The organism is Acidaminococcus nyctereutis (assembly GCF_052216985.1).
GTDB classification, from domain to species: Bacteria; Bacillota; Negativicutes; order Acidaminococcales; family Acidaminococcaceae; genus Acidaminococcus; species Acidaminococcus fermentans_A.
On the sequence record NZ_JBQOUY010000020.1, the window covers coordinates 1 to 40776 of the forward strand.

58 protein-coding genes, 1 tRNA gene and 1 rRNA gene are annotated in these 40776 nt (G+C 52.5%); 53 read left to right on the forward strand and 7 right to left on the reverse strand.

Annotation, left to right across the window (positions count from 1 at the left end):
- The 35 genes from ACTUHY_RS09330 to ACTUHY_RS09500 all read left to right on the forward strand — a co-directional run.
- A partial coding sequence (locus ACTUHY_RS09330) for an EF-Tu C-terminal domain-related protein (protein WP_473965311.1) occupies nt 1-215 on the forward strand: 215 nt, incomplete at its 5' end.
- Between the two features lie 180 nt (nt 216-395).
- Entirely contained in the window at nt 396-707 is a 312-nt protein-coding gene (gene rpsJ / locus ACTUHY_RS09335) for a 30S ribosomal protein S10 (protein WP_012939263.1), read from the forward strand.
- 12 nt (nt 708-719) lie between these two features.
- Complete coding sequence (gene rplC / locus ACTUHY_RS09340) at nt 720-1379, forward strand: 50S ribosomal protein L3 (protein ID WP_012939262.1); 660 nt, start codon at nt 720-722, stop codon at nt 1377-1379.
- 25 nt (nt 1380-1404) lie between these two features.
- The gene (rplD, locus tag ACTUHY_RS09345) at nt 1405-2034 is read left to right on the forward strand and encodes a 50S ribosomal protein L4 (RefSeq protein WP_012939261.1); all 630 of its coding nucleotides are present in this window, start codon (nt 1405-1407) and stop codon (nt 2032-2034) included.
- Nucleotides 2034-2324 (forward strand): 50S ribosomal protein L23, encoded by a 291-nt coding sequence (gene rplW / locus ACTUHY_RS09350; RefSeq protein ID WP_012939260.1) that lies wholly within the window; start codon nt 2034-2036, stop codon nt 2322-2324. Before rplD ends, rplW begins: the two co-directional genes overlap by 1 nt.
- 21 nt (nt 2325-2345) lie before the next feature.
- Complete coding sequence (gene rplB / locus ACTUHY_RS09355) at nt 2346-3176, forward strand: 50S ribosomal protein L2 (RefSeq protein ID WP_012939259.1); 831 nt, start codon at nt 2346-2348, stop codon at nt 3174-3176.
- Between the two features lie 28 nt (nt 3177-3204).
- The gene (rpsS, locus tag ACTUHY_RS09360; RefSeq protein WP_278673753.1) at nt 3205-3483 is read left to right on the forward strand and encodes a 30S ribosomal protein S19; all 279 of its coding nucleotides are present in this window, start codon (nt 3205-3207) and stop codon (nt 3481-3483) included.
- Nucleotides 3484-3506: 23 nt separating this feature from the next.
- Nucleotides 3507-3842, forward strand: coding sequence for a 50S ribosomal protein L22 (gene rplV, locus ACTUHY_RS09365; protein ID WP_278673754.1), 336 nt, complete (start codon nt 3507-3509; stop codon nt 3840-3842).
- 28 nt (nt 3843-3870) lie between these two features.
- The gene (rpsC, locus tag ACTUHY_RS09370; RefSeq protein ID WP_442827522.1) at nt 3871-4548 is read left to right on the forward strand and encodes a 30S ribosomal protein S3; all 678 of its coding nucleotides are present in this window, start codon (nt 3871-3873) and stop codon (nt 4546-4548) included.
- Nucleotides 4548-5006 (forward strand): 50S ribosomal protein L16, encoded by a 459-nt coding sequence (rplP, locus tag ACTUHY_RS09375; RefSeq protein WP_075579432.1) that lies wholly within the window; start codon nt 4548-4550, stop codon nt 5004-5006. The genes rpsC and rplP overlap by 1 nt, the downstream gene beginning before the upstream one ends.
- Nucleotides 5006-5200, forward strand: coding sequence for a 50S ribosomal protein L29 (gene rpmC / locus ACTUHY_RS09380; RefSeq protein WP_075579433.1), 195 nt, complete (start codon nt 5006-5008; stop codon nt 5198-5200). The genes rplP and rpmC overlap by 1 nt, the downstream gene beginning before the upstream one ends.
- Nucleotides 5201-5237: 37 nt before the next feature.
- Complete coding sequence (gene rpsQ, locus ACTUHY_RS09385) at nt 5238-5498, forward strand: 30S ribosomal protein S17 (RefSeq protein WP_075579434.1); 261 nt, start codon at nt 5238-5240, stop codon at nt 5496-5498.
- Between the two features lie 39 nt (nt 5499-5537).
- Nucleotides 5538-5906, forward strand: coding sequence for a 50S ribosomal protein L14 (rplN, locus tag ACTUHY_RS09390; RefSeq protein WP_012939252.1), 369 nt, complete (start codon nt 5538-5540; stop codon nt 5904-5906).
- 21 nt (nt 5907-5927) lie between these two features.
- The gene (gene rplX, locus ACTUHY_RS09395; RefSeq protein ID WP_442827523.1) at nt 5928-6257 is read left to right on the forward strand and encodes a 50S ribosomal protein L24; all 330 of its coding nucleotides are present in this window, start codon (nt 5928-5930) and stop codon (nt 6255-6257) included.
- A 23-nt stretch (nt 6258-6280) separates the two neighbouring features.
- Complete coding sequence (gene rplE / locus ACTUHY_RS09400; protein ID WP_012939250.1) at nt 6281-6823, forward strand: 50S ribosomal protein L5; 543 nt, start codon at nt 6281-6283, stop codon at nt 6821-6823.
- 12 nt (nt 6824-6835) lie between these two features.
- Nucleotides 6836-7021 carry a type Z 30S ribosomal protein S14 gene (locus ACTUHY_RS09405; protein WP_012939249.1) on the forward strand — a complete coding sequence of 62 codons (186 nt, stop codon included), beginning with the start codon at nt 6836-6838 and terminating at the stop codon, nt 7019-7021.
- A gap of 30 nt (nt 7022-7051) precedes the next feature.
- Nucleotides 7052-7450, forward strand: a complete 399-nt coding sequence (gene rpsH / locus ACTUHY_RS09410) for a 30S ribosomal protein S8 (protein ID WP_075579436.1) — start codon at nt 7052-7054, stop codon at nt 7448-7450.
- A 28-nt stretch (nt 7451-7478) separates the two neighbouring features.
- A complete protein-coding gene (gene rplF / locus ACTUHY_RS09415; RefSeq protein ID WP_075579437.1) occupies nt 7479-8027 on the forward strand; it encodes a 50S ribosomal protein L6 in 549 nt (182 codons plus the stop codon).
- A 25-nt stretch (nt 8028-8052) separates the two neighbouring features.
- On the forward strand, nt 8053-8415 hold the full coding sequence (gene rplR / locus ACTUHY_RS09420) for a 50S ribosomal protein L18 (protein ID WP_075579438.1): 363 nt from the start codon (nt 8053-8055) through the stop codon (nt 8413-8415).
- Between the two features lie 18 nt (nt 8416-8433).
- Nucleotides 8434-8934 (forward strand): 30S ribosomal protein S5, encoded by a 501-nt coding sequence (rpsE, locus tag ACTUHY_RS09425; protein WP_012939245.1) that lies wholly within the window; start codon nt 8434-8436, stop codon nt 8932-8934.
- Between the two features lie 12 nt (nt 8935-8946).
- The gene (rpmD, locus tag ACTUHY_RS09430; protein ID WP_154488505.1) at nt 8947-9132 is read left to right on the forward strand and encodes a 50S ribosomal protein L30; all 186 of its coding nucleotides are present in this window, start codon (nt 8947-8949) and stop codon (nt 9130-9132) included.
- Nucleotides 9133-9147: 15 nt separating this feature from the next.
- Nucleotides 9148-9588, forward strand: coding sequence for a 50S ribosomal protein L15 (gene rplO, locus ACTUHY_RS09435; protein ID WP_075579441.1), 441 nt, complete (start codon nt 9148-9150; stop codon nt 9586-9588).
- On the forward strand, nt 9589-10845 hold the full coding sequence (secY, locus tag ACTUHY_RS09440; RefSeq protein WP_442827524.1) for a preprotein translocase subunit SecY: 1257 nt from the start codon (nt 9589-9591) through the stop codon (nt 10843-10845).
- An 11-nt stretch (nt 10846-10856) separates the two neighbouring features.
- Nucleotides 10857-11501 carry an adenylate kinase gene (locus ACTUHY_RS09445; RefSeq protein ID WP_442827525.1) on the forward strand — a complete coding sequence of 215 codons (645 nt, stop codon included), beginning with the start codon at nt 10857-10859 and terminating at the stop codon, nt 11499-11501.
- Between the two features lie 12 nt (nt 11502-11513).
- A complete protein-coding gene (gene infA, locus ACTUHY_RS09450; RefSeq protein ID WP_009015367.1) occupies nt 11514-11732 on the forward strand; it encodes a translation initiation factor IF-1 in 219 nt (72 codons plus the stop codon).
- 30 nt (nt 11733-11762) lie between these two features.
- A complete protein-coding gene (gene rpmJ, locus ACTUHY_RS09455; RefSeq protein WP_009015366.1) occupies nt 11763-11876 on the forward strand; it encodes a 50S ribosomal protein L36 in 114 nt (37 codons plus the stop codon).
- A gap of 13 nt (nt 11877-11889) precedes the next feature.
- Nucleotides 11890-12255, forward strand: a complete 366-nt coding sequence (rpsM, locus tag ACTUHY_RS09460; protein ID WP_075579444.1) for a 30S ribosomal protein S13 — start codon at nt 11890-11892, stop codon at nt 12253-12255.
- Nucleotides 12256-12280: 25 nt separating this feature from the next.
- Nucleotides 12281-12673 carry a 30S ribosomal protein S11 gene (rpsK, locus tag ACTUHY_RS09465; RefSeq protein WP_075579445.1) on the forward strand — a complete coding sequence of 131 codons (393 nt, stop codon included), beginning with the start codon at nt 12281-12283 and terminating at the stop codon, nt 12671-12673.
- 18 nt (nt 12674-12691) lie between these two features.
- Complete coding sequence (gene rpsD, locus ACTUHY_RS09470; RefSeq protein ID WP_278673760.1) at nt 12692-13285, forward strand: 30S ribosomal protein S4; 594 nt, start codon at nt 12692-12694, stop codon at nt 13283-13285.
- A gap of 64 nt (nt 13286-13349) precedes the next feature.
- On the forward strand, nt 13350-14321 hold the full coding sequence (locus ACTUHY_RS09475; RefSeq protein ID WP_442827526.1) for a DNA-directed RNA polymerase subunit alpha: 972 nt from the start codon (nt 13350-13352) through the stop codon (nt 14319-14321).
- A 14-nt stretch (nt 14322-14335) separates the two neighbouring features.
- Nucleotides 14336-14674 (forward strand): 50S ribosomal protein L17, encoded by a 339-nt coding sequence (gene rplQ / locus ACTUHY_RS09480; protein WP_012939236.1) that lies wholly within the window; start codon nt 14336-14338, stop codon nt 14672-14674.
- A 205-nt stretch (nt 14675-14879) separates the two neighbouring features.
- Nucleotides 14880-15647, forward strand: a complete 768-nt coding sequence (locus ACTUHY_RS09485) for a hypothetical protein (RefSeq protein WP_442827527.1) — start codon at nt 14880-14882, stop codon at nt 15645-15647.
- Between the two features lie 78 nt (nt 15648-15725).
- Nucleotides 15726-16481 (forward strand): hypothetical protein, encoded by a 756-nt coding sequence (locus ACTUHY_RS09490; RefSeq protein ID WP_442827528.1) that lies wholly within the window; start codon nt 15726-15728, stop codon nt 16479-16481.
- Nucleotides 16482-16615: 134 nt separating this feature from the next.
- Nucleotides 16616-17506, forward strand: a complete 891-nt coding sequence (locus tag ACTUHY_RS09495; RefSeq protein ID WP_442827529.1) for an NAD(P)-dependent oxidoreductase — start codon at nt 16616-16618, stop codon at nt 17504-17506.
- Nucleotides 17507-17694: 188 nt separating this feature from the next.
- The gene (locus ACTUHY_RS09500; protein ID WP_278673766.1) at nt 17695-18075 is read left to right on the forward strand and encodes a RidA family protein; all 381 of its coding nucleotides are present in this window, start codon (nt 17695-17697) and stop codon (nt 18073-18075) included.
- Nucleotides 18076-18206: 131 nt separating this feature from the next.
- Here the strand turns inward: ACTUHY_RS09500 and ACTUHY_RS09505 are convergent, their stop codons facing one another.
- On the reverse strand, nt 18207-18959 hold the full coding sequence (locus tag ACTUHY_RS09505) for an IclR family transcriptional regulator (RefSeq protein WP_442827530.1): 753 nt from the start codon (nt 18957-18959) through the stop codon (nt 18207-18209).
- A gap of 190 nt (nt 18960-19149) precedes the next feature.
- Between ACTUHY_RS09505 and ACTUHY_RS09510 the strand changes: the two genes are divergently transcribed.
- Complete coding sequence (locus tag ACTUHY_RS09510; RefSeq protein WP_278673768.1) at nt 19150-20118, forward strand: agmatinase; 969 nt, start codon at nt 19150-19152, stop codon at nt 20116-20118.
- A gap of 45 nt (nt 20119-20163) precedes the next feature.
- Nucleotides 20164-20640, forward strand: a complete 477-nt coding sequence (locus ACTUHY_RS09515; protein ID WP_442827531.1) for a folate family ECF transporter S component — start codon at nt 20164-20166, stop codon at nt 20638-20640.
- Nucleotides 20641-20784: 144 nt separating this feature from the next.
- On the opposite strand, the gene ACTUHY_RS09520 is transcribed toward ACTUHY_RS09515, so the two are convergent.
- Nucleotides 20785-21117 (reverse strand): AzlD domain-containing protein, encoded by a 333-nt coding sequence (locus tag ACTUHY_RS09520; RefSeq protein WP_442827532.1) that lies wholly within the window; start codon nt 21115-21117, stop codon nt 20785-20787.
- Entirely contained in the window at nt 21114-21869 is a 756-nt protein-coding gene (locus ACTUHY_RS09525; RefSeq protein ID WP_442827533.1) for an AzlC family ABC transporter permease, read from the reverse strand. The genes ACTUHY_RS09520 and ACTUHY_RS09525 overlap by 4 nt, the downstream gene beginning before the upstream one ends.
- Before the next feature lie 184 nt (nt 21870-22053).
- Here ACTUHY_RS09525 and ACTUHY_RS09530 point away from each other — a divergent pair, with 184 nt between their 5' ends.
- The 5 genes from ACTUHY_RS09530 (at nt 22054) to ACTUHY_RS09550 (ending at nt 27217) form a co-directional block, all read left to right on the forward strand.
- Complete coding sequence (locus ACTUHY_RS09530; protein ID WP_442827534.1) at nt 22054-23319, forward strand: DUF1015 domain-containing protein; 1266 nt, start codon at nt 22054-22056, stop codon at nt 23317-23319.
- Entirely contained in the window at nt 23303-24388 is a 1086-nt protein-coding gene (serC, locus tag ACTUHY_RS09535; protein WP_442827535.1) for a 3-phosphoserine/phosphohydroxythreonine transaminase, read from the forward strand. Before ACTUHY_RS09530 ends, serC begins: the two co-directional genes overlap by 17 nt.
- Before the next feature lie 12 nt (nt 24389-24400).
- Complete coding sequence (locus ACTUHY_RS09540) at nt 24401-25654, forward strand: sodium/glutamate symporter (protein WP_442827536.1); 1254 nt, start codon at nt 24401-24403, stop codon at nt 25652-25654.
- A gap of 198 nt (nt 25655-25852) precedes the next feature.
- On the forward strand, nt 25853-26407 hold the full coding sequence (locus ACTUHY_RS09545; RefSeq protein WP_442827537.1) for a LemA family protein: 555 nt from the start codon (nt 25853-25855) through the stop codon (nt 26405-26407).
- Between the two features lie 30 nt (nt 26408-26437).
- Nucleotides 26438-27217, forward strand: coding sequence for a TPM domain-containing protein (locus tag ACTUHY_RS09550; protein ID WP_442827538.1), 780 nt, complete (start codon nt 26438-26440; stop codon nt 27215-27217).
- Nucleotides 27218-27271: 54 nt separating this feature from the next.
- On the opposite strand, the gene hydG is transcribed toward ACTUHY_RS09550, so the two are convergent.
- The 3 genes from hydG to ACTUHY_RS09565 all read right to left on the reverse strand — a co-directional run bounded on the left by hydG (nt 27272) and on the right by ACTUHY_RS09565 (nt 29796).
- Complete coding sequence (gene hydG, locus ACTUHY_RS09555; RefSeq protein WP_442827539.1) at nt 27272-28693, reverse strand: [FeFe] hydrogenase H-cluster radical SAM maturase HydG; 1422 nt, start codon at nt 28691-28693, stop codon at nt 27272-27274.
- A 298-nt stretch (nt 28694-28991) separates the two neighbouring features.
- A complete protein-coding gene (locus ACTUHY_RS09560; RefSeq protein WP_278673779.1) occupies nt 28992-29519 on the reverse strand; it encodes a hypothetical protein in 528 nt (175 codons plus the stop codon).
- Nucleotides 29520-29719: 200 nt separating this feature from the next.
- Nucleotides 29720-29796, reverse strand: a tRNA-Arg gene (locus ACTUHY_RS09565).
- Nucleotides 29797-29983: 187 nt separating this feature from the next.
- Between ACTUHY_RS09565 and obgE the strand changes: the two genes are divergently transcribed.
- The 7 genes from obgE to ACTUHY_RS09600 all read left to right on the forward strand — a co-directional run bounded on the left by obgE (nt 29984) and on the right by ACTUHY_RS09600 (nt 37050).
- On the forward strand, nt 29984-31261 hold the full coding sequence (obgE, locus tag ACTUHY_RS09570) for a GTPase ObgE (protein WP_442827540.1): 1278 nt from the start codon (nt 29984-29986) through the stop codon (nt 31259-31261).
- A 65-nt stretch (nt 31262-31326) separates the two neighbouring features.
- Nucleotides 31327-32451, forward strand: coding sequence for a glutamate 5-kinase (proB, locus tag ACTUHY_RS09575; RefSeq protein WP_442827541.1), 1125 nt, complete (start codon nt 31327-31329; stop codon nt 32449-32451).
- A gap of 13 nt (nt 32452-32464) precedes the next feature.
- Nucleotides 32465-33721: a glutamate-5-semialdehyde dehydrogenase gene (locus tag ACTUHY_RS09580; RefSeq protein WP_442827542.1), complete on the forward strand. Its 1257-nt coding sequence runs from the start codon at nt 32465-32467 to the stop codon at nt 33719-33721.
- 173 nt (nt 33722-33894) lie between these two features.
- Nucleotides 33895-34965 carry an efflux RND transporter periplasmic adaptor subunit gene (locus ACTUHY_RS09585; protein ID WP_442827543.1) on the forward strand — a complete coding sequence of 357 codons (1071 nt, stop codon included), beginning with the start codon at nt 33895-33897 and terminating at the stop codon, nt 34963-34965.
- Between the two features lie 19 nt (nt 34966-34984).
- Nucleotides 34985-35683 (forward strand): ABC transporter ATP-binding protein, encoded by a 699-nt coding sequence (locus ACTUHY_RS09590; protein ID WP_278675855.1) that lies wholly within the window; start codon nt 34985-34987, stop codon nt 35681-35683.
- Entirely contained in the window at nt 35676-36890 is a 1215-nt protein-coding gene (locus tag ACTUHY_RS09595; RefSeq protein ID WP_442827544.1) for an ABC transporter permease, read from the forward strand. The genes ACTUHY_RS09590 and ACTUHY_RS09595 overlap by 8 nt, the downstream gene beginning before the upstream one ends.
- The gene (locus ACTUHY_RS09600) at nt 36883-37050 is read left to right on the forward strand and encodes a hypothetical protein (protein WP_442827545.1); all 168 of its coding nucleotides are present in this window, start codon (nt 36883-36885) and stop codon (nt 37048-37050) included. The genes ACTUHY_RS09595 and ACTUHY_RS09600 overlap by 8 nt, the downstream gene beginning before the upstream one ends.
- 68 nt (nt 37051-37118) lie before the next feature.
- Here the strand turns inward: ACTUHY_RS09600 and ACTUHY_RS09605 are convergent, their stop codons facing one another.
- Nucleotides 37119-37658 carry a DUF2798 domain-containing protein gene (locus ACTUHY_RS09605; protein WP_473965312.1) on the reverse strand — a complete coding sequence of 180 codons (540 nt, stop codon included), beginning with the start codon at nt 37656-37658 and terminating at the stop codon, nt 37119-37121.
- 85 nt (nt 37659-37743) lie between these two features.
- Here ACTUHY_RS09605 and ACTUHY_RS09610 point away from each other — a divergent pair, with 85 nt between their 5' ends.
- From ACTUHY_RS09610 to ACTUHY_RS09625, 4 genes are all read left to right on the forward strand, one after another.
- Nucleotides 37744-38865, forward strand: a complete 1122-nt coding sequence (locus ACTUHY_RS09610) for a M20 family metallopeptidase (RefSeq protein ID WP_442827547.1) — start codon at nt 37744-37746, stop codon at nt 38863-38865.
- The gene (locus tag ACTUHY_RS09615; RefSeq protein ID WP_442827548.1) at nt 38862-39347 is read left to right on the forward strand and encodes an 8-oxo-dGTP diphosphatase; all 486 of its coding nucleotides are present in this window, start codon (nt 38862-38864) and stop codon (nt 39345-39347) included. The genes ACTUHY_RS09610 and ACTUHY_RS09615 overlap by 4 nt, the downstream gene beginning before the upstream one ends.
- The gene (gene mutY, locus ACTUHY_RS09620) at nt 39334-40398 is read left to right on the forward strand and encodes an A/G-specific adenine glycosylase (RefSeq protein ID WP_442827549.1); all 1065 of its coding nucleotides are present in this window, start codon (nt 39334-39336) and stop codon (nt 40396-40398) included. The genes ACTUHY_RS09615 and mutY overlap by 14 nt, the downstream gene beginning before the upstream one ends.
- Nucleotides 40399-40667: 269 nt before the next feature.
- Nucleotides 40668-40776: ribosomal RNA gene (locus tag ACTUHY_RS09625) — 16S ribosomal RNA — on the forward strand; the annotation flags it as partial.

Sequence of the window (40776 nt, forward strand, 5' to 3'; positions counted from 1 at the left end):
TCAACGGCTACCGTCCGCAGTTCTACTTCCGTACCACCGACGTTACTGGGGTAGCTCACCTGCCTGAAGGCACCGAAATGGTTATGCCTGGGGACAACGTGGTGATGGATGTGGAACTGATCACCCCGATCGCTATCGAACAAGGTCTGCGTTTCGCTATCCGCGAAGGCGGCCATACCGTTGGCGCCGGTGTCGTTACCGAAATCGAAGGCTAATCCTTCCGATTCAATCGAATGAAAGCCCATATGAGGGGCTTGGCCAAAGCCCCTCATATTCTTATGCTTTACAGGGCCCGCGATGAGGCAGAAGATGGCTTCTGGCCCGCTGGCAAAGAAGGGAACTTCTGCTGAGTATGTCCGTTCTTGGAAACGTGGCGAATGGAGGAATTAAAAACAATGGCAAAGACTCAAAAAATCCGTATACGCCTGAAAGCGTATGACTACAAAGCACTGGATCAGAGTGCTTCCAAAATCGTAGAAACGGCGAAACGTACCGGTGCTCAGGTATCCGGCCCGATTCCCCTGCCTACGGAAAAAAACATCTATACGATTCTGCGTTCCCCCCATGTCAACAAAGACTCCCGTGAACAGTTCGAAATGCGGACGCACAAGAGACTGGTTGACATCCTGGAACCTACAGCTAAGACGATCGATGCACTGACTCGCTTGGATCTTCCTGCTGGTGTAGATATCGAGATCAAAGCGTAAGGAGGTGCGATGATGGCTAAAGGAATCTTAGGCAAAAAATTAGGTATGACCCAAATTTTTGAAGCTGACGGTACTTTGGTTCCCGTAACGGTTGTAGAAGCGGGTCCCTGCGTCGTGCTGCAAAACAAGACCGAAGAAAAAGACGGCTATAATGCTGTCCAGCTGGGTTTTGGGGATATCAAAGAAAAACAAGTCAACAAACCCATGAAGGGCTTCTTCGACAAGGCTGGTGTGGCTCCTGTAAAGGTTGTCCGCGAAGTCCGTCTGGATGCTCCTTCTGAATATAAAGTCGGTGACAAGATTGCGGCTGACATTTTCGCAGCTGGCGATCTGGTTGACGCTGTCGGCGTTTCCCGTGGTAAAGGGTTCGCTGGTACGATCAAACGCCACAACTTCGCACGTGGTCCTATGAAACACGGTTCCAAATCCCATCGTGAACCTGGTTCCAACGGCCCGATGCATTCCGGTCCTGGCGGCCGTGTGATCAAAGGCAAGAAACTGCCTGGCCGTATGGGTGGAATCAGCGCGACTGTGCAGCGTTTAACGATCGCAAAAGTGGACAAGGACCGCAACCTGATCATGGTGAAAGGTTCTGTACCTGGTGCCGCTGGTACCTTCCTGCTGCTGAGAGACACGGTTCGTCCCGATGTCGTGAAAGCAGAACAAAAATAAGGTTTAACGAAAGGAGGGCGTTTCAATGCCGAAAGTAGCAGTTTACGATATCACTGGCAAACAGACCGGTGAAGAAATAGAATTGATGGATTACGTGTTTGGCGTAGAATTCAACGAAGCCGTTGTCCATCAGGCTGTAGTGATGCAGCAAGCCAACGAACGTCAGGGCACTCATGCGACCAAGACCCGCGGTATGGTACGGGGCGGTGGCAGAAAACCCTGGAAACAAAAAGGTACTGGCCGGGCTCGTGCTGGTTCCGTCCGTTCTCCTCTGTGGGTAGGCGGTGGTACCGTCTTCGGTCCTGCTCCCCGGAGCCATGCTAAAGATATGCCTCGGAAAGCCCGTCGTCTGGCGATCCGCTGCGCACTGAGCGCAAAAGTGGCTGAAGGCGCACTGGTCGTGGTAGACAACCTGACCTTCGATGCTCCCAAGACCAAAGATGCTGTCGCTATGCTGACTGGTTTTGAAGCTGCTGACAAAAAAGCCCTGATCATCACTGACGGGGAAAACGAAAACGTAGAAAAATCTTCCCGCAACATCGAAAAGGTTAAGGCCCTGTCCAACGACTGCCTGAACGTTTACGATATCCTGAATGCGGAAAAAGTACTGCTGGCTAAAGATGCCGTAGCAAGAATTGAGGAGGTGCTCGCATAATGGCTGCCAATCCTCGCGACATTATCATCAGACCCATTGTGACCGAAAAGACTTCTGATATGATGAAGGACAACAAGTACACTTTCCAGGTGGCAATGGGCGCAAACAAGACTGAGATCCGCCAAGCCATTGAAGCCATCTTCAATGTGAAGGTTGTGAATGTCAACACCATCCGCGTTCTGGGCAAAACCAAGCGTATGGGCAAATATGAAGGTAAGCGTTCCGATTACAAGAAAGCAATTGTAAAACTGGCTGAAGGTAATACAATTCCGCTCTTCGAAGGAATGTAATTCGTCTAAGGAGGTCAAACAATGGCTATTAAAAGCTTTAATCCGTATTCTCCTTCCAGACGCAGCATGACTGTGTCCACCTTTGAAGAGATCACTACGGACAAGCCCCATCGCCCTTTAGTTGTTAAACTGAACCAGCATGCCGGCCGGAACAATACCGGTAAAATGACGGTTCGTCATCAGGGCGGCGGTCACAAGAGACAGTATCGTATCATCGATTTCAAACGGAATAAAGACAATATCCCTGCAAAAGTTGCGACCATCGAATATGATCCCAACCGTAGCGCCAACATTGCTCTGCTGAACTATGCTGACGGGGAAAAACGCTACATCCTGGCTCCTCAGGGCCTGAAGGTGGGCGATGTTGTTGTCAGCGGTCCCGAAGCAGATATCAAAGTCGGCAACGCTCTGCCGCTGCTGAATATCCCCCTGGGTACCATGGTCCACAATGTGGAACTGAAGATCGGCAAAGGCGGCCAGATGGGCCGGAGCGCCGGCGCTGCCATCCAGCTGATGGCTAAAGAAGGCAGCTATGCTCTGCTGCGTATGCCTTCCGGCGAACTGCGTCAGGTACACATCAACTGCCGGGCTACCATCGGTCAGATCGGCAACCTGGATCATGAAAACCTGACTCTGGGGAAAGCCGGCCGTTCTCGTTGGCTGGGCGTCCGTCCTGCTAACCGCGGTGTGGCTATGAACCCGAACGACCATCCTCATGGCGGCGGTGAAGGTCACTCCCCTGTTGGTCGTAAGCGTCCTGTTACTCCTTGGGGCAAGAGCGCCTTCGGTACTCGGACCCGGAAGAACAAGAAGGCATCTTCCAAACTGATCCTGAAACGCAGAACGAAATAATAGAGTTTGTTGAAAGGAGGCATACAGAGTGTCCAGATCCGTTAAAAAAGGACCTTATGTCCAAGCTAGTCTGCTGAAGAAAATCGAAGCGCTGAACGCTGCGCAGGAAAAGAAAGTCGTCAAGACTTGGTCCCGCAGCTCCACGATTCTCCCTGAATTCCTGGGTCACACCATTGCTGTCCATGATGGACGCAAACATGTGCCTGTGTATATCACCGAAGATATGGTCGGCCATAAATTAGGCGAATTCGCTCCTACCCGTCTGTTCAAGGGCCATGGCGATAAAGCCGCTGCTGTAACGAAATAATCAGGGGAAGGAGGATAAAATAGATGCAAGAAGCTAAAGCTGTTGCCAAATACATCCGTATCGCACCTCGCAAACTGCGCATCGTGATCAACCTGATCCGGGGCAAGTCTGTGAACGAAGCCTTTGCAATCCTCAAGTTTACCCCGAAAGTTGGTTCTGAGGTTATTGAAAAAGTTCTTCGCTCCGCTGTTGCGAACGCTGAACATAACTTTGACATGAACGTTGACAAACTGGTCGTTTCCAACGCTTGCGTTGACCAGGGTCCTACCATGAAGAGAATTCATCCGCGGTCCCGTGGACAGGCCTTCAAGATCCTGAAACGTTCCAGCCATGTCACTGTGGCTGTTTCCGAAAAATAAACATCCTGACAGAAGGAGGGAATGAATAGTGGGTCAAAAAGTTAATCCACATGGTTTCAGAGTGGGCGTAATCGCTGATTGGGATTCCAAATGGTTCGCCGACAAGGACTATCAAAAGAATCTGTTGGAAGATATCAAGATTCGTGATTTCATTAAAGATAAACAATTCCAGGCTGGTATCTCTCGGGTTGCCATCGAAAGAACCGAACAGAAGATGCGCATCAGCATCTATACGGCAAAACCTGGTATCGTGATCGGCCGTCAGGGCAGCAACATCGAACTGCTGAAAAAAGACCTGGCAAAAATGACCGACAGCAAACTGGATATCAACATCATCGAGGTGAAACAACCCGATATGGATGCTACCCTGGTTGCTGAAAACGTGGCTTCTCAGCTGGAACGCCGGATCGCTTTCCGCCGTGCCATGAAACAGTGCGTGGGACGTACCATGCGTCTGGGTGCTAAAGGGATCAAGATCCAGTGTGCCGGCCGTCTGGGCGGAGCTGAAATCGCCCGTACCGAAAGCTATCGTGATGGCAGCATTCCTCTGCACACCCTGCGTGCCAATATCGACTACGGGACTGCTGAAGCCCATACCACTTATGGCCGTATCGGCATCAAGGTATGGATCTACAAAGGTGAAGTCCTGCCGACCAAGGCTGTGAAGAAGGAAGCTCCTGAAGCGCAAGAAGGAGGGGCGAAATAATGTTATTACCGAAGAGAGTTCAGCATCGTAAACAACATAGAGGCCGCATGAAAGGCCGTGCAATGCGTGGCAATAGAGTGGCCCATGGTGAATTTGGCCTGGTAGCTTTAGAGCCGTCTTGGATCACCAACCGGCAGATCGAAGCAGCTCGTATCGCTATGACCCGTTACATCAAACGTGGCGGCCAAGTTTGGATTCAAATTTTCCCTGACAAGCCCGTAACTGCGAAAGCTGCTGGCAGCCGTATGGGTAGTGGTAAAGGTTCTCCTGAGTATTGGGTAGCTGTAGTGAAACCCGGTCGCGTCCTGTTCGAAATGGCTGGCGTAACCGAAGATATCGCTAAAGAAGCTATGCGTCTGGCTGGCAACAAACTGCCGATCAAGACTCGCTTCGTTACGAAAGCTCAGTTAGATGCCGAAGTCACCGCGCGTGAAAATGGAGTAGGTGGTGAAGCTTAATGAAAACTAACGAAATCAGAGAAATGTCTGTTGAAGAGCTGGAAACCAAGCTGGCAGGCTTAAAAGATGAACTTTTTAATTTGCGTTTTCAAATGGCAACGGGACAACTGGAAAATCCGATGAAGATCAGAGAAGTCAAGAAATCCATTGCCCAGATCAAAACGATCCAACGGGAACGCGAAATGAACGCTTAATCCGGGAATAAACCCTAAGCGAAGGAGGAAACATTCCGTGGCTGAAGAGAGAAACTTACGTGTTACGCGTACTGGTAAAGTCGTAAGCGACAAGATGCAGAAGACTGTCGTAGTCGCTATTGAACGTCTGGTTCAACACCCTCTTTACAAAAAAGGCGTAATGCATACCATTAAACTGAAGGCTCATGACGAAAACAACGACGCTCACGTTGGCGATATCGTGAAGATCGCACAGACCCGGCCCCTGTCCAAGGATAAATGCTGGCGCGTAGTTGAAATCGTAGAACGGGCAAAATAAGATAGACTGCTGAGCATAGCTTGGCAAGGGAGGTAAACCATGATTCAACAGCAGACTGTGCTGAATGTTGGGGACAATACCGGCGCCAAAAAGATTATGTGCATCCGTGTGCTGGGCGGTTCCTATCGGAGATACGCCAACATCGGTGACATCATCGTAGCTTCTGTTAAAGATGCTACACCCGGTGGCGTTGTCCAAAAAGGTGATGTAGTGAAGGCCGTTGTGGTGCGTTCCGTAAAGGGCACCCGCCGTCCGGATGGTTCTTACATCCGCTTCGACGAAAATGCTGCGGTCCTGATCAAAGACGATAAGACCCCTCAGGGCACTCGTATTTTCGGACCAGTTGCTCGGGAACTGCGTGATAAAGACTTCATGAAGATCATTTCCCTGGCACCGGAAGTGCTCTAAAGACAAGGAGGTGTTGCAGAAATGGCTGAAGCCGTAAAATTACACGTTAAAAAAGGCGATACCGTCGTGGTATTGGCTGGTAAAGATAAAGGCAAGGAAGGCAAAGTAATCGCTGCTTTCCCGAAGAAATCCAAGGTGACTGTGGAAGGCGTGAACCAGGTGAAACGTCATACGAAACCTTCCCAGAGCAACCCTCAGGGTGGGATCATTACCAAGGAAGCTCCCATCAGCTCCTCCAACGTAATGCTGGTATGCCCGTCCTGCAAGAAACCGACCCGTGTTAAAAAAGTAGCTGCTGGCAATGGCTTTGTCAGAGCCTGCAAAAAATGCGGGGAAGTCATCGACAAATAATCTTCGGGAAAGGAGGAAAACAGATGGCAACGAGACTGCAAGACAAATACAATTCCGAAGCCGTAAAAGGCTTAATGGAAAAATTCAATTACAAGAATGTCAACGAAATTCCGAAACTGGAAAAAGTTGTTTTGAATATCGGCTGCGGTGAAGCAGTGACCAACAGCAAGGCTATTGAATCTGCTGTGGCTGACATGACCATGATCGCTGGTCAGAAGCCCATCATCACCAAAGCTAAGAAATCCATTGCTGCATTCAAACTCCGTGAAGGGATGCCCATCGGCGTGAAAGTCACCCTGCGTGGCAACCGGATGTACGAATTCCTGGATAAGTTCATGAATATTGCCCTGCCTCGGGTCCGTGACTTCAGAGGGGTCAACCCGAAATCCTTCGATGGACGTGGCAACTATTCCATCGGCTTGAAAGAACAGCTGATTTTCCCCGAAATCGACTACGATAAAGTCGATAAAGTCCGCGGCATGGATGTAATCATCGTTACGACTGCGAAAACCGACGAAGAAGGCAGAGAACTGCTGAAGCTTCTGGGTATGCCGTTTGGGGCATAAGGAGGGAAAACCGTGGCAAAGACCGCATTGATTGAAAAATGGAAAGCGGAACCGAAGTTCAAGGTCCGTAAATATAATCGCTGCAAAATCTGTGGCAGACCGCATGCTTACATGCGCAAATTCGGCATTTGCCGTATCTGCTTCCGGAAATATGCTTACGAAGGCGCTATCCCTGGCGTGACGAAAGCAAGCTGGTAAGAGCGGAGAAAGGAAGGAGGGCTTTTATAAATGACCATGACTGATCCGATCGCCGATATGCTTACGAGAATCCGTAATGCCAATTCGGTTCATCACGATAAAGTTGAAATCCCCTGCTCCAAAATCAAAACTGCCATTGCAGAGATTTTGAAGAACGAAGGATTCATTAAAGATTTCGAAGTCGTAGCCGGTGAACACCAGAATGTGATCCGTGTACAGCTGAAATACGGTCCTAACAAGGAAAAAGTTATTTCTGGCATTAAACGTATCTCCAAACCCGGTTTGAGAGTCTACACCCAAAAAGACCAGCTGCCTCGCGTACTGGGCGGCCTGGGTATCGCTGTGATCTCCACCTCCAAGGGCATGATGACCGACAAGGCTGCCCGGAAGGCTGGATTGGGCGGCGAAGTAGTCGCTTACGTTTGGTAAGAATTCCCTAGACCGGAGGTGCTTATAAGTGTCAAGAATTGGAAAAGCTCCGATTACCGTTCCTGATAAAGTAACGGTAACGGTAGAAGATAACCTGGTCTCCGTTAAGGGGCCGAAAGGCGAACTGAGCCGTCAAATCAGCAAAGAACTGACCGTGGCCATGAACGACGGCGTGATTACTGTGACTCGTCCTTCCGACGACAAAGTACATCGCAGCCTCCACGGCTTATCCCGTACCCTGATCAACAATATGATCATCGGAGTTACGGAAGGGTATTCCAAGCATCTGGAAATCCAGGGCGTTGGGTACCGTGTGGCTAAGAAGGGCAAAGCTCTGAGCTTCACCCTGGGCTTCTCCCATCCCTGCGTGATGGATCCTCCCGAAGGCATTTCCTTCGACTGCCCGAACTCCACGGAAATCATCGTTTCCGGTATCGACAAGGAAAAAGTTGGTGCTGTTGCTGCTGAAATCCGCAGCCTGCGGGCTCCTGAACCTTACAAAGGCAAAGGGATCCGTTATGTAGGCGAACATATCATCCGCAAGGTTGGTAAGGCCGGCGCCAAAGGCAAGAAATAATTTCTAATAGGAAGGAGTGAATCTCTTGCTGAACAAGAAAGATAAGAACGCAGCACGTCAGAAACGTCACCTGCGTATGCGCAGAAATATTGTGGGAACGGCTGAAAAACCCCGTCTCAATGTCTATCGCAGCCTGAGCAACATCTACGCTCAGATCATCAACGATGAAACTGGTGAAACTCTGGTATCCGCCAGCACCGTAGAAAAAGCCAATAAGGAAAACTACGGCGGCAACATCGAAGCTGCTAAAGCTGTCGGCACTGAAATCGCTAAGAAAGCTCTGGAAAAGGGCATCAAGACTGTTGTATTCGACCGTGGGGGCTACCTGTACCATGGACGTGTAGCAGCGCTGGCTGAAGCAGCTCGCGAAGCTGGGCTGGAATTTTAACAGAGGGAGGACAAAAGAGTGGCTAATTACGAAAAACAAGATGATGGCTTCAAAGAAAGAGTAGTCTTCATCAACCGCGTAGCTAAGGTCGTAAAAGGCGGACGTCGTTTCTCCTTCTCTGCTTTGGTTGTTGTTGGTGATGAAAACGGCAAGGTTGGCATGGGCCTGGGCAAAGCTGCCGAAGTTCCCGAAGCTATCCGCAAAGGTGTGGATGATGCCAAGAAGAACCTGATCACCGTTCCCCTGAAGGGCACCACCATTCCTCACGAAGTAATCGGTGTGTTCGGTGCAGGCCGCGTCCTGCTGAAACCGGCTATGGAAGGTACTGGGGTCATCGCCGGTGGTCCTGTCCGTGCCGTCCTGGAACTGGCTGGCGTTCGGGACATCCTGACCAAATCTCAGGGGACTTCCAACCCCAACAATGTGGTCCGGGCTACCCTGGAAGGGCTGAAATCCCTGAAGAATGCCAAAGACGTTGCTGCTCTGCGCGGCAAAACTGTTGAAGAACTATTAGGCTAAGGAGGTAGCATGATGGCACAGGTAAAGATCACGCTGACCCGTAGCTTAATCGGGTATCCCAAAGACCAACGCGCTACTGTCAAGGCTCTGGGTCTGACCAAGATCCGTACCAGCGTTGTGAAAGAAGACTCTCCTGCTCTGCGCGGTATGATCCACAAAGTGGAACATATGGTCAAAGTAGAAGAAGTGAAGGCGTAATAAGGAGGTCTGCAAATGTATTTGCATGAATTGGCTCCCGCTGCCGGCTCCAAAAAAGCTCGCGTCCGTGTAGGCCGCGGTCTTGGTTCCGGTCTGGGCAAAACATCCGGCAAAGGCCAAAAAGGTCAGAAATCCCGTAGCGGCGGGGTGAAACGTCCTGGTTTCGAAGGTGGCCAAAAGCCGTTGTATCTGCGTCTGCCGAAACGCGGTTTCTACAATAAATTCGGTAAACATTACACTGAAATCAACGTGGAAGTATTCAACTGCTTTGACGACGGTGCTGTAATCGATCCTGTATCCCTGATCGAAGCCGGCCTGGTGAAAAACATCCGTGACGGCATCCGTGTCCTGGGGAATGGCGAACTGACCAAGAAAGTAACGGTCAAAGCCATGGGCTTCAGCAAAACGGCTCAATCCAAGATCGAAGCTGCCGGCGGTAAGGTAGAGGTGATCTAATTGGCATCAGCCCTTGATAACCTGTTAAAGGCTACGGAACTCCGAAAGAAAGTATTCTTTACCCTTGCGATGTTCATAGTATTCAGGGCTGGTACGCAAATTCCCGTCCCGGGGGTTAACGCAGCCATGATCGAACGGCTTTTCACCAGTGGGAATCTGTTCGGTCTTCTGGATCTGTTCTCCGGCGGTGCACTTAGCAAATTTTCTATATTTGCTATGAGCATTACTCCTTACATCAATGCGTCAATCATTACGCAGCTGCTGACAGTGGTGATCCCGACTTTGGAAGAATGGTCCAAAGAGGGAGCGGAAGGAGCAAAAAAAATCAACAAAATCAACCGCTACGCAGCGGTTGGCCTGGGTGCCATTCAGGCTGTGGGGATGGCGTATGGCTTGCGGGCAGCAGTCAATAATCCTGACTTCTTCTCCTTTGCCATGATCGTCATCACGCTGACCGCAGGTTCTCTGCTGCTCATGTGGATTGGGGAACAGATTACAGCCAAAGGGATCGGGAACGGGATTTCTCTGATCATCTTTGCTGGGATCATTTCCCGGCTGCCCAATGGACTGGCTGTGATCGGCCGGTACCTGCAGGCAGGTACGATCAATGTGTTTAATGTACTGATCTTCGCTGCGCTGGCAGTGCTGATGGTGATGTTTGTGGTGGCGATTACCGTCGCTTATCGGAAAGTCCCCGTCCAGTATGCAAAGCGGATCGTAGGTCGGAAGATGTACGGAGGGCACACCACCTATATTCCCCTGAAAGTGAATCAGGCTGGTGTCATGCCCATCATCTTCGCTTCTTCCGTATTGATGTTTCCTGTGACCATTGCGCAGTTCATCAAGATCCCCTGGATCCAGAAAGTGGCCGGCTATCTAGCATGGGGCACACCTCTGCAGACCTCGCTGTACATCCTGCTCATCCTGTTCTTCACTTACTTCTATACGGCAGTAAGCCTGAACATCCCGGATATGTCCGACAACATCAAGAAGTATGGAGGGTTCATCCCTGGGCTGCGGCCTGGCAAACCCACTACGGACTATCTGGATAAAGTGATGAACCGGATTACCCTGGCGGGTGCTGTTTTTCTGGCATTCATTGCTATTATGCCTAACTTGATCGTCTGGCTCACAGGAATTTCCGGAGTTTACTTCGGCGGAACGGCTCTGTTGATCGTAGTAGGCGTAGCGCTTGATACAATGAAACAGGTAGAGTCCATGACCCTCATGCGGCACTATCAAGGTTTCATGAAATAAGGAGAGAGAACATGCATATTCTTTTAATGGGACCTCCTGGCGCAGGCAAGGGGACCCAAGCGGAAAAATTAGTTGCCGATTTCCCTATTCCTCATATTTCTACGGGAGATATGTTCCGTGCGGCTGTGAAAAATGGGACGGAATTGGGGAAAGAAGCCAAGAAATATATGGATGCCGGCGGTTTGGTCCCCGACAGTGTCACAATCGGCATTGTCCGGGAACGGCTGAGCCAGCCGGATTGTGTGAAAGGATTCATCCTGGATGGGTTTCCCCGTACCAAAGAACAGGCAGCAGCTCTGGACCAGATCCTGAAGGACCTGGGGATTTCCCTGACCGCCGCCGTCAACATCAGCGTACCTGATGAAGACCTGGTGGCCCGGGTAACCGGCCGGCGCATCTGCAAAGACTGCGGTGCTACCTATCATGTGGTATACAATCCTCCGAAACAGGAAAACGTATGCGACAAATGCGGTGGGGAACTTTACCAGCGGGATGATGACAAAGAAACCACTGTGAAGAAACGTTTGGAAGCGTACCATAGCCAAACTGCTCCTCTCATTGCGTATTACAAAGCGGAAGGCGTGTATAAGGAAATTGACGGCACTCAGCCCATCGACAAGGTGTATGCTGATGTGGTCGCTGCGGTACAAGGGTAAGGAGGCATTAGCGTGTCAAAACAAGATGCGATCGAAGTAGAAGGTACTGTCTTGGAATCTTTACCCAATGCGATGTTCCGGGTAAAACTGGAAAACGATCATGAAATCCTGGCACATATTTCCGGAAAAATACGTATGAACTTTATTAAGATCCTCCCAGGGGATAAGGTGACCGTAGAGCTGACGCCCTATGATCTGAACCGGGGTCGGATTACATATCGGTTCAAATAAAGAGGATTGGCAAGAGGAGGTTCAAGCAACATGAAAGTAAGACCGTCTGTGAAACGCATTTGCGAAAAATGCAAGATCATCAAACGCAAAGGCCGCGTTATGGTCATTTGCGAAAACCCGAAACATAAACAAAGACAAGGATAAGGAGGTGCTTTGAATGGCTCGTATCGCCGGTGTAGATTTGCCTAGAGATAAACGTATCGAATATGCTCTGCCGTACATTTATGGTATCGGCTTGACTCTGTCCCGGGAAATCCTGGGCAAGACCGGGATCAATCCGGATACCCGGGTCCGGGACCTGACCGAAGCTGAAATTGCTAAGCTGCGTGAAATCCTGGATCATGAATATAAAGTGGAAGGTGACCTCCGTCGGGAGGAATCCCTGAACATCAAACGCCTGGTGGAAATCGGCTGCTACCGCGGCCGCAGACATCGTGCAGGACTGCCTGTACGGGGTCAGAACACCAAAAATAATGCTCGTACCCGTAAAGGCCCGAAAAAAGTGGCCGGAGCTAAGAAGTAAGGTTGTCTAAGGAGGGATTAGACGAGTGGCTGGTAAAAAAGTTGTCCGTACCAAACGGAAAGTAAGCAAGAACATTGAAGCTGGTGTAGCACATATCCGCTCCACCTTTAATAACACGATCGTAACGATTTCCGACCTGAACGGGGCTGTCCTGAGCTGGGCTTCTGCCGGCGGCCAGGGCTTCCGTGGTTCTCGGAAAAGCACTCCTTTCGCAGCTCAGATGGCTGCTGAATCCGCTGCCAAAGCCGCTATGGAACATGGCCTGAAACGGATCGAAGTATTCGTCAAAGGACCTGGCGCTGGCCGTGAAGCTGCTATCCGCGCTCTGCAGGCTGCTGGCCTGGAAGTGGAATCCATCAAAGATGTGACTCCGATTCCTCACAATGGCTGCCGTCCGCCGAAACGCAGAAGAGTTTAATTGGAGGTGAAAGACTAGATGGCTATTGATAAGACTCCTGTTCTGAAAAGATGCAGATCTCTGGGCATGTCTCCGGCATTCGTTGGGGTTATGAAAGAATCCAACCGTCAGCCGAAACGCCAGTTCAAAAAGAAGAGCGAATATGGTATGCAGCTGGCTGAAAAACAGAAAGCCAAGTTCATTTATGGCGTTCTGGAAAAACAGTTCCGCGGCTACTACGAAAAAGCCAAGAAAATGGAAGGCATCGCTGGTTCCAACCTGCTGATCCTGCTGGAACGCAGACTGGACAACGTGGTGTATCGTCTGGGCCTGGCCCATACTCGCCGGCAGGCTCGCCAGCTGGTGACCCATGGCCACATTGCCGTCAACGGCAAACGCCTGGATATCCCCTCTGCTCTGGTGAAAGCCGGGGATGTAGTCTCCGTAATGGAAAACAGCCGCAGCTCTGCCTACTTCAAAGGCATGGCTGAAGTCCTGGGCAAGACCTCCGTTCCTGCCTGGATCTCTGTGGACGCTCAAAACCTCAGCGGAAAGGTTGACCGTCTGCCGGTTCGGGAAGACATCGATGTTCCTGTTGAAGAACAGATGATCGTCGAATTGTACTCCAAGTAATCTGATACTGTTCTCCACTTACTTATACCGCGTATTGTGGTAATGCGCGAAAGGAGGCTTCCGCATGAAGGAAATCGAAAAACCTAGCCTGGTTGTCGACGAAATTTCTCCTGACGGACGTTATGGCAAGTTCGTCTGGGAACCTTTGGAACGTGGATACGGTATTACTTTAGGTAACAGTCTGCGTCGTGTACTGCTTTCTTCCTTGTCCGGCATGGCTGTGACGGGCATCAAAATCGATGGAGTCCTCCATGAGTTCTCTACCATTGAGGGAGTCAGAGAAGACGTTGCGGATATCGTATTAAATATCAAAGCCCTGTGCTTCAAAGTGGGTCTGGATGACCAGAACTCCTTTGAGCCCAAGACGTTCTACATCAAGAAGTCTGGCGAAGGTGAAGTGACCGGCGCTGACGTGATCACGGATCAGGATACGGAAGTCCTGAATCCGGAGCTGCACATTGCAACTCTGGACAAGAACGGTACCCTGAACATGGAAATCTACGTTGACGTAGGCCGCGGCTACGTGCAGGCGGAGAAAAATAAATCCAAGGACCAGCCCATCGGCTTCATCCCCGTGGATTCCATTTACTCTCCTATCACCCGTGTGAAATTCGGTGTCACCGATACCCGGGTAGGCAACGTGACTAACTATGACCGGCTGACCCTTGAAGTATGGACCGATGGGAGCCTGGGGCCGGATGAAGCTGTGACTTCTGCAGCCGAAATCCTGATCAAATATCTGGCTCTGTTCAAGACCACCAACGTGCCCCGTATCCAGGGGGATGAAGATGGGGTCAAGACCAGCGAAGAAGGCAGTAAGTCTTCTGTGCTGCAGATGTCCATCGATGATCTGGATCTGACTGTCCGTTCCAACAATTGCTTGAGACGGGCCGGCATCAATACGGTAGAAGATATCATCAACAAGACGGAAGACGAGCTGATTTGCGTCCGGAACCTGGGCAGCAAATCCTTGGAAGAAGTCAAGAACAAAATCGAAGAGTTGGGATTGCATCTGCGCAATGCTGACGAAGAATAGGAGGAAGACGAAAGATGTCCTATAGAAAATTCAACCGGAACACCAGCAACCGGAAAGCGATGTTCCGCAGCGTCTTGACCGCCTTCTTCAAAAACGAGAGAATCGAAACCACTGAAACGAAGGCCAAAGAAATCAGCGGTCTGGCTGATAAGATGATCACCCTGGCTAAAAAAGGTGATCTGAGCGCCCGTCGTCAGGTCCTAGCATTCCTCGTGGATGAAGATGCCACCAAGAAGCTGTTTGATGTGATCGCCCCTAAATACGCTGACCGCAACGGCGGTTATACCCGTATTTACAAAACGGCTCCCCGCCGCGGCGATGCAGCTGAAATGGCTATCCTGGAACTGATCTGAGTTCTGTAAGAGAGGGTGTTGCACGTTCTGTGCAACACCCTGGTCTCAGGTCTCGAGTCTCGCGTCTCGGGCCTGTGGAGAGAACCCGCCCTTTGGGACGGGTTCTTTTTTATGGTATACTGACGATGAAGGCTGCTGCTTCACGGGAGATTCATGTGGGTATGGCAGAATAAAAAATCAGAAAAAACAGAAAGGACGAGATACCATGAAACTGCTGCAAGGCATCCGTACCGTGCTTCTGGCGGGATTCCTGACTCTGGCCGAGTCTTCCGGGGCTCTGGCGGAATACACCAGCTGGCAGGATACGGACTATGATTTCAGCCAGGTGAAGACGGTATATCTGTCAGAGATGGATCTGAGCGGGTATGGGCTGGAAAGCGGGACCAAGGCCCAGAAAATGCTCCAGGAGTACCGGAAAAAGGCCGGGAAAGTGAAGTCCCCCAAAGTGGTGATGGCGCCGGCGGCCCAGGTCCGGGCCCTGTTGCCAGGGGAAGAAGTAAAAAAAGATTCCCGGCCAGCCATTGACAAAAGCGGAGAAGCTGGAGATCAGAAGGAGAATACGCAGCTGGCGGTCAAAGAAGAGCGGAAGGCCGTGACCATCCCCCAGGAGGCCCTGGAGGCGGGTGCCCAGCTATACATCCTGGCGATCCTGGACAACTGCCAGGTGGATTCCTACCTAGTGCCTGCCCATACGGAATGGAAGACCAGGGAAATCGACGACAGCTACCGGGATGACCAGGGAAAATGGCATACCTTCTATCGGACCATCACCTATCCAGAATACATTCCGGATTATTACGTGCCCTATGCCAGCGTCACCGTTCGGTTCCTATGGTTCGAGACCCGGACGGGGAAACTGGTGGCCTCCAGCGAAGATGACCGAGTCCGGAATAGTGAAAGCGATCCTCTGGGAGTCTACAATCGGATCATCGACCGGTTCTTCAAGAATTTGAAAGAAACTGTGAAGAAATAGGTCAGAAGGGCGTGGCATGAATCGATATCCCCCTTTTGTGGTATAATAATCCCCGTATCAGGAAAGGCGGGAAAATCCATGTTGAAGAAAATCATGGCCCTTTGCTGCCTGTTGGTCCTTTTTCTGACAGTCGGCTGCGGCAAGGAATACAATAAAACAGAAAATGTCCAAGTGGCTTCATACCCGGGGTGGGTAGAAATCAAGGCGGGTGACCAGGCTGCCTTTTCTGTTCCTCCGGAAATGATCCTCCAGAGCCAGGAAACCCGGGATGAACTGCTGAAGGCCCCGGATCTGGATCCGCTGCTGAAGAAGTGGCTGGAAGCAGATCAGGAAGTGGTGAAGAGCCCTGGATCTGTGTTCGTTCAGAGCGGAAAACTGGAGCCAGTGCCCTGGTATACCGATGAGCACCTGGTATGGGTGGAATTCAGGACTACAGGAAGCCCAGAAAAGATGCCCCGGTATGGACAGAATATCGGACTCAAAGGAAATGAAATCAAAGAGTTCGGAGATATCACCCAGAAGAACCTGGAAGCGGCTTATAACAAGCGGGTGCCAGAAGGCTATACTTTGCAATTCAGCCATTGGCAGCCTATGGAAAGTACTATCGTCAACGGGGTAGAAAATCTCCACACCAGTTATGATATGGAAATCCGCCATCAGGGGAAGCATCTGATGACCTTCCATGGAGAACGGTGGATCCTATTCAACTGGGATCGGGTCCATACCCTGACTGTGGTATGGAATAAGGCGGACGATGGATACTGGAAGGAAGACACTCACAAAATCACCAACATCATCAATACGCTGAAAATCACCCCTAGTAAGGGAAAATGAGTGGCTGTAATCTGAGAAGGGGGCTGCTGCACAGGCAACCCCCTTTTTCTTGCCATCTTCTGTAATCTTGAATTATAATACTATTAAGTCAGTTCAGATTCATCTTACGATCTTAGAGAAAGGATGCGATACAAATGACGGAAATCCGTGATATTGGTTTCATCGGTACGGGCATCATGGGAAAATCCATGCTGCGGAATCTGGGGAAAGCAGGGTATGCCATGCATTGCTTTGCCCGCCATCCTGAAAAAGTCGCTGATCTCCAGGCAGAAGGAGTGGAGATTCATCCGACCATTGCTTCTCTGGCCCAAGCCTGCCAGTGCCTGATCACCATTGTGGGCTTCCCCAAAGATGTGGAAGAAGTCTATTTTTCTCCAGAAGCGCTGCTGGACAGTGCCCTCCCGGGAAGCTATCTCATTGACATGACTACCACCAGTCCCACCCTGGCCCAGAAACTGTATGAAGAAGGGACGAAACGGGGCTTCCACGTCCTGGATGCTCCGGTGACCGGCGGCGATACAGGCGCTAAGAATGGGACCCTTTCCATCCTTGTAGGAGGAGACCGGGCCGATTTCGATTTCCTGCAGCCGGTATTCCGTGGCATGGGGAGCAACATCAACTACATGGGGGAAGCTGGCAAAGGACAGCATGCCAAAATGGCAAACCAAATCATGATTGCAGGGGCCCTCTCCGGCGTCTGCGAAGCCCTGAATTATGCCCGGGCCAATGGCCTTGACCTGGATATCCTGCTGAAAGCAGTTTCCACAGGAGCCGCGGGAAGTGCCCAGCTCAATGCCTTCGGGGCTAAGATGATCCATGGAGATTTTGCTCCGGGCTTTTTCCTGAAGCACTTCATCAAAGATATGGGGCTGGCGGAAGAAGAAGCAGAAAAGAAAGCGTTGGACCTGCCTGTACTGAAACAAGTGCTGAAGGAATATCAGGAACTGGCCACTGCAGGAAAAGGAGAACTGGGGACCCAGGCATTGTATACCTATTATGAAAAAAATAATAAGGGTATTTTTTGAAAGAGAAAGTAACTGGAATCAGAAGCGAAGTATGCTGCAATTAGACAAATAAGGGATATGTCCTCTACTTAGCAAACAGAGAGTAGTGCAGATGAAGGACAAGCGAAGAAGGGAAAATTCGACAAAACAGATTTTTATGATATAATGGAAAAGTAAGGCAAAAAACATTTGGATTGGAGGCTTTTCCCATGAACAAACAAATCGCAACCCCGAAAGCACCCGGTGCCATTGGACCGTACTCCCAGGCTATCGAAGCATCTGGCAAGACCCTCTATGTATCCGGTCAGCTCCCTGTTGACCCCGCTACAGGTGAATTTGCAGGGGCAGATATTGCAGCCCAGACCCGTCAATCTCTGACCAATGTGAAGAATATCCTGGAAGCCGCTGGCTATACTATGGAAGATGTGGCAAAGACTACGGTCCTTCTCAGTGATATTGCCAACTTCGGTCCCATGAACGAAGTCTATGGCACCTTCTTTACCGGTGTATGTCCGGCTCGTGCTTGTTTCCAGGTTGCTGCGCTGCCGAAAGGTGCTCTGGTGGAAATCGAAGCTTTTGCGTGTAAATAAGACAAAGGGGTTGTTGCACATTGCGTGCAACAACCCCTTTGTCTAGAGGCAGCGAAGCTGCCCGTCACTCGGCCAGTGACCAGTGCCAAGAGAATAGTGAAAGGGGCTGTGAATTCTTTCACACCCCCTTTTTACTCTTCCAACAGTGCACTTTTCTGTTCTAGGCGGCTGATGGTTCCGGCCAGTCCCTGCTGTAGCCTGGGATAGGTGATGGCCCGGAGACGGTCCATGGGTCCGGATATGGTCAGAGCGAAGATCCGATCCTTCAGATGCAGAGGCATAGCAATGGCGGCCACTCCTTGGTCCACTTCCCCTTCAGAAATACAGTACCCTTGCTGGAGGATCTTCAGGAGCTGATTCTTCAATATCCGCTGCCGAGTCCGGTCCGGTTCCAGTTCTTGGAGCAGCTGTTCACGAAGAAGTTCCGGCTGGGCAGCCAATAGGGTCTTGCCGGTAGCTCCGTTCTGGAGAGGGACGATGTATCCCCGTTCGCCGGCTACGCCTAGCCTGTGGCGGCTTTTGGCCAAGTCTACACAGATCCCGGTATGGCCCAGGAGAACGGAAAGGACTACGGTTTCGTTGAAGGTTTCGGCCAATCGGTGCATTTCCTGGGACAGCAGGTCTCGGGATGTATTGTGGACGGAAACCGCCGATGCGACTAGCAGGATCCCGGTCCCCAGGTAGTATTTTCCGGTTTTGGCGGACTGCTCCATCCAGCCGGCTTGCTGGAGGGTGCGAAGGATCCGGTACACCGTCGTCTTATGGAGCCCCAGGACTTTGCTGATTTCCGTCAGGCTCAGGGATTCCTGGCGCTGGGCTGCATAGAGCTCCAGGATCCGGATGGCGTGGAGGACGGAATGGACGGCTGGGATGGTTTCTGCCATGATCAGGACCTCTCTTTTCTTGATTTGCTCCCATTATACGGAGAAAAAAGGAAGGACGTCAAGATAAATTGTTTCATTATAGTGTCTGTATTGCAAAATAGTGTCTAATTTCGTTGACTTCCCTTAGGGGTCTTCCTATAATGGTCCCATAAGAAGCAAACCAATGATCAGGAAAACGAGGAGAACGCAAATGGATAATTTCAGTCTGCAGAAACCTTTGAATATGGCCCCTACGGGCATCGCAACTTTTGCCAAGACCGACTTGGCTCCAGATATCTATAATCTGAATGCAGATATCGCCATTCTGGGAGCGCCCTTTGATCTGGCCATCCAGGGCCGGACAGGCTGCCGTCTGGGGCCACGGGGCATCCGGCTGGGGTCCACCCGTTTCACCTACAAAAAAGGCGGGACCTATGATTCCGAACGGAAAGAATTCTACATGGATACGGACAAATGGAAGGTAGTGGACTGCGGCGATGCGGATTATATCCCTGGGGATCTGGCCGGTACCATGGCCAATCTCCGGGAAGCGGTCCGGATCATCCAGAGCCAGGGAACCATGCCGGTGGTCCTGGGTGGGGACTGTGCCGTAGACTATCCAGTGCTCCAGGGGATGGAAGGAGCCGGGGATTTTGACATCATCCATATCGATGCCCATCTGGACTGGACCAAACCGCTGGACGGGCAGAAATATTTCAACGGGTCTCCCATGCGGAATGCAGCAGGACTGCCGTATGTGGGACGGATCCTCCATCTGGGGATCCGGGGCATCGGCAGCAGCGGCCCTGAAGATTTTGCGGAAGCCCGGGAACATGGGGACGGCATCTATTCTGTGCGGGATGTACGGAAAAAGGGTATCGACGCCATCCTGGAAGAATTCCAGCCGGCGGAAAAAGCAGTGCTGTGTTTCGACATCGATGCCATGGATGCAGTCTATGCACCGGCTACTGGTTCTCCCATGTTCGGGGGCTTCAACTATGACGATGCCGTGGATATCCTGGAAGCCATTGCTCAACACACAGAACTGGTTGGGATGGTCTTGACGGAAGTAGCTCCGCCTTTCGATGATGTGGGCGGGACTACCGGGTATCTTGCAGCCCGGCTGATCTCCGATATGCTGGGGTTTGCCACTAAAGCCCGGGAAAAGAAACAGGAGTAAAATATGGCGGGGCTGCAGAAAAGGCGGCCCGGACAATGGATCACCATGATTGGATTCTGTGTTGCCATGGAGGTGATCCTGGCCCGGTTCCTGTCTCTCCATACCTGGAATTTGAAAATCGGCTTCAGCTTCCTTCCTGTGGTGGCAGCGGCCTTGTGGGGCGGACCCCTAGCCGGAGGCCTCACCGGGGCTTTAGGAGATCTGATCGGGGCACTGTTGTTTCCGGTAGGGGCTTATTTCCCGGGATTCACCCTTTCCAGCTTCCTGGATGGGGCGATCTACGGATGGTGTTTCCGCAAAGGCATCGGAAAACGGCAGATCCTCCTGGCGGTACTGTTGGTCCAGGTGGCCATCAGCCTGCTGCTGAATACTTTCTGGCTCACGGTGCTGTTCCAGGTCTCCCTGGAAAGCCTGATGACCCTGCGTCTGTTCCAGTGTGCTGTGGGGATCGTCATCAAATTCCTGCTGCTTAGCCTGGTATCGCCAGTGCTGCAGAAACATCTGCTATCTTTTGGAAAATAAAAGAGGGGCTGTGAAAAAATGATCTCTCATTTCTTCACAGCCCCTCTTTAGGGGGACTCGCGACCCAAGACGCAAGACCGGGGGTGTGATTTTTTCACACCCCCTTTTCTATCTGTATCCAAGGGAAGTTCCTGCAGAGGGGTTTCATCCGACTGCCAATAGATATTCCAAGAGAGCAAACACGCCGCCTCCGGCCAGTACCGCCACTCCCAGGGATTTGGTCTTCAGTACCAGGGGTGTGATCAGCAAGGTAGTCAGGAGAGGGATGTTATGGAAGGACAGGTTCAGATGGCCTTCTGTCAGGAAAATGTCCGGGAACACCAGGGCTCCGAAAATGGCGGGAGGCACAAATGTCAGCCAGACCTTGAACCAGTGGGGGATGGGATGCTTCTTGAGGATGGCCATGGGTATGATCCGGGGCAGGAAGCCGGTCAATGCCATGATCAGGATGACTCCGAAAATATACTGTTGCCTCATGCTTCGGTCCCTCCTTCCACGGAATCGCAGGATCCTTCTTCCGGCCCTGCTGTTTTCTGCGGCTGAGATCTCTTTTCGTGCTGGAGATACAGCCAGGCGGCCAGACCGGAAGGGAGCAGGGAGGCAAGTACGATATGGAGCTTAAAAGGCACGACTTGGGAAAAGAGGACGGCCAGGACCCCTGCGGCCAGTCCGGTGAGGACCATGGTCCGGTCCTTAAGATAGTTGGACCAGATGCCCAGGAACATAGCGGTCAGGATATAGGAAACCAAGGATAGATCCAGCTGCACCAGCTTGGAGGCATAACAGCCGAAAGCATTGGCTACGGCCCAGACCACCATGCTGAGGAAATCCAATCCCAGTGCTTCTTCGTGGGTCCAATGATCGGCTTCTTCCTGGAAAGAGGAAAGGTTTACGGCGAAGGTCTCATCCGTAGTGCCGTAGGAAAACAAGGTGGTGTAGAGAGCGGATTTCTTGGAAACCAGAGGCGCCAGGGTAGAGGTGAACAGCGCATATCGGAGGTTGACCATCAGGATGGTCAGGGCGATGGAAATATAGGAAGCACTTTGGAGCATCATAGCGATCCCGATGAATTGGGAACTGCCGGCAAAGGCCAGGACACTCATGATGAACATGTGGAATGGGTTCAGACCGGCTTTTTCGCCCAGCATGCCGCAGGCCATGCCCAGGACCCAGTACCCCAGGATGATGGGAGCATCTTTTTGCAGGACCCGACGTGTGATGAAGCCCATAGGAAAACCTTCTTTCAGTGTATAATGCATACAGGATTCTTTGTGCCATATTATATACTACTTTGCAAATTTTTACTATAGAAGCGCATCTATGGTATAATGAGCGTATAACATCGTCAAAAAAGACTTTTTTTGTTACGAAAAAACCAGAAAAAACGAATGATAGTGAGCGGGAGTGATAATTATGGCAGAAATCAGACCTTTTGCTGCTCTGCGTCCAGTTCCGGAGCTGGTCAGCCAAATCGCTGAGTTACCCTATGACGTAATGAGTACCCAAGAAGCCCGGGAAATCCTCAAAAAGAACCCGTTGAGTTTTGTCCGGGTCAGCCGGGCAGAAGCAGATCTGCCGGAGAGCATCGCGGAATCCGACTCTCGGGTATACGAAAAGGCCAGGGAAAATCTGGAGCGATACATTGCCCAGGGGCAGATGAAACAGGATCCGCAGCCGTATTATTATATCTATCGGCAGCAGATGGGCGCCTATATCCAGATCGGCCTGGTAGCGGCGGCTTCTTTGAAAGAATACAAAGAAGGGATCATCAAGCGCCATGAGCTTACCCGGCAGACCAAAGAAACAGATCGGGTGAACCATATCCTGGCTACAAAGGCCCAGACAGGTCCGGTATTCCTGGCTTACAAGAGCAAAGGACTTCTGACGGCTTTTCTGCTGGAATATATGGGGAGCCATACTCCAGTCTACAATTTCGTGGGGGAGGACAAGATCCGTCATACTCTCTATGTAATCAGTGAACCTCTGAAAGTCAAGGAAGTGACCCGTCTCTTCCAACAGGTCCCTGAACTGTATATCGCTGACGGCCATCACCGCTGTGCGGCGGCTCTCCGTGTGGCAGAAGAACTGGGCAAACGGCCTGGCCAAACAGGAACGGAAGAATACAATTATGTGCTGTCCGTGATCTTTCCTTCCAATATGCTCCATATCCTTCCCTACAACCGGATCGTCAGGGATCTGGGGGAACTGAGTGAAGAAAAGTTCCTGGAAATGGTCCAGGAAAACTTCTTGATGGAAAAGGCGGAGCGGCCGGTGGAACCCCAGGCTCCCCATATCTTTGGCATGTACATCGGAGGCCAGTGGTATAAACTGACCGCCAAACCGGATACTTATCCCGCGGAAGATCCTATCCATTCCTTGGATGTGAGTATCCTCCAGGATAATCTGCTGGCACCGGTACTGGGTATCGAAGATCCCCGGACGGACCCCCGGATCGATTTCGTGGGCGGTGTACGGGGATTGAGCGCCTTGGAAGATGCTGTGGATGGAGAAGATGCTACTGTGGCATTCTCGATGTATCCAACGTCCATGGATCAGCTGATGGATGTGGCGGATAAGGGACTGGTGATGCCGCCTAAATCCACCTGGTTCGAGCCGAAACTGCGGGACGCGCTGACAGTACATATGATTGGAGATGAACAAGATGGGAAGAATTTATAATTTTGGAGCAGGTCCTTCCATGATGCCGCTGCCGGTCCTGGAACAGGCGCAGCGGGAATTGCTGGATTATAAAGGCAGTGGGATGTCCATGCTGGAAATCAGCCATCGGAATGCCCTGTTCGAAGAAGTGAACGACCAGGCCCAGGCTCACATCAAGCAGCTGCTGGGGATGGATGACAGCTGGGTGGTGATGTTCATGGGAGGCGGAGCTTCTCTGCAGTTCTCTATGATCCCCATGAACTTCCTGACCCCAGATAAAGTGGCGGCTTATGCCATTACCAGCACCTTCTCTGAAAAGGCCATCAAAGAGGCCCACAAGGTAGGGAAAGCCGTGGAAATCTACAGTAGCAAAGCTACGGGTCTGGACCGGGTTCCCCGCCCGGAAGAGCTGAAGCTGCCGGAAAACTGTGCCTATCTGCACCTGACAGGGAACTGTACCGCTGAAGGATTGGAGTATTTTGATTATCCCGATACGGGAGAAGTGCCGTTGATCGTGGATATGTCTTCTGATATCCTGAGCCGGCCCATCCCGGTTGATAAATTTTCCCTGATATACAACGGGGCCCAGAAGAACATCGGTCCGGCCGGGGTAACCGTGGTCATGGCCAAGAAAGATTTCCTGAAAGGCCGGGACCCTCAGCTGCCTACTATGATGAACTATGAAACCTTTGCGGATCATGATTCTACCTACAATACTCCGCCTGTATTCGGCATCTACTTGGTAGATCTCATGTCCCAGTGGCTGCTGGATCAGGGCGGCTTGACGGCCATGGAAAAACGCAACCGGGCCAAGGCCAAGCTGGTCTATGATGTGCTGGATGCCCATCCGGAATTTTACCGGGGCCATGCCCAGAAGGACAGCCGCTCCCTGATGAATGTCACCTTCAACCTGCCTACGAAAGAACTGGAGACTGGCTTTGTAGCGGAAGCTAAAGAGCATGGGCTGACTGGATTGAAAGGCCATCGTTCCATCGGAGGCATCCGGGCGTCCATTTACAATGCCATGCCCTTGGAAGGAGCCCAGGCTCTGACCGACTTTATGGAAGATTTCTGGAAGAAAAATCGGTAAGGACGTGACAGTATGTTAATTTCCCTGACAGAGGGAATCCTGACCATCCAGGCAGATGGTGTCTGTACGACGGCACTGGCAGCGGTGATGCTGCTGTTAGGAGTATGGCTGAAGAGCCGGAGTCGGCTGCTGCGGCAATACTGTCTTCCGGCACCTGTGATCGGCGGCGCCCTGGCCATGTTCTTGGTATTTATTGGACATGAGACGGCGCTTTTCCACATAGGATTCGATACCCAGTTCCAGATCCCATTTATGATTTCTTTTTTTACGGCGGTGGGATTAGGAGCCAAACTGTCCGCTTTCAGTAAGGGAGTCAACAAAGGCGGGAAACTGCTGCTGATCTACTGGCTCATCACGGCCTTTCTCTCCTTGAGCCAGAACCTGATCGGGTTGCTCATTGGGCGTCTGATCGGGCTTGAACCGGCCTATGCACTGCTATCTTCCGCTATATCCATGATAGGCGGGCATGGAGCTGCAGGGGCCTATGGGAGCACGTTTCTGAAGATGGGATATCCTGCCAGTATGGAAGTGGGGGCTTCCGCTGCTACTTTTGGCTTGATTGCAGCGGTGATGTGTGGAGGGCCCATGGGCCGCTTCCTGATTGAAAAATATCATCTCTATTCCGAAGAGGAAGAAGTGCAGGAAGTTCCAGAAAAGCCCAAGGATAAGGACTTGACGTATCAGCAAGTGGCCAAAATGGATATACTGATCAATGTGGCGGTCATCCTGATCTGTATGGGACTGGGGGTCTGGCTGGCACAGGGTGTAGGAGTCCTGCTGAAGATGACGTTCCCCAGTTATGTGTGTGCCATGTTCGTAGGGGTCCTGGTCAGGAATTTCAATGAAAGATTCCATTATTATCGCTTTTGCGAATCCTTGGTAGGCTCTTTTGGGGAAATCATGCTGAATCTGTACCTGGCCATCGTCCTTATGTCCCTGAAGTTATGGGAAATGGCAGGAATCCTCAGCGGAGTGATGCTCATCGTCCTGGCTCATGTGGTGTTCATTCTGCTCCTGTGTTATTTTGTGGTCTTCCCCGTCTTGGGACGCAACTACGATGCGGCGGTGATGTGTGCCGGGCTCTGCGGCCATGGACTGGGTGCTGTGCCTTCTGCCATGGTGAATATGACCGTGCTGGTAGATCAGTATGGGATGAGCCGGAAGGCCTTCCTGATCGTACCCGTAGTGGGATCCTGCTTGGCCGACCTAGCCTATCAGCCCCATACCCTGCTGCTGATCAAGCTGTTTGTGGAGAAGATGAATTAAGGGGGGTGAAAAGTTTCACACCCCTGGTCACTGGCCGATGGAAAGAACCAGTGACTAGTGGCGGGGCTGTTGCAAATGCAACAGCCCCTTTAATTCACAAGAAGTTTGACCTTTTGACATTGACAGCGTTACAAAAATCAGATACTATGCAGAATAGAAAATGATTTTTGACTGTTTTGTATAAGGAGGAATATATCGATGAAAAAAGGTCTGGTTGTTTTCTTTGCCGTGATCCTGCTGCTGGCGGGCTGGATCTTCGGCTCTTACAACGGGGTGGTCACCGCCAATGAAAACGTCAATGGCAAATGGAGCCAGGTAGAAACCCAGCTCCAACGGCGCAGCGATCTGATCCCGAACCTGGTGAATACGGTGAAAGGGTATTCTGCCCACGAGAGCCAGGTGTTCACAGATGTAGCCAATGCCCGGGCCAAACTGGCCGGAGCCCAGAACGTATCAGAAGCCGCCCGGGCCAACGGGGAACTGAGCAGTGCCCTGAGCCGTCTTCTGGCCATTTCGGAAAATTATCCCCAGCTGAAGGCCAACACCAACTTCATCCAGCTCCAGGATGAACTGGCCGGGACGGAAAACCGGCTGGCCGTAGCCCGGAAGGACTACAACGATGCGGCTCAGGCTTACAACGCCAAGATCAAAAGCTTCCCCACAGTGCTGGTGGCCCGGATGATGGGATTTCAGGAACGGAGTTATTTCAAGGCGGATCCTCAGGCCCAACGGGCTCCTCAGGTGAAGTTTTAATAAGAAAGATGTCATGAAAGGAGGAGACCTATGAAACGGCTGCTGCTGTTCCTGGTGCTGTTCTGCCAGATGGTCTTTGCTCCGCTCCAGGCAGACGCGGCCGCCCAGGTGCCGTCCAGGCCCACGTCCAGTATCTATGTCCAAGACCAGGCCGGGGTCCTGTCTCGGAGGACACGGGACACCATCAGCGCCTACAGTACAGCCCTGGCCCGGAAGACAAAAGCCCAGATCGTGGTGTTGACGGTGCCCAGCCTCCGAGGCCAATCTTTGGAGGAATATTCTTTGACGGTGCTCCGCCAGTGGGGTATCGGGGACAAGGAAAAGAACAATGGAGTCTTGCTGCTGGTGGCGGTCCAGGACCGGAAAAGCCGGATCGAAGTAGGGTATGGACTGGAAGGCGCTCTGCCGGATGGACTGACTGGACGGATCCAGGACCAGACTATGCTGCCTTATTTCCGTCAGGGAGACTATGATAGGGGCATCCTCAACGCCTATTCAGCCCTTCTCCAAACGGTGCTGAAAGAATACAATCTGACGCTCCAGGACCTGCCAGTGGAGAAGAAACTGCCGGCTCAACAGGGAAATACGGTGACCCTATCGCCTCTTATGGCAGGGGTCGGGCTGCTGGGACTCCTGGTGCTGTTCCTGCTGGACCGGATCCTTCTGGGAGGAGCCCTGTTCCGCCTGCTGTTCTATCTGTTCTTCTTCCGGGGCGGCGGCCGTGGAGGTGGCTTTGGAGGAGGCGGCTTTGGCGGCGGAAGCTACGGCGGAGGATCTGGAGGCGGAGGGGGTTCTAGCAGGAGCTGGTAAAAAAGGGGGTGTTGCGCGTGTGTGATTTTCACACGTGCAACACCCCCTTTATCATCAGAACCGGAAATCCCGTTCTCCTCCATCGATCTTCTGGAGATAGGTCTCACAAGTGGTGCGGACTTTCGGGTTGGGGATATTGTCCAGCTCCCGCCGGATGGCTTCCATGCCTTTAACCCGGGTTTCCTGGGAGGCGTAGTCATCCAGGTATTCCCGAAGGGTCAGCAGGGCGTTGGGCTGGCAGCAGTTGGAGATCTCTCCCGTCTTGGCCAGGCTCATGAACCGGTCTCCGGTACGGCCGGCCCGGTAGCAGGCGGTACAGAAGCTGGGGATGTACCCGTCGGTGAGGAGCCAGTTGATCACTTGGTCCAGGGTCCGGTTGTCGCTGACTTCAAACTGGGCGGAATCCTCTTCTTCCTCTTCCGCATAGCCTCCCACGCTGGTCCGGGACGCACCGCTGATCTGGGAAACTCCTACTTCCAACACGGCCTTCCGGGTGGCAGCAGATTCCCGGGTAGAAATGATAATCCCTGTGTAGGGGACGGTGATCCGCAGGATGGCTACGATCTTCTTGAACATGGCATCGGAAATGGCATTGGGGAAGGACTGGACGGAAATATCATCAGCGGGACGGATCCGGGGCACACTGATGGTGTGGGGGCCTACGCCGAACATGGCTTCCAGGTGTTCTTTGTGCATCAGGATACCGGCAAAATCATATCGGTACATGTTCAAGCCGAACAGCACCCCCACGCCCACGTCATCGATACCTCCTTCCATGGCCCGGTCCATGGCTTCTGTATGGTAGGCATAGTCATGTTTGGGTCCAGTAGGATGGAGCTTTTCGTAGTTTTCTTTGTGGTAGGTTTCCTGGAACAGGATATAGGTGCCGATGCCGGCTTCCTTCAGTTTCCGGTAGTTTTCCACAGTGGTGGCGGCGATGTTCACGTTCACTCGGCGGATGGCGCCGTTTTTGTGTTTGATGCTGTAGATGGTGTGGATGCATTCCAGGATATAGTCAATGGGGTTGTTCACCGGATCTTCTCCGGCTTCCAGGGCCAGCCGCTTGTGTCCCATGTCCTGGAGGGCGATGACTTCTTTGCGGATTTCATCCTGGGTGAGTTTCTTCCGGGCAATGTGCTTGTTCTTCATGTGGTAGGGACAGTATACACAGCCGTTGACGCAGTAGTTGGACAGATACAGAGGGGCAAAGAGCACGATCCGCTGGCCGTAGATCTTGTCCTTGATTTCCCGGGCCAGGTCGTAGATCCCTTCCAGGATGGAGGGGTCTTCACAGGCCAGGAGCACGGAAGCTTCCCGGTGGGTGAGCCCCTGCAGGGTCCGGGCCTTTTCCAGAAGGCTCCGGCAGTAGTCCAGATCCTGGCTGCGTTCGTCTGCAAAGGCCAGTGTATCCAGGATTTCCTGATGGTTGATGAATTCATCTGCTTTCGGAGATGCAGGATTGTACGGTATGGTCATTTTTCCTCCCCTTCGCTCCCTCTGAAATAAAAAGGAGAGCCCAGCCTGAAAAAGGCCGTAGCTCTCCCTGTGATTCGTTCCTGTACTGCCTTAGTACTCGGTCCACCTTGTACGCAGGGAGCAGATTATGGATATTGTATCGTGTGGAACAGAAAAAAGCAAGAAAAAGCGCAGAAACCTTGTTATAAAAAAACAATCCCAGGAGCCAGCTTGCCACTCCTGGGATCAACGATATTCAATTGTATGGGATTCTTGCAAACTCAATTGTATTTTGGACTCACCCCAAAAATCAATTGACTTACTTGAATTTCAATTCCTGATAACCGATCAACGCAGTTGCCGGATTCAAAAGTGCGGTCCCTGTCAGGGTCGCAGTTTCGAAAGTGGCTTTGTAAATCACAAACGGTGTACCGCTTTTATCGTCTGTATATTTCGTGACCACAATATTTTTGGCATCCGGATAGTCTGCCAATATGGTTCCTTTCACATCAGCTTCCGTTTTGCTCACCGTAACGGATCCGGGATAATTGGACGTCTTGATGACGGCACTCTGTACTTTGCTGGTGGCCCGGTCTACAACAATCTCATACCGCTGCAGAGTATCGGGAACCAGGTACTCCAGATCAAATTTTGCATCATCCGTCTTCGCACTTGTCAGCACCGCTTCAGGCGGTACGACTTTCGCTGCAGCATCAATCGCAGCCTGTTTGCTGGCAATGGTACCTTTCACGGCTGATGCAGCCATTGCGGGAACGACTGTACCAAAAGAGGAAGCAACAACCAATCCGGCAACGATTGCTTTCGCGATCTTTTTATCTAGGCCCATTGGAAACCCCTCCTGTCTTGCGGAAAATCCAACCTTTCCCTGTCTCTGATTGGATCCCCTTTCTTGGCTCTATCATAGCATTTTTTGGAAAATATGCAAGAAAAATCAGAAAGTGACGAAAAGCATTACACTTTCTGTATCAAATGGCACGGCACAAAAAAAGAAGCTGTTGCATCTGCAACAGCTTCTGTACATTTCATTGGTGGCCCCGGAGTGATTCGAACACTCGACCTTTTGGTTCGTAGCCAAACGCTCTATCCAGCTGAGCTACGGAGTCATTACCGAACAGTCATTATTATACGGGAATCAGGATGGGATGTCAAGCTATTTTTGAAAAAAACAGCAGGGACCGCAGAAATTCCCGCAGGCCAGGCTCAGGAGAGACTAGGCATTTCAGCCCTTATATTATATAATAAGATATTAATCAATTGCAGCTTTTATAGAAAGAAAGGCAAAGGTGTAACATGCTGTTTACAGATAAAGCAAGGATCTATGTAGAAGCCGGATCCGGAGGCGACGGTGCCTCCAGTTTCCGGAGAGAGAAATATGTGGCCTGCGGGGGACCGGATGGGGGCAACGGAGGCCGAGGCGGCTCCGTGGTCCTGGTGGCGGACAAAGATCTGAATACCTTGGTGGATTTCCGGTACAAGCGGAAATTCGTGGCCCAGCGGGGTGGCAACGGAGCGGCCAAGAACTGTACCGGGGCCAAAGCTCCCAATGTGGAAGTAAAGGTCCCTTTGGGAACGGTGGTCTATGACGACGCCACCGGTGTGGCTCTGGCGGATCTGGCCCATCCGGGGGATCAGTTTGTGGCTGCCCGGGGCGGCCGGGGCGGCAAGGGAAATGCCTGCTATGTGACCAGTACCAAGCAGGGAGTCACTTTTGCGGAAAAAGGTGAACCGGGGACCAAGGGATGGCTCCGGCTGGAACTAAAGATGTTGGCGGATGTAGGGATGGTCGGGTATCCCAGTGTAGGGAAATCCAGCATCGTGGCCCGGGTTTCCGCGGCCCGTCCGGAAGTAGCCGCCTACCATTTTACGACTCTGACTCCGGTCTTGGGCGTAGTCCGTCTGGATGCAGAAACCAGCTTTGTGTTGGCAGATCTGCCCGGCCTCATCGAAGGGGCTTCTCAGGGAGTGGGCCTCGGCCATGACTTCCTCCGGCATATCGAACGGACCCGGGTGATCCTCCACGTGGTGGATGTGAGCGGCTGCGAAGGCCGGGATCCGGTGGAAGATTTCAAGAAAATCAATGAAGAACTGGTGCTGTACAGCGAAAAACTGGCAAAACGGCCCATGTTGGTGGTAGCCAACAAAATGGATCTGCCCGATGCGGAAGAGAATTTCAAAAAGCTGGAAGCGTATGTCACTTCCCAAGGATATCCCATCATGAAAGCTTCAGCGGCTACGGGCCAGGGACTCCGAGAAATCATGTGGAAGGCTTATGAGATGCTTCAGAAGGCTCCGGCAGAAGAGGAAGTCATCGACATCGGAAAGGTGGAAGAAGCGGATCCGGATTCCTTCACCATCCTGACGGACAGTGAGGATGCAGATTTCGAAGTGAAGGGCAAGAATATCGAACGGCTGGTGGCCATGACCAATTTTGACAATGAAGAGGCAGTCTATCGGTTCCAATTGATCTGGCGGCGGCTGGGCATCGAGAAAGCCCTGAAGGAAAAGGGCATCCAGGAAGGCCAGTCCGTCAAGATCGGAGACATGGTCTTCGATTATCAGGAACAATGAACTGGAACCGGACAGGCATCCAGGAAAACCATCGGTCATCTATATTGCTGTGAGGGGTTGATTGTATGGAACGCACGAAAATTGCACAGGCCAAACGGGTGGTTGTGAAAGTAGGGACCAGTACCATTACCTATTCCAACGGGAAGATCAACTATGAGAAAATCGAAAAGCTGGCCCGGATCATGACGGATCTCCAGAACCAGGGAAAGGAAATGATCCTGGTGTCTTCCGGCGCTGGGGCCGCCGGGGTAGGCCGAATGGGATTGGAGGCCAAGCCTTCCACCATTCCGGGGAAGCAGGCCTGTGCCGCCGTGGGGCAGGGTATTCTGATGCATATCTATGAACGGCTTTTCGGAGAATACGGCCAGGTGGTGGCCCAGGTCCTCCTGACCAAAGCGGATATGGTGAACCGGCACAGCTATGCCAACGCCCGGAATGCGCTCCAGGAAATGATTTCCTGGGGAGTGATCCCTATCATCAACGAAAATGATGTGGTGGCCATCGATGAATTCAAGATCGGGGACAATGACAACCTGTCCGCTCTGGTGGCCAGTCTGGCCGATGCGGACTTGGACATCCTGCTGTCAGATATCAACGGCCTGTATACCGCCAATCCCAAGACCCATCCAGAAGCCAAATTGGTTTCTGTGGTGGAAGAAGTGACTCCAGCTATCGAGGCCACTGCTGGAGGTGCTGGATCGAAAAACGCCACAGGAGGCATGCTCACCAAGCTCCAGGCAGCCAAAAATGCCATGAGCGCCGGGATCGCCCTGATCATCGCCAATGGAGAGGATCTGGAGATCCTGCGCAGGATCATGAGGGGAGAACCGGTGGGAACCTTGTTCGTCCCTCGGGAGAACCATCTCCGGTTCCGGAATCAGTGGCTGGCCTTCGGCTCTAAGATCAGCGGCAAACTGATCGTAGATGCAGGGCTGGCAAAGGCCCTGCGGCAAAAAGGGAGCTGCAGCATCCTTCCAGTGGGGATTCTCCGGGTGGAAGGGGATTTTGACAGTGGAGATACGGTCAGCGTCCTGGATCAAGAGGGCCATGAACTGGCTCGGGGCATGACCAATTACAATGCAGAAGACCTGGATCTGATCAAGGGCTGCAAAACCAGCCAGATCGAAGAAAAGATCGGCTATAAACATTATGATGAAGCCATCCACCGGGACAACCTGGTGGTGCTGTAAGGGGGCGGAAACCATGTACGAAGTGGGAATGGTACGGACCCAGGGAGAAGCGGCTAAAAGAGCTTCTCTGGAACTGGGCATCCTGAATACCCGTGTGAAGAATGAAATCCTGGAAAGCATGGCAGATGGGCTCCTGGCGGAAGAAAAAACCATCCTGGAAGCCAACGCCGTGGATATGGAAGAAGGCCGGAAGAACGGTCTCCGGGATTCTCTCCTGGACCGTCTGCTGCTGACCCATGACCGGCTTGCCCAAATGGCCGAAGGCATCCGCCAGGTGGCCGGGCTCCCGGATCCGGTGGGGCGGATCCTCAGCGGGGCCAACTTGCCCAACGGACTGACCATCACGAAAATCTCCGTACCGCTGGGCGTCATCGGCATCATCTATGAAGCCCGTCCCAACGTGACCGCTGATGCCATTGCTCTGTGCATGAAAAGCGGGAACGCCGTGATCCTGAAAGGGGGACGGGAAGCTCTCCATTCCAACAAGGCGGTCAGCGATGTACTGATTGCTTACGGAGAGAAGGCTGGCCTGCCCCAGGGAGCTGTCCAGTTCGTCAATGTGCCGGATCGGGCTGCGGTGGACGAACTGATCCATCTGGAAGGGCTGGTAGATGTAGTGATCCCCCGAGGCGGAGCCGGCCTCATCAAGAATGTGGTCCACAATGCTTCCGTGCCGGTGATCGAAACCGGTGCCGGGGTCTGCCATACCTATGTGGATGCCTATGCCAATGTGCCCATGGCGGTGGACATCGCCATGAATGCCAAGGTGAACCGGCCGTCTACCTGCAATGCCATGGAAACCCTGCTGGTCCACAAAGATATCGCAGATGCGTTCCTGCCGGCTATGCTGGATGCTTATAAAAAAGCCCATGTGACCATCCTGGGGGATGCCAGGACCCAGAGCTACAGCTGTGATGTGCAGCCGGCTACGGAAGAGGACTGGGCCACGGAATATGGGGATCTGCGTCTTTCCGTGAAAGTGGTGGACAGCTTGGAAGAAGCGGTGGCCCATATCCGCCGGTACAGCACCGGCCATTCGGAAGCCATTGTGACGGATAACTATGAAAATGCCCGGAAATTCCAGCAGCTGGTAGATGCAGCGGCCGTCTATGTGAATGCGTCCACCCGGTTCACCGATGGGTTTGAATTCGGCTTCGGAGCGGAAATCGGTATCAGTACCCAGAAACTCCATGCCAGAGGACCTATGGCCCTGCCGGAACTGACCACCACTAAATATTTGGTCAACGGCAATGGCCAGGTGCGGAAGTGACGGGACAGGTAAAATCACAAAGTTGTTTAGAGTCTTTTCATGGAGAGTTCATTTTTCTCGATTACAATCATTCCAATGATAAGAGAATGAGGGAACGGATGTAGGGAGAGACCATTCTCTGTACATCCGTATTTTTTCCTGCTGCAGCAGGAAGATGATGGAGGGAAGACAGCGTGAACATCGTGCAGAAACATAAAGTGCTGCTGATTGTCCTGGCGGTCCTGCTTGCCGGCGGGGCCGGCGGCTACAAATACTATCAGGTGAAAAAGACCCAGGAGGCTGTGGCAGCTACCCGGACCGATGCAGTGCAGCGGGGGAATCTGCGGAAGACCATTTCCGCTACCGGGGCTCTGAAAGCCCTGGACAACGTAGATATCAACTCCAAGATCACCGGGCGTATCGTCCAGGTCTATGTGACGGAAAACCAGCATGTGACCGCCGGGCAGGCCCTGGTGAAACTGGATGATACATCCCTGAAGGCTACCCAGGAAATGAAACGGGCAGCCCTAGTGGACAAACAGGCCACGTACGAACGGGATCAGGCCCTGCTTGAGCAGGGGGCCATTGCCCAGAGCGTATTCGATACCGCAGAGGCCAATTACCGGGTGGCCAAGGCTGAATACGAACAGGCCACGTCCAACGTGAACGATACGGTGATCAGCACGCCCATTGACGGCTATGTAATCGGCAAGCCTACCCCGGTGGGGCAGACCGTATCCTCCGGTATTTCCACACCGCAGGTATTGATGAGTGTGGCCAACCTGGACAAGATGCAGATCTACCTGATGGTGGATGAATCGGATATCGGCCAGATCAAACAGGGCCAGACCGTGGAATTCACCGTGGATGCCTATCCCAACGAAACTTTCAAAGGCGTCATTACTTTGATCGGCCGCAGTGCCACTACCACTAACAACGTAAACTACTATACCTGCTATGTGGATGTGGAAAATTCCGAAGGGAAGCTGCTGCCTACCATGACCGCCCGGGCCAATGTGATCGTGGATGAAATCCAGGATGCCCTGACCGTATCCAACAAGTGTATCCATACGGAAAATGGGGAAAAGTACGTGCTGGTCTATGACAAAGCCACGAATACGACGCGGAGAGTCCCTGTGAAAGTCCTGCTCACAGGGGAAGACCGGGTGGCTGTCCAGGGTGATCTCCAGCTGGGCGAGGAACTGGTAGTGAAGACCACGAAAGCTACGGGCAATACCAATAGACGGATGGGGCCTCCGATCTAAGGATGGGAGGGACCAAGCCATGAACGTCATCGAACTGAAAGATATCGTAAAAAGCTACCAGATGGGAGATACTATCGTCTATGCCCTGAACCATGTGACGGTGAATTTCGAACAGGGAAAATTCACTTCCATCGTCGGGCCTTCCGGCAGCGGGAAATCCACCATGATGAATATCTTAGGCTGTCTGGACCGGCCCACCTCAGGGGAATACTTCCTGGAAGGGAAGAACATTGCCAATTATACGGACGATGAACTGGCCCGGACCCGGAACCGGCGGATCGGGTTCGTGTTCCAGAGCTTCAATCTGCTGAGCCGGCTGACGGCGGTGGAAAACGTGGCCCTGCCCCTGATTTACGCCGGGGTGAACCTGGAAGAGCGGACGAAACGGGCGGAACGGGCCTTGACCGATGTGGGGCTGGGGACACGGATGTACCACAAGCCCAACGAAATGTCCGGGGGCCAGCGGCAGCGGGTGGCCATTGCCCGGGCTCTCATCAACAATCCGGCCATCATCATGGCTGATGAACCCACTGGGAACCTAGACACTAAGTCTACCCTGGAAATCATTGACATCTTCGAGAAGCTGAACCAGGAGGGGAAAACGGTGATCATGGTCACCCACGAACCGGAACTGGCAGCCATGACCCAGCGGATCCTGGTGATGCGGGACGGCCGGCTGACGGAAGAAAAAGAGGGAGGAGGCCAGGTGGTTGTTTAGAGAATGTGTGAAAATGGCCTTTGAAGGTATGCTGGCCAATAAGATCCGGACCTTCCTGACCATGCTGGGCATCATCATCGGGGTGGGCGCCGTGATCGCCATGGTGTCCCTGGGCCTGGGGATGCAGGAAAAGGTCAAAGAAAATATTTCCAGCATGGGCAGCAACCTGCTGATCGTCATGAGCGGTGGCCGGACGGCCAATGGCCAGAGAATCGCCAGCGGCAGCGGGGCCAAACTGACTTATGAGGATGCCAAAGCCATCGAGAAAAATGTGGAGGGCATCAAATATGTGGCACCTGGAGTCCAGAACAGCTACCAGCTGGTAGCCGGGAACCAGAACTGGACCTCCCAGGTCCAAGGGGTCACCCCCAATATCCTGTCCATCCGGAGCTATTCTATCGAACAGGGACGGATGTACAGCCAGCGGGACATGAACAGCCGGCAGCGGGTCTGTGTCATCGGGAAGACCGTGGCGGACACCCTGTTCCCGGACGGAAATGCCGTGGGACAAATCATGCGGATCAACAAAGCTCCCTTTACGGTGATCGGCGTCCTAGCTTCCAAGGGACAGTCCGCCATGGGGCAGGACCAGGATGATATTGTATTCGTCCCTTTGACCACTGCCATGCAGCGGCTCATGGGGCTCACCTATATCCGAAACATCACCATCCAGTGCGAAAACGAAAATACCGTGTCCCAGGTCCAGTCCGATGTGGTGACCCTGCTCCGGATCCGGCACAAGATCAAGGCAGGGACGGATGACGACTTCTCCGTCCGGGATCTGACGGAAATCATCAAGACCGCCCAGGAGACTACTGGGTCCATTACCCTGCTGCTGGCCATTGTGGCCGGGATCAGTCTGCTGGTAGGGGGCATCGGCATCATGAACATCATGCTGGTCTCGGTGACGGAACGGACAAGGGAAATCGGAATCCGAAAAGCTTTAGGTGCCACCTATCACGACATCCTACTCCAGTTCCTGGTGGAATCCATGGTGATCGGGGTCACTGGGGGCACCACCGGCATGATCCTGGGGACGGTGGTCTCTGTGATCGCCGCCAAGATCATCGGCTGGCCCATTGTGGTCTCTGTACTGGCTACTATTATTTCCGTGGTGTTCTCTGTGGGCATCGGTCTGTTCTTTGGCCTGTATCCGGCCAAAAAGGCAGCGCTCTTGGACCCCATCGACGCCCTGCGTTATGAATGAAGTGCCAAAGCCCACTCTCCGGCAGAAATGGAGAGGATTTGTAGAATTTCTCCACCGTCCCAAGACCCGGTTCGACATCAAGGACCGGTCACGGGCCTTGCTGCTCTTTATTTTGATCGTGGCCGGGCTGATGTGGGTGGTCGAGAAAATCACGCAATGAAATCATAAAGAAGGCTGTGAAAGAATGGCCGACAGGAAACGTCGGTCACTTTCACAGCCTTTTTTCACTTACTTTCCGGCAGCCATCAGCCGGCGGAAAAGAAAACGAATCAGAGGCCCTACCAGGAGCAGCTGGAGCGGCCAGGCAAACAAATAATTGCGGAGATAGGCCGGGAAAAGGATCTGGGGAGCTGTGGTGTGGAGGAAAAGGAAATGGATCAGCGTAGTCATCATGGGCACCATCACCAAGGGCGTAGCGATCCCCATGCCGATGGGGAACGTCTTTTTCTGGTGCCAGTATCTCCGGGCCAGCCGGAAAGCCAAGGGACTGCCGATGAAATAGGCTACGGGCAGAGCCACCCAGTACTCCCGGAGCATATTGTGAAGGGCTGCTTGGAACCAGGGGCCCTGCCAGCCCAGATTCCACAGGGCGTTGTACGAGGACATGCCCATGACCATCCCAAAGGCCATCATACAGGTGAAAATGATTTCTTCTTTTTTGGTTGCAGGCAAAAAGATCACTACTCTGAATTTGGATAACAAAAAAGAGCATCTCCAGCAATTGGATTTACATCGCTGAGAATACTCATTGCAAATACAGTATACCATATGAGAAAGAAAAATTCACATTTTTCCTGTATAATAAAAGAAACCCAGCACACTGGCCTTTTGGCCGGCAAAAGGAGGAATCGACATGGCTTTTGCAGTGAAAAATTATTTGGAAGACCTGGAGACCTTGGTCAATATGGAATCCTTCAGTACCTTTCCGGAAGGAACTGCCCGAGTGGCGGAATGGCTCCGGAAGCGGCTGGATCAGGCAGGCTGGAGGACGGAACTGATCTCTGTGGGGGAGTCTGTGGGACCCTGCTTGAAAGCAGTCTGGGGGAACCCGGATCATTATGATGTGATCCTCCTGGGCCATATGGACACGGTCTTTCCAGTAGGAACTGTGCAAGAACGGCCTTTTTCCCTGGAGGGGGACCATTATAAAGGACCTGGTTCAGCGGATATGAAATGCGGGGATCTGTTCATGATCTATCTGGCAGAAGCACTCAGCTCTGAAAAGGTGCAGGGCAGCGTTTGCCTGTTGTTCAATCCTGATGAAGAAATCGGATCCCGTTATTCCCGTCCGGTCATCGAACGGGAAGCCAAGAAGGCGGATCATGCCCTGATCATGGAAAGTGCCCGGCCCAATGGAGATCTAGTGAACCAGCGGAAAGGAATCTGCAAGTATACCTTGACTTTTACCGGAATCGCTTCCCATGCAGGGGTGAATCCGGACAAAGGAGCCAGCGCCATCAATGAATTCATCCTCTGGGGAGAAAAAATCATCGGGCTGGGAAATCCAGAAGCCGGGACAACCGTAAATATCGGGTTGGTCCAGGGCGGAACGGCTCCCAATGTGGTAGCCGCCCAGTGCCGCTGCGTCATCGATGTACGGATTGAAAAGGTCAGCGAATGGGAACGGATCGAGCAGGCTATCCGGGACCTGGAAGCCCATCCTTTCGATCCTCGGGTAAAAGTACAGGTAGAAGGGAAAATGGCGCGGCCTCCTATGATGCCTACTGAAAAATCCCTGGCTTTCTGCAAGCTGGCGGAAGAAGTGGGACGGAAAGAAGGCATCGCTTTCCAGTGGCAGGCTGCCGGGGGCGGCAGTGATGGAAACTTTACCTCTGCATTGGGGATTCCTACGCTGGACGGTCTGGGGCCCGTCGGCGGGAACGGGCATGCTGTGACAGAATATGGAGAGATCAGCAGCCTGGAACCTCGATTCCGATTCCTGAAAGCCCTGGTGGAAGCGGTGCTGACAAAATGAGGGACACATCTTTGGTCTACCTGTTGGACGAAAAAGGAAGGGTGCTCCTGGGCCGGAAACGCCGGGGCATGGGTGTGGGGAAGTGGAATGGGTTCGGGGGAAAAATCGAACCGGGAGAAACCATGCGGCAGTGCGCTGTACGGGAATTGCAGGAAGAAAGTGGAATCCGGGTGCGCCCGGAAGATCTGGATTTAGTGGCTGATCTTTATTTTGACCAGCCCTCTGATGGAAACTGGTCCCATGGCGGTATGGTCTATTTCGTCCGGAAATGGGAAGGCGTCCCCACCCTGTCAGAGGAAATGGAACCTTGCTGGTTTTCCCTGGAGGAATTGCCCTATCAGGAGATGTGGGAAGCGGACCGGGTCTGGCTGCCGCAGCTACTCAGCGGAAAGCAGCTGCGGGGGACGATCCTTTTCGATGTGGACGGCGACCATGTGCTCCGCTCTTTGTTTCAGGAGGTCCATCTGGATGGGAAAAAATAATTGGCCAGCCAGGCTGCTGGCATGGTTCGATGAAAATCGGAGGGAATTGCCTTGGCGGGAAAGCCATCCTCGGAATCCCTACCATGTCTGGGTGTCGGAAATCATGCTCCAGCAGACACGGACAGAGACCGTCAAGGAATATTTCTGCCGCTGGATGGAACAGTTCCCTACGATCAAAGATCTGGCCCAGGCTCCTGAAGAACAAGTGCTCCGAGCCTGGCAGGGACTGGGGTATTACAGCCGGGCACGGAATCTGCATAAAGCGGCCCGGCAGGTTATGGCGGAATGGGACGGACGGATGCCTGCAGAGAAAAAAGCCCTGGCCGCCCTGCCGGGAATCGGACCCTATACGGTAGGGGCCATCCTTTCCATGGCCTTTGGACAGCCGACGCCGGCCGTGGATGGGAACCTGCTCCGGGTGCTGGCCCGCCTTTACGGAGTGGAAGAAGATATTACCGGGACCAAAGGGAAGAAAACCATCACGGCCTTGGCAGAAGAGGCTGTTCCCGGGAACCGGCCGGGAGATTTCAACGAAGCTATGATGGATCTGGGGGCGGAAGTGTGTATCCCTAAACATCCCCGGTGCGGAGAATGTCCCTTAACAGACGACTGCCAGGCTCTGAAAGAGAACAAGACGGAAAACCTTCCGGTGCGTAGGCCCAAAGCCGTCCAGAAGGAACTGGCAGCCGCCTGCGCCCTGGTGTGCCGGGAGAAGCGGTATCTGCTCCACAAACGGCCGTCCAAGGGGATGCTGGCGTCCATGTGGGAATTTCCTATGGTATTGGATCCGGATCCGGACAGAGCCCGGGCGGGACTGGAACAGCAGCTGGGGACGGCAGCGGGACAGGAACTATGGCACCACAAGCACGTGTTTACCCACCAGATCTGGCATATGACCGCCTGGAAGATGACAGAAGGGTGCTGCCCGGAGGAAAGTCCGGACTGGGCCTGGTTCTCCCCGGAAGAGTGGGACCAAGTGCCGCTGGCCGGACCTCATGCAAAACTAGCCGTTTGGGTGAAAAAAACTGTTGACAGCAAAGAGAAGGTTTGATATTATATACAAGCTTTCTCTTTGAGGAAGCAGACAAGTCAGAGGAATTCACCGACAAAGAAAAAAGTTGTTGACAAATTCCAAATGATTTGTTAATATAATTAAGCTGTTATAAAACAGCAAGGTTAGAACCCTGAAAACTGAATATTGTTGACAGATGTGCGGGTCAAGTCACCTTTACGGTGATGAGATCGAGTCACCTGGATGATAACCAGGTTAAAAAATCAAAGCTAGTTTTTCAAGAGCCATGAGGCTCTTCAAAATACTCTATTTTGGAGAGTTTGATCCTGGCTCAGGACGAACGCTGGCGGCGTGCTTAACACATGCAAGTCGAACGGAGAACTTTCTTCGGAATGTTCTTAGTGGCGAACGGGTGAG

Bases quoted from the DNA above. Each gene is read 5' to 3' on its own strand.
- rpsJ (WP_012939263.1), top strand. From the start codon at position 396: ATGGCAAAGACTCAAAAAATCCGTATACGCCTGAAAGCGTATGACTAC.
- rplC (WP_012939262.1), top strand. From the start codon at position 720: ATGGCTAAAGGAATCTTAGGCAAAAAATTAGGTATGACCCAAATTTTT.
- rplD (WP_012939261.1), top strand. From the start codon at position 1,405: ATGCCGAAAGTAGCAGTTTACGATATCACTGGCAAACAGACCGGTGAA.
- rplW (WP_012939260.1), top strand. From the start codon at position 2,034: ATGGCTGCCAATCCTCGCGACATTATCATCAGACCCATTGTGACCGAA.
- rplB (WP_012939259.1), top strand. From the start codon at position 2,346: ATGGCTATTAAAAGCTTTAATCCGTATTCTCCTTCCAGACGCAGCATG.
- rplV (WP_278673754.1), top strand. From the start codon at position 3,507: ATGCAAGAAGCTAAAGCTGTTGCCAAATACATCCGTATCGCACCTCGC.
- rplP (WP_075579432.1), top strand. From the start codon at position 4,548: ATGTTATTACCGAAGAGAGTTCAGCATCGTAAACAACATAGAGGCCGC.
- rpmC (WP_075579433.1), top strand. From the start codon at position 5,006: ATGAAAACTAACGAAATCAGAGAAATGTCTGTTGAAGAGCTGGAAACC.
- rplN (WP_012939252.1), top strand. From the start codon at position 5,538: ATGATTCAACAGCAGACTGTGCTGAATGTTGGGGACAATACCGGCGCC.
- rplX (WP_442827523.1), top strand. From the start codon at position 5,928: ATGGCTGAAGCCGTAAAATTACACGTTAAAAAAGGCGATACCGTCGTG.
- rplE (WP_012939250.1), top strand. From the start codon at position 6,281: ATGGCAACGAGACTGCAAGACAAATACAATTCCGAAGCCGTAAAAGGC.
- rpsH (WP_075579436.1), top strand. From the start codon at position 7,052: ATGACCATGACTGATCCGATCGCCGATATGCTTACGAGAATCCGTAAT.
- rpmD (WP_154488505.1), top strand. From the start codon at position 8,947: ATGGCACAGGTAAAGATCACGCTGACCCGTAGCTTAATCGGGTATCCC.
- rplO (WP_075579441.1), top strand. From the start codon at position 9,148: ATGTATTTGCATGAATTGGCTCCCGCTGCCGGCTCCAAAAAAGCTCGC.
- ACTUHY_RS09445 (WP_442827525.1), top strand. From the start codon at position 10,857: ATGCATATTCTTTTAATGGGACCTCCTGGCGCAGGCAAGGGGACCCAA.
- rpmJ (WP_009015366.1), top strand. From the start codon at position 11,763: ATGAAAGTAAGACCGTCTGTGAAACGCATTTGCGAAAAATGCAAGATC.
- rpsM (WP_075579444.1), top strand. From the start codon at position 11,890: ATGGCTCGTATCGCCGGTGTAGATTTGCCTAGAGATAAACGTATCGAA.
- rpsD (WP_278673760.1), top strand. From the start codon at position 12,692: ATGGCTATTGATAAGACTCCTGTTCTGAAAAGATGCAGATCTCTGGGC.
- ACTUHY_RS09475 (WP_442827526.1), top strand. From the start codon at position 13,350: ATGAAGGAAATCGAAAAACCTAGCCTGGTTGTCGACGAAATTTCTCCT.
- rplQ (WP_012939236.1), top strand. From the start codon at position 14,336: ATGTCCTATAGAAAATTCAACCGGAACACCAGCAACCGGAAAGCGATG.
- ACTUHY_RS09485 (WP_442827527.1), top strand. From the start codon at position 14,880: ATGAAACTGCTGCAAGGCATCCGTACCGTGCTTCTGGCGGGATTCCTG.
- ACTUHY_RS09490 (WP_442827528.1), top strand. From the start codon at position 15,726: ATGTTGAAGAAAATCATGGCCCTTTGCTGCCTGTTGGTCCTTTTTCTG.
- ACTUHY_RS09495 (WP_442827529.1), top strand. From the start codon at position 16,616: ATGACGGAAATCCGTGATATTGGTTTCATCGGTACGGGCATCATGGGA.
- ACTUHY_RS09500 (WP_278673766.1), top strand. From the start codon at position 17,695: ATGAACAAACAAATCGCAACCCCGAAAGCACCCGGTGCCATTGGACCG.
- ACTUHY_RS09505 (WP_442827530.1), bottom strand. From the start codon at position 18,959: ATGGCAGAAACCATCCCAGCCGTCCATTCCGTCCTCCACGCCATCCGG.
- ACTUHY_RS09510 (WP_278673768.1), top strand. From the start codon at position 19,150: ATGGATAATTTCAGTCTGCAGAAACCTTTGAATATGGCCCCTACGGGC.
- ACTUHY_RS09515 (WP_442827531.1), top strand. From the start codon at position 20,164: ATGATTGGATTCTGTGTTGCCATGGAGGTGATCCTGGCCCGGTTCCTG.
- ACTUHY_RS09520 (WP_442827532.1), bottom strand. From the start codon at position 21,117: ATGAGGCAACAGTATATTTTCGGAGTCATCCTGATCATGGCATTGACC.
- ACTUHY_RS09525 (WP_442827533.1), bottom strand. From the start codon at position 21,869: ATGGGCTTCATCACACGTCGGGTCCTGCAAAAAGATGCTCCCATCATC.
- ACTUHY_RS09530 (WP_442827534.1), top strand. From the start codon at position 22,054: ATGGCAGAAATCAGACCTTTTGCTGCTCTGCGTCCAGTTCCGGAGCTG.
- serC (WP_442827535.1), top strand. From the start codon at position 23,303: ATGGGAAGAATTTATAATTTTGGAGCAGGTCCTTCCATGATGCCGCTG.
- ACTUHY_RS09540 (WP_442827536.1), top strand. From the start codon at position 24,401: ATGTTAATTTCCCTGACAGAGGGAATCCTGACCATCCAGGCAGATGGT.
- ACTUHY_RS09545 (WP_442827537.1), top strand. From the start codon at position 25,853: ATGAAAAAAGGTCTGGTTGTTTTCTTTGCCGTGATCCTGCTGCTGGCG.
- ACTUHY_RS09550 (WP_442827538.1), top strand. From the start codon at position 26,438: ATGAAACGGCTGCTGCTGTTCCTGGTGCTGTTCTGCCAGATGGTCTTT.
- hydG (WP_442827539.1), bottom strand. From the start codon at position 28,693: ATGACCATACCGTACAATCCTGCATCTCCGAAAGCAGATGAATTCATC.
- ACTUHY_RS09560 (WP_278673779.1), bottom strand. From the start codon at position 29,519: ATGGGCCTAGATAAAAAGATCGCGAAAGCAATCGTTGCCGGATTGGTT.
- obgE (WP_442827540.1), top strand. From the start codon at position 29,984: ATGCTGTTTACAGATAAAGCAAGGATCTATGTAGAAGCCGGATCCGGA.
- proB (WP_442827541.1), top strand. From the start codon at position 31,327: ATGGAACGCACGAAAATTGCACAGGCCAAACGGGTGGTTGTGAAAGTA.
- ACTUHY_RS09580 (WP_442827542.1), top strand. From the start codon at position 32,465: ATGTACGAAGTGGGAATGGTACGGACCCAGGGAGAAGCGGCTAAAAGA.
- ACTUHY_RS09590 (WP_278675855.1), top strand. From the start codon at position 34,985: ATGAACGTCATCGAACTGAAAGATATCGTAAAAAGCTACCAGATGGGA.
- ACTUHY_RS09600 (WP_442827545.1), top strand. From the start codon at position 36,883: ATGAATGAAGTGCCAAAGCCCACTCTCCGGCAGAAATGGAGAGGATTT.
- ACTUHY_RS09605 (WP_473965312.1), bottom strand. From the start codon at position 37,658: ATGGTATACTGTATTTGCAATGAGTATTCTCAGCGATGTAAATCCAAT.
- ACTUHY_RS09610 (WP_442827547.1), top strand. From the start codon at position 37,744: ATGGCTTTTGCAGTGAAAAATTATTTGGAAGACCTGGAGACCTTGGTC.
- ACTUHY_RS09615 (WP_442827548.1), top strand. From the start codon at position 38,862: ATGAGGGACACATCTTTGGTCTACCTGTTGGACGAAAAAGGAAGGGTG.
- mutY (WP_442827549.1), top strand. From the start codon at position 39,334: ATGGGAAAAAATAATTGGCCAGCCAGGCTGCTGGCATGGTTCGATGAA.